The 57,671-nt window shown below is 29.9% G+C and carries 53 protein-coding genes and 1 pseudogene (1 of these 54 running past the window's edge); 27 read left to right on the forward strand and 27 right to left on the reverse strand.

Annotated elements, in window-relative coordinates; translation table 11 throughout:
• From dnaA to Lupro_RS00015, 3 genes are read left to right on the forward strand one after another with little or no spacing between them, the layout of a single operon-like run.
• Positions 1-1,428, forward strand: coding sequence for a chromosomal replication initiator protein DnaA (gene dnaA / locus Lupro_RS00005; RefSeq protein WP_068205452.1), 1,428 nt, complete (start codon positions 1-3; stop codon positions 1,426-1,428).
• 8 nt (positions 1,429-1,436) lie between these two features.
• Complete coding sequence (locus tag Lupro_RS00010; protein WP_068205453.1) at positions 1,437-1,898, forward strand: low molecular weight protein-tyrosine-phosphatase; 462 nt, start codon at positions 1,437-1,439, stop codon at positions 1,896-1,898.
• Positions 1,891-2,607: an SAM-dependent methyltransferase gene (locus tag Lupro_RS00015; protein WP_068205455.1), complete on the forward strand. Its 717-nt coding sequence runs from the start codon at positions 1,891-1,893 to the stop codon at positions 2,605-2,607. Before Lupro_RS00010 ends, Lupro_RS00015 begins: the two co-directional genes overlap by 8 nt.
• A 172-nt stretch (positions 2,608-2,779) precedes the next feature.
• Here the strand turns inward: Lupro_RS00015 and Lupro_RS00020 are convergent, their stop codons facing one another.
• The 4 genes from Lupro_RS00020 to dapF form a co-directional block, all read right to left on the reverse strand.
• A complete protein-coding gene (locus tag Lupro_RS00020; protein WP_068205457.1) occupies positions 2,780-3,397 on the reverse strand; it encodes a peptidoglycan-binding protein LysM in 618 nt (205 codons plus the stop codon).
• Positions 3,398-3,606: 209 nt separating this feature from the next.
• On the reverse strand, positions 3,607-4,641 hold the full coding sequence (gene mltG, locus Lupro_RS00025) for an endolytic transglycosylase MltG (protein WP_068205459.1): 1,035 nt from the start codon (positions 4,639-4,641) through the stop codon (positions 3,607-3,609).
• Entirely contained in the window at positions 4,631-5,164 is a 534-nt protein-coding gene (locus tag Lupro_RS00030) for a GNAT family N-acetyltransferase (RefSeq protein ID WP_068205461.1), read from the reverse strand. Before Lupro_RS00030 ends, mltG begins: the two co-directional genes overlap by 11 nt.
• The gene (gene dapF, locus Lupro_RS00035; protein ID WP_068205463.1) at positions 5,164-5,943 is read right to left on the reverse strand and encodes a diaminopimelate epimerase; all 780 of its coding nucleotides are present in this window, start codon (positions 5,941-5,943) and stop codon (positions 5,164-5,166) included. Before dapF ends, Lupro_RS00030 begins: the two co-directional genes overlap by 1 nt.
• 160 nt (positions 5,944-6,103) lie before the next feature.
• On the opposite strand from dapF, the gene Lupro_RS00040 reads away from it, so the two are divergent.
• The 3 genes from Lupro_RS00040 (at position 6,104) to Lupro_RS00050 (ending at position 10,048) form a co-directional block, all read left to right on the forward strand.
• On the forward strand, positions 6,104-7,510 hold the full coding sequence (locus Lupro_RS00040; protein ID WP_068205465.1) for a Do family serine endopeptidase: 1,407 nt from the start codon (positions 6,104-6,106) through the stop codon (positions 7,508-7,510).
• Between the two features lie 121 nt (positions 7,511-7,631).
• Positions 7,632-9,077: a glyceraldehyde-3-phosphate dehydrogenase gene (locus Lupro_RS00045; RefSeq protein ID WP_068205466.1), complete on the forward strand. Its 1,446-nt coding sequence runs from the start codon at positions 7,632-7,634 to the stop codon at positions 9,075-9,077.
• A 56-nt stretch (positions 9,078-9,133) separates the two neighbouring features.
• Positions 9,134-10,048, forward strand: a complete 915-nt coding sequence (locus Lupro_RS00050) for a DMT family transporter (RefSeq protein WP_068205468.1) — start codon at positions 9,134-9,136, stop codon at positions 10,046-10,048.
• Between the two features lie 61 nt (positions 10,049-10,109).
• Here Lupro_RS00050 and Lupro_RS00055 read toward each other — a convergent pair whose 3' ends face one another.
• The 4 genes from Lupro_RS00055 to sqr are packed head-to-tail and all read right to left on the reverse strand — an operon-like array spanning position 10,110 to position 12,936.
• Entirely contained in the window at positions 10,110-10,613 is a 504-nt protein-coding gene (locus Lupro_RS00055) for a DsrE/DsrF/DrsH-like family protein (RefSeq protein WP_068205470.1), read from the reverse strand.
• 41 nt (positions 10,614-10,654) lie between these two features.
• Positions 10,655-10,966, reverse strand: a complete 312-nt coding sequence (locus tag Lupro_RS00060) for a TusE/DsrC/DsvC family sulfur relay protein (protein WP_068205471.1) — start codon at positions 10,964-10,966, stop codon at positions 10,655-10,657.
• Between the two features lie 30 nt (positions 10,967-10,996).
• Positions 10,997-11,683 carry a helical membrane plugin domain-containing protein gene (locus Lupro_RS00065; RefSeq protein WP_068205473.1) on the reverse strand — a complete coding sequence of 229 codons (687 nt, stop codon included), beginning with the start codon at positions 11,681-11,683 and terminating at the stop codon, positions 10,997-10,999.
• A gap of 20 nt (positions 11,684-11,703) precedes the next feature.
• Positions 11,704-12,936 (reverse strand): type III sulfide quinone reductase, selenoprotein subtype, encoded by a 1,233-nt coding sequence (gene sqr, locus Lupro_RS00070; protein WP_068205474.1) that lies wholly within the window; start codon positions 12,934-12,936, stop codon positions 11,704-11,706.
• A gap of 216 nt (positions 12,937-13,152) precedes the next feature.
• On the opposite strand from sqr, the gene ligA reads away from it, so the two are divergent.
• Positions 13,153-15,156, forward strand: coding sequence for an NAD-dependent DNA ligase LigA (gene ligA / locus Lupro_RS00075; protein ID WP_068205475.1), 2,004 nt, complete (start codon positions 13,153-13,155; stop codon positions 15,154-15,156).
• Here ligA and Lupro_RS00080 read toward each other — a convergent pair.
• From Lupro_RS00080 to Lupro_RS00130, 11 genes are all read right to left on the reverse strand, one after another.
• Positions 15,153-15,806, reverse strand: coding sequence for a Crp/Fnr family transcriptional regulator (locus Lupro_RS00080; RefSeq protein ID WP_099092381.1), 654 nt, complete (start codon positions 15,804-15,806; stop codon positions 15,153-15,155). The two genes, ligA and Lupro_RS00080, sit on opposite strands and share 4 nt — an antisense overlap.
• 98 nt (positions 15,807-15,904) lie before the next feature.
• The gene (locus Lupro_RS00085; RefSeq protein WP_068205476.1) at positions 15,905-16,942 is read right to left on the reverse strand and encodes a porin; all 1,038 of its coding nucleotides are present in this window, start codon (positions 16,940-16,942) and stop codon (positions 15,905-15,907) included.
• A gap of 21 nt (positions 16,943-16,963) precedes the next feature.
• The gene (locus Lupro_RS00090; protein ID WP_068205477.1) at positions 16,964-17,968 is read right to left on the reverse strand and encodes a rhodanese-like domain-containing protein; all 1,005 of its coding nucleotides are present in this window, start codon (positions 17,966-17,968) and stop codon (positions 16,964-16,966) included.
• A gap of 39 nt (positions 17,969-18,007) precedes the next feature.
• Positions 18,008-19,003, reverse strand: coding sequence for a rhodanese-like domain-containing protein (locus tag Lupro_RS00095; protein ID WP_082703828.1), 996 nt, complete (start codon positions 19,001-19,003; stop codon positions 18,008-18,010).
• Positions 19,004-19,303: 300 nt separating this feature from the next.
• A complete protein-coding gene (locus Lupro_RS00100; RefSeq protein WP_068205479.1) occupies positions 19,304-19,903 on the reverse strand; it encodes a rhodanese-like domain-containing protein in 600 nt (199 codons plus the stop codon).
• A 26-nt stretch (positions 19,904-19,929) separates the two neighbouring features.
• Complete coding sequence (locus Lupro_RS00105; RefSeq protein WP_068205480.1) at positions 19,930-20,577, reverse strand: rhodanese-like domain-containing protein; 648 nt, start codon at positions 20,575-20,577, stop codon at positions 19,930-19,932.
• 12 nt (positions 20,578-20,589) lie between these two features.
• Positions 20,590-21,180, reverse strand: a complete 591-nt coding sequence (locus tag Lupro_RS00110) for a YeeE/YedE thiosulfate transporter family protein (RefSeq protein ID WP_068211269.1) — start codon at positions 21,178-21,180, stop codon at positions 20,590-20,592.
• Positions 21,181-21,199: 19 nt separating this feature from the next.
• Positions 21,200-21,730, reverse strand: coding sequence for a YeeE/YedE thiosulfate transporter family protein (locus Lupro_RS00115; RefSeq protein WP_068205481.1), 531 nt, complete (start codon positions 21,728-21,730; stop codon positions 21,200-21,202).
• An 11-nt stretch (positions 21,731-21,741) separates the two neighbouring features.
• Positions 21,742-22,701: an NrfD/PsrC family molybdoenzyme membrane anchor subunit gene (gene nrfD / locus Lupro_RS00120; protein ID WP_068205482.1), complete on the reverse strand. Its 960-nt coding sequence runs from the start codon at positions 22,699-22,701 to the stop codon at positions 21,742-21,744.
• Between the two features lie 9 nt (positions 22,702-22,710).
• Positions 22,711-23,247, reverse strand: coding sequence for a 4Fe-4S dicluster domain-containing protein (locus Lupro_RS00125; RefSeq protein WP_068205483.1), 537 nt, complete (start codon positions 23,245-23,247; stop codon positions 22,711-22,713).
• Positions 23,244-25,487, reverse strand: a complete 2,244-nt coding sequence (locus tag Lupro_RS00130) for a molybdopterin-containing oxidoreductase family protein (RefSeq protein ID WP_068205484.1) — start codon at positions 25,485-25,487, stop codon at positions 23,244-23,246. Before Lupro_RS00130 ends, Lupro_RS00125 begins: the two co-directional genes overlap by 4 nt.
• Positions 25,488-25,747: 260 nt before the next feature.
• Here Lupro_RS00130 and Lupro_RS00135 point away from each other — a divergent pair, with 260 nt between their 5' ends.
• Together Lupro_RS00135 and Lupro_RS00140 are read left to right on the forward strand one after the other, a co-directional pair.
• Entirely contained in the window at positions 25,748-27,643 is a 1,896-nt protein-coding gene (locus Lupro_RS00135; protein WP_068205485.1) for a hypothetical protein, read from the forward strand.
• A gap of 10 nt (positions 27,644-27,653) precedes the next feature.
• A complete protein-coding gene (locus Lupro_RS00140; RefSeq protein WP_068205486.1) occupies positions 27,654-28,307 on the forward strand; it encodes a lysoplasmalogenase in 654 nt (217 codons plus the stop codon).
• A gap of 7 nt (positions 28,308-28,314) precedes the next feature.
• Here the strand turns inward: Lupro_RS00140 and Lupro_RS00145 are convergent, their stop codons facing one another.
• Genes Lupro_RS00145 through Lupro_RS00160 form a run of 4 tightly spaced genes read right to left on the reverse strand, consistent with a single transcriptional unit; the run spans position 28,315 to position 32,629 of the window.
• Positions 28,315-29,856, reverse strand: a complete 1,542-nt coding sequence (locus Lupro_RS00145) for an SLC13 family permease (RefSeq protein WP_068205487.1) — start codon at positions 29,854-29,856, stop codon at positions 28,315-28,317.
• 53 nt (positions 29,857-29,909) lie between these two features.
• Positions 29,910-30,950, reverse strand: a complete 1,041-nt coding sequence (locus tag Lupro_RS00150; RefSeq protein ID WP_068205488.1) for a GMP reductase — start codon at positions 30,948-30,950, stop codon at positions 29,910-29,912.
• Positions 30,951-30,963: 13 nt separating this feature from the next.
• On the reverse strand, positions 30,964-31,872 hold the full coding sequence (locus tag Lupro_RS00155; protein ID WP_068205489.1) for a bifunctional metallophosphatase/5'-nucleotidase: 909 nt from the start codon (positions 31,870-31,872) through the stop codon (positions 30,964-30,966).
• 7 nt (positions 31,873-31,879) lie between these two features.
• Complete coding sequence (locus tag Lupro_RS00160) at positions 31,880-32,629, reverse strand: 5'-nucleotidase C-terminal domain-containing protein (RefSeq protein WP_068205490.1); 750 nt, start codon at positions 32,627-32,629, stop codon at positions 31,880-31,882.
• Between the two features lie 51 nt (positions 32,630-32,680).
• Here Lupro_RS00160 and Lupro_RS00165 point away from each other — a divergent pair, with 51 nt between their 5' ends.
• The 14 genes and pseudogenes from Lupro_RS00165 to Lupro_RS00225 all read left to right on the forward strand — a co-directional run bounded on the left by Lupro_RS00165 (position 32,681) and on the right by Lupro_RS00225 (position 45,582).
• Positions 32,681-33,202: a DUF6913 domain-containing protein gene (locus Lupro_RS00165; RefSeq protein WP_068205491.1), complete on the forward strand. Its 522-nt coding sequence runs from the start codon at positions 32,681-32,683 to the stop codon at positions 33,200-33,202.
• Positions 33,202-34,077, forward strand: coding sequence for a 4-hydroxy-tetrahydrodipicolinate synthase (dapA, locus tag Lupro_RS00170; RefSeq protein ID WP_068205492.1), 876 nt, complete (start codon positions 33,202-33,204; stop codon positions 34,075-34,077). The genes Lupro_RS00165 and dapA overlap by 1 nt, the downstream gene beginning before the upstream one ends.
• Positions 34,078-34,134: 57 nt before the next feature.
• Positions 34,135-34,650, forward strand: a complete 516-nt coding sequence (locus Lupro_RS00175; RefSeq protein ID WP_068205493.1) for a ferritin — start codon at positions 34,135-34,137, stop codon at positions 34,648-34,650.
• Positions 34,651-34,769: 119 nt separating this feature from the next.
• Positions 34,770-35,597, forward strand: a complete 828-nt coding sequence (locus Lupro_RS00180) for an outer membrane protein assembly factor BamD (RefSeq protein WP_068205494.1) — start codon at positions 34,770-34,772, stop codon at positions 35,595-35,597.
• Positions 35,587-35,913, forward strand: a complete 327-nt coding sequence (locus Lupro_RS00185; RefSeq protein WP_068205495.1) for a DNA-directed RNA polymerase subunit omega — start codon at positions 35,587-35,589, stop codon at positions 35,911-35,913. Before Lupro_RS00180 ends, Lupro_RS00185 begins: the two co-directional genes overlap by 11 nt.
• Positions 35,914-37,128 (forward strand): bifunctional phosphopantothenoylcysteine decarboxylase/phosphopantothenate--cysteine ligase CoaBC, encoded by a 1,215-nt coding sequence (coaBC, locus tag Lupro_RS00190; protein ID WP_068205496.1) that lies wholly within the window; start codon positions 35,914-35,916, stop codon positions 37,126-37,128. It abuts the gene before it with no gap.
• Positions 37,121-38,007: pseudogene (porD, locus tag Lupro_RS00195) on the forward strand (type IX secretion system protein PorD). Before coaBC ends, porD begins: the two are co-directional and overlap by 8 nt.
• 22 nt (positions 38,008-38,029) lie before the next feature.
• The gene (locus Lupro_RS13885) at positions 38,030-38,974 is read left to right on the forward strand and encodes an AAA family ATPase (RefSeq protein ID WP_335339118.1); all 945 of its coding nucleotides are present in this window, start codon (positions 38,030-38,032) and stop codon (positions 38,972-38,974) included.
• Between the two features lie 128 nt (positions 38,975-39,102).
• The gene (locus Lupro_RS13890) at positions 39,103-39,681 is read left to right on the forward strand and encodes a DNA repair protein RecN (RefSeq protein ID WP_335339119.1); all 579 of its coding nucleotides are present in this window, start codon (positions 39,103-39,105) and stop codon (positions 39,679-39,681) included.
• Positions 39,682-39,730: 49 nt separating this feature from the next.
• Positions 39,731-40,591: an enoyl-ACP reductase FabI gene (locus Lupro_RS00205; RefSeq protein WP_068205497.1), complete on the forward strand. Its 861-nt coding sequence runs from the start codon at positions 39,731-39,733 to the stop codon at positions 40,589-40,591.
• A gap of 179 nt (positions 40,592-40,770) precedes the next feature.
• Positions 40,771-41,646, forward strand: coding sequence for an electron transfer flavoprotein subunit beta/FixA family protein (locus Lupro_RS00210; protein WP_068205498.1), 876 nt, complete (start codon positions 40,771-40,773; stop codon positions 41,644-41,646).
• A gap of 24 nt (positions 41,647-41,670) precedes the next feature.
• Positions 41,671-42,690, forward strand: coding sequence for an electron transfer flavoprotein subunit alpha/FixB family protein (locus Lupro_RS00215; protein WP_068205499.1), 1,020 nt, complete (start codon positions 41,671-41,673; stop codon positions 42,688-42,690).
• Between the two features lie 54 nt (positions 42,691-42,744).
• Positions 42,745-44,472 (forward strand): acyl-CoA dehydrogenase family protein, encoded by a 1,728-nt coding sequence (locus Lupro_RS00220; protein WP_068205500.1) that lies wholly within the window; start codon positions 42,745-42,747, stop codon positions 44,470-44,472.
• 150 nt (positions 44,473-44,622) lie between these two features.
• On the forward strand, positions 44,623-45,582 hold the full coding sequence (locus Lupro_RS00225) for a glycosyltransferase family 2 protein (protein WP_068205501.1): 960 nt from the start codon (positions 44,623-44,625) through the stop codon (positions 45,580-45,582).
• Here the strand turns inward: Lupro_RS00225 and Lupro_RS00230 are convergent.
• Complete coding sequence (locus Lupro_RS00230) at positions 45,575-46,132, reverse strand: thioredoxin family protein (RefSeq protein ID WP_068205502.1); 558 nt, start codon at positions 46,130-46,132, stop codon at positions 45,575-45,577. The two genes, Lupro_RS00225 and Lupro_RS00230, sit on opposite strands and share 8 nt — an antisense overlap.
• A 47-nt stretch (positions 46,133-46,179) precedes the next feature.
• Entirely contained in the window at positions 46,180-48,714 is a 2,535-nt protein-coding gene (locus Lupro_RS00235) for an ATP-dependent Clp protease ATP-binding subunit (RefSeq protein ID WP_068205503.1), read from the reverse strand.
• 258 nt (positions 48,715-48,972) lie between these two features.
• Here Lupro_RS00235 and gyrA point away from each other — a divergent pair, with 258 nt between their 5' ends.
• Positions 48,973-51,486 (forward strand): DNA gyrase subunit A, encoded by a 2,514-nt coding sequence (gene gyrA, locus Lupro_RS00240; protein ID WP_068205504.1) that lies wholly within the window; start codon positions 48,973-48,975, stop codon positions 51,484-51,486.
• A 25-nt stretch (positions 51,487-51,511) separates the two neighbouring features.
• Entirely contained in the window at positions 51,512-52,789 is a 1,278-nt protein-coding gene (locus Lupro_RS00245; protein WP_082703829.1) for a tetratricopeptide repeat protein, read from the forward strand.
• 48 nt (positions 52,790-52,837) lie between these two features.
• On the opposite strand, the gene Lupro_RS00250 is transcribed toward Lupro_RS00245, so the two are convergent.
• Together Lupro_RS00250 and Lupro_RS00255 are read right to left on the reverse strand one after the other, a co-directional pair.
• Complete coding sequence (locus Lupro_RS00250; protein ID WP_068211271.1) at positions 52,838-53,608, reverse strand: C40 family peptidase; 771 nt, start codon at positions 53,606-53,608, stop codon at positions 52,838-52,840.
• Positions 53,609-53,615: 7 nt separating this feature from the next.
• Positions 53,616-54,791, reverse strand: a complete 1,176-nt coding sequence (locus tag Lupro_RS00255; protein WP_068205506.1) for an acetyl-CoA C-acyltransferase — start codon at positions 54,789-54,791, stop codon at positions 53,616-53,618.
• 148 nt (positions 54,792-54,939) lie between these two features.
• Here Lupro_RS00255 and Lupro_RS00260 point away from each other — a divergent pair, with 148 nt between their 5' ends.
• Positions 54,940-56,337: an FAD-dependent oxidoreductase gene (locus Lupro_RS00260; protein WP_068205507.1), complete on the forward strand. Its 1,398-nt coding sequence runs from the start codon at positions 54,940-54,942 to the stop codon at positions 56,335-56,337.
• Between the two features lie 39 nt (positions 56,338-56,376).
• On the forward strand, positions 56,377-57,671 hold the 5' portion of the coding sequence (locus tag Lupro_RS00265; protein WP_068205508.1) for an HD family phosphohydrolase. 760 nt of this gene lie beyond the right edge of the window; only the first 1,295 of its 2,055 coding nucleotides appear in the window; it begins with the start codon at positions 56,377-56,379; its stop codon lies beyond the right edge, outside the window.

Genomic DNA, 57,671 nt, shown 5'->3' on the forward strand with positions numbered 1-57,671 from the left:
ATGACTAAAACTGCATCATCAGTTTGGGGGGAATGTTTATCTTTTATAGAGGATAATATTAAACAACAAGCATATAAGACTTGGTTTGAACCTATTAAACCAATGAAATTATCTGGTGAGGCACTTACAATTCAAGTGCCAAGTAAGTTTTTTTATGAATGGCTTGAAGAACATTATATTAAATTATTAAGAGTTGCGTTGGTAAAGCAATTAGGGGAAGATGCGAAGTTAATTTATGATGTTAGAATGGAAAATAATTACAGTAGCTCTAAGCAGCATACTTTAAAAATTCCAAGTTCAAATAGAAATCCAATAAATGCACAAGGAATTACAGTTCCTTTAGATTTTAATAAGCGTGAATTAAAAAACCCATTTGTAATACCGGGTATACAAAAAGTTAAAATAGAATCTCAATTAAATCCTAACTACAATTTTGAAAGTTTTATTGAAGGTGACTCAAACAGGTTAGCTCGGTCAGCTAGTATGGCAGTTGCAAATAAACCGGGTGGTACGTCATTTAATCCGTTGTTAATTTATGGAGGTGTAGGTTTGGGTAAAACACACCTAGCACATGCTATTGGAGTTCAAATTAAAGACAAATATCCTGATAAAACTGTTTTGTATATTTCATCAGAAAAGTTTACACAACAATACATAGATTCTGTAAAAGGGAACACGAGAAATGATTTTATTCACTTTTATCAAATGATAGATGTATTAATTATTGATGATGTTCAATTCCTATCTGGGAAAACAGGTACGCAGGATGTGTTTTTCCATATTTTCAATCATTTACATCAAAATGGGAAGCAGGTTATCTTAACATCGGATAAAGCTCCTGTTGATATGCAAGATATTGAACAACGTTTACTTTCTAGATTTAAGTGGGGGTTGTCAGCTGAACTTCAAGTCCCAGATTATGAAACAAGAGTCTTAATTTTACAAAATAAATTATATAGAGATGGTGTTGAAATGCCAGAAGAAATAGTTGAATATATTGCAAAATATATAAAATCTAATGTTAGAGAGTTGGAAGGTGTTTTAATCTCTATGATTGCTCAGGCTTCATTCAACAGAAAAGAATTTACATTAGCTTTAACAAAACAAATTGTAGATAAATTTGTAAAAAATACGAAACGAGAAGTTTCAATAGATTATATCCAAAAAATAGTTTCTAATTATTTTGAATTGGATGTAGCCACTTTACAATCTAAAACACGTAAGCGCCATATAGTGCAAGCTCGTCAATTGGCTATGTATTTTGCTAAAAGAATGACCAAAGCTTCCTTGGCAAGTATAGGTTCTCAAATAGGGAAAAGAGACCATGCAACGGTACTTCATGCTTGTAAAACTGTTGATAATTTAACAGAAACAGATAAGCAATTTCGAAGATATGTTGATGATTTAACAAAGAAACTTACTTTTTAAAAATAGAAATGACTAAAATATTAATGGTTTGCCTAGGGAACATTTGTCGTTCGCCATTGGCAGAAGGTATTTTAAAATCAAAAATTTATAATTTTAAAATATTAGTTGATTCAGCAGGAACAGGTTCGTATCATATTGGTAAATTGCCAGATAAAAGATCCATCGATGTAGCCAAATTAAATGGAATTGATATAACAGACCAAAAAGCCAGAGCATTTTCGGTAAAAGACTTTGATAATTTTGATGTTATTTATGTGATGGATAATTTAAATTATGAGAATGTAATTGCGTTGGCTAGGAATGAAAATGATAAGGAAAAAGTAAAGTTTATTTTAAATGAAGTATTCCCTGATGAAAACTTAGATGTTCCTGATCCATACAATGGAGGTAGTTATGGCTTTAGAAATGTATATAGAATGTTGAATGAAGCTTGTGAGGTAATAGCTGAAAAAATAAATTCAAATGGATAGTAAAAATGGAAATTTATATTTGATTCCAACAACTTTAGGAGATAATGAACCTCTTGAAGTTTTACCTCTATCTGTTAAAAAAAGAATTGAAGAATTGGATTTTTTTATAGTTGAAAATGAAAAATCAGCTCGTAGATTTATAAAACAAATTGCACCTAGAAAATCACAACCATCATTAACTCTTTTTAAATTAGATAAATATGCCGATCAATTAGAAGTTAGAACTTATTTAGATGTTTGTTTACAAGGTATTTCAATTGGTTTGTTATCTGAAGCGGGTGTTCCTGCTATTGCAGATCCTGGTGCTGAGATAGTTAAACTGGCACACGAAAAAGGAATAAAGGTAATTCCGTTAGTAGGACCATCTTCAATTGTTTTAGCAATGATGGCTTCAGGTTTTAACGGTCAAAATTTCGCATTTAATGGCTATCTTCCTATAAGCACTTCTGAAAGAAAAGTAGCAATTAAATATTTAGAAAGATTATCTAAAGAAAAAAATCAATCTCAGATATTTATTGAAACCCCTTACAGAAATGAAAAAATGCTTGCAGATTTAAAAAGTACTTTAACTCCTACGGCTAAACTTTGTATAGCGTGTGATATTACACTTCAAACAGAATATATTAGAACTTTAGAGATTAAAGATTGGAAAAAAGAACATCCAAATTTGCATAAAAGACCAACAATATTTATAATTCATAAAGAATAAAGAAGGAGGCTGTCTAAAAAGTGTCATTCTGAATGTAAATGAAGAATCTCCTTGAAATTAAACACTTACATATCAAGATGTTGAGATTTTTCACTTTGTTCAAAATGACAAGTATAATTACTTTTCAGACAGCCTCCTTCTTTATTCTTTTATCTAGTTAAAATGAATTAAACTATAATACAGGTTTTTTGTTAGCTTCTATAAATGAAGTATCATAACCTGAGAATTGTTGTAAGTAATTTTGAACGGAAGATCCGTATGCATCTTTAAATCTAGATTTCCCATTACTCCTAAGGTATTTTTTTACATTTCCAGCACCTGCAAGGTGGGCTGCGGCAAGAATACCAGATTCTGTAACTTTAATACCGTTTATTTCTTTTCCAATACTCCTTTTAATATCTTTTCTTAAAATCCACTTATTTACAGAGCAAAGAGCAATAAAGGCTTCTTCCTGTAGTTTGGGAGTTTTTAAAAAATATTGCGTGTTGTATATTTTAAATCTTTTTAAAGTAGATTTTCCAAATTGATATTTTCCTAAATAACCAAGAGTATTTACCTCATTATAATTTCCTTGAGATTCTTTAAAGGCAACAGCTTCTTTAAAACCGTTGAATGAATTCCCTACAAAAGGAATATTAAAATTTTTAGAGAAACTTTCTTTTTCAGTTGGAACTGAGCTTGTTTCTTTAGAGAAAGAGTAGGTGGTGTTGCTAACCTTTTTATCCTTGGAAAAACTTGAAATAACGATTCCTAATAATAGTAAACTAAAAAATACTGTTACTTTTTTCATAATTTACAGGTTTAAATTACCTTCTAAATTTCCGGGTGCAAATGTAAAGTATATTTTTTTATTAACACTAAAAATACAAATTTAATTTTAAAATTAACAAATTGTTAACAAATAGTTATTTTTGTTAATAAAAATTAAAAATAACAACTATTAGTGTTGAGGTATTTATGGATTATTAAATAGTCTTAGGTAGGAATGAGGTAGGGAGCTTATCTGTTTACACCTTGTTTATTAAGCCAAGATTGATATTTAGTAGCATTTCTATTGTGTTGGCTTAAAGTTTTTGCAAATTCGTGTTTACCTATAGTGTTAATACTTGCGCACATATAATAATATTGATGGTTTGCAGGATTTAAAACAGCGTCAATGGATGATATATCTGGCATTGCAATTGGGCCTGGAGGTAAGCCTATATTTTTATAAGTATTATATGGAGAATTTATTTCTAAATCTTTTGTAAGTACCCTTTTTATAATTATAGCACTTCCCAATTTTTCTTTTAAAGCAAAAATAATGGTAGGGTCAGCTTGTAAGGGCCATTTATCTCGTAATCTGTTTAAATAGAGTTTTGCTACCATGGGTCTTTCACTAACTATTGCAGTTTCTTTTTGAACAATTGAAGCAAGTGTTATAACTTCATTTTTTGTCAACCCCAATTCTTTCGCCTTTTTAATTCGTGAAATATTCCAAAATTTATGATATTCTTTAAGCATCCTATTTCTAAATTCTTTGGCAGAAGTATCCCAGTAAAACTCATATGTATTTGGAATATACATACTAATTGCATTGTTTTTGTTAAATCCATTCTCTTTTAGAAAAACATCATCATTGAATGCATTTAAAAGAGAAATTGAATCAGCTTCAATTTGTTGTGCAACTCTTCCGGCAAGTTGTTTAAAGCTGTCTTGATTGTTAAATGTGAGTTTAACAAATGTTTGTTTACCACTACGTAACAAATTAACCAATTGATTGTTATTCATTCCTTTTGAAATGAGATATTTACCCGGTTTAACAGCGTTTGGATACTTCTTCTTCTTTGCAACCCAAATAAATGGTTTTACTCTTTTTAAAAATGGGCGAACTAAGCTTTTAACTTCGTTAAAGTTACTATTTGTTGGAATGTATAGATAACCTTCTTTTGTAGTGTTAGCTGTATATATTCTACTGTAAATGTTAAAGCCTAATACACCGCCAATTATTATTAGTAAACTAAAAATTAGAAAAAAGAGTTTCTTAAGGTTCATTGGTGTTTTTGATTAACTGATATAAAATTTCATCTTTAAAAGTATTATCCGAATAAACCCAATCTTTTCTAATTCCTGATTTTTGAAATTTAAATTTTTCAAAAAGAGAAATACTATTTAAATTGTTGGTAGTGACATTTGCAAATATTTGATGTACATCTAAATAGGTAAAAGCGTAGTCTATGATTGCTTTTAAGGCTTCAGACCCGAGGCCTTTGCGCTGGTATTTTGGAAGCAACAAAATGCCAACTCCAACTCGTTTGTGTTGTGGATTAAAGTCAAACAAATCAATAATACCAATTGGGGTATCTATTTTAGTGCAAATTACAAATCGGTATTGTTTTGCTTCATAAATATCTTGATGTGAGTTTTTAATGTATTTTTTTAATATGTATTTTGAATATGGTAACTGCGTACCGCTAACCTTCCAAAAATCTTGATTATTTTCAGTAGAAAATAAAAAATCTAAATCTTCAGGTTCTAAAGCACGTAGGTTAATATTTTCACCAATTAAAGTAGCCATTAAATTGAAATATTTCCTTTGAAAACTAATTGAGCAGGGCCTTTTAAAAATACATTTTTGTATTGATCTCCTGCTTTTTTAAATGAAACTTCTAAACTTCCTCCTAAAACCTCAATTTTTACGGTGTTTAACGTTGTTTTATTTAATTTATTTGCTGCAATTGCAACGGCGGTTGCACCTGTTCCGCAGGCTAAAGTTTCATTTTCAACACCACGTTCATAGGTTCTAATTTTAAAAGAATTATCTGAGATTTGTTCAACAAAATTTACATTTGTTCCTTCTTCAAAATAAGGAGCACCATATCTAATTTTTTTACCTAATTTTTTTATGTCTAGTTTGTCAATATTACTATCAAAACTAATGTGATGTGGAGAGCCTGTATTTAAAAATGTATGATTTTCAAATAAATCAATTTTATCAATATCTATCATTTGTAAACGTACCATATCTTCTTTAATGGTGGCAACATGTTTTCCATCTATTGCATCAAAAATAGTTTTATCACCGATAATGTCTAAGTGTTTAGCAAAAGCAACTATGCATCTGCCTCCATTTCCGCACATTGTACTTTCGTTACCATCAGCATTATAATATACCATGGTAAAATCATTTTTTGTTGAATTCTCTAATAAAATTAACCCGTCAGCACCAACACCAAAACGCCTATCACATAATTTGCGAATAATTTCAATGTTGTTTTTGGGAAAACTATTGCTTCTATTATCAATAATAATAAAATCGTTTCCTGCACCTTGATATTTAGAAAAAAGAAGTTCCATTGCTGCAAATGTAATAAATTCGGCGAAGTTATTGGTAGAATAAATTATAAGAAATTAGAAATGTTAAAATGAGTTAAAACACCGTTAACAAATAGTTAAACCATTTTTTTAAATGTAATTAAGTAGTAATTTTGAGTAATAATTTAAAAGAGATTTAATTATGAAAAGAATTTTAACAATCATTTTATTTTCGGCCATTGGAGGTGTTTTTACTTTAGGGACGTATAAATTATTTGTTGAAAAACCACAAATTGTTATAGAAAAACCAGAAAAACCTTTATTAACAACTGTGCCAACTAATTTTACAAGTGCTATTTCAGCTTCAATTGAAAATACAGATTTTACTATAGCTGCTGAAAAATCTTTAAATTCAGTAGTACATGTTAAAAACACGTCTTTTAAAACTATTCTTGATCCGTATGCAGAGTTTTTCTATGGTCAAGGAAATGGTATAAAAAAATATTCTCAAATAGGTATGGGAAGTGGTGTTATTATTTCATCTGACGGGTATATTGTTACCAATAATCATGTGATTAAAAATGCAACAGATATTGAAGTTACTTTGAATAACAAAAAAGTATACAAAGCAAAATTAATTGGGACAGACCCAATGAATGATATTGCATTGCTTAAAGTAGAGGCTAAAAATTTACCATATATTACTTTTGGAGATTCAAATAATTTAAAAGTAGGTGAATGGGTATTGGCAGTTGGTAATCCTTATAATTTAACATCAACAGTAACAGCAGGTATTGTGAGTGCTAAAGGGCGTGATTTAGATGGGAATAAAAATATTGATTCCTTTATACAAACCGATGCCGCTGTAAATCCAGGAAATAGCGGAGGAGCTTTAGTTAATATTAGAGGAGAACTTATTGGTATTAATACTGCTATTTCATCAAGAACAGGTTCATTTATTGGGTATTCTTTTGCAGTACCTTCTAACATTGCTAAAAAAGTAGTTGAAGACATTATGGAATATGGAAATGTACAAAAGGCAATGTTAGGTGTATTTGGAGGGGAATTGAATAATGAGGCTGCCAAAGATTTAGATATTAATTATACTGAAGGGTATTATATTTCTGGAGTAGCTGATAATTCGGGAGCAAAAAAAGCAGGCTTAAAGGCAAGAGATATAATTATTAGATTGGATAATGTTAAAATTTCTACATTTGCTGATTTAAAAGGTTTTCTGAGAGCAAAAAGACCAAATGATGTTGTGGCAGTAACGTTTTTAAGAGATGGAGTTGAAAAAACAGTAAATGTAAGTTTAACTAAAAATGTAAAAGCAGCTATTTCAACGTTAGGATTGACATTAAAGAATTTAGATAAAAGTGAATTGAAGAAACTCAATATTTTGAATGGAGTTAAAATTGAAGCTATTTCTAATAGAGAATTAGCTCACTATGGAGTTAAAAAAGGATATATAATTATTTCTATTAATGATGAAAACGTAACCTCGGTTGATGAAGTAAGCGATTTAATTGAAAACAGACAAAATGGAGAAGTATTAAGAATAGAAATGCTAAACTTAAATGGAGAATTAGAACGTTATATTTTTAGATAAAATTAGTAATTAAGTTTTTAAAAATCCTTTCACTTTTGGAAGGATTTTTTTGTTTTAAAAACCATTGCGAAAACGTTTGAAATTGGTACTTTTGCAAAATACTAAACAACACAACTCTAAAATGTCATTTAACGAACTTTACGAAAAAGAACTTGCTTTTCAAACAAATAGACGAAGGGCAACAGTTGAATTAATTAGGATAATTAGTGATTTATGGTACGATGATACCGTTGAATTAGTTTTATTTAGAAATCAATTAATAGACCAAAATGTTAGTGAAATACTTAACCTTTTTGAGTATGCAAGTGATTTTGTTGAAAAACCAATTTCAATTTTTGATGCTGTAGAAATTGCACGTGAAATTAAAAAGCAACAATTACCTCCCTCAATAATAGATATTGGTAAGCTAGTATATGAATTTCATTCAGACGGAAATGAGCAATCATATAAAATTTTTGTTAAAGAGCGTTTAAAAGACGCAAATAATACTATTGAGATAATACCTAAAGATATAGTACTTTATGGGTTTGGAAGGATTGGACGTTTATTGGCTCGTGAATTGATGACCCGTACAGGAAAAGGCAATTTAATGCGATTAAGAGCTATTGTTACCCGTGGAGAAATTACAGAAGCTATTTTAGAAAAAAGAGCAGCACTGTTAAGAAATGATTCTGTACATGGAGATTTTCATGGTACCGTTAGTGTAAATTTTGATAAAAAAGTATTGATTATTAACGGAACTACTGTTCACGTAATCTCTGCAAATACTCCTGAGGAAATAGATTATACTTCTTATGGAATTTTTGATGCATTGGTTATAGATAATACAGGTGCTTTTAGAGATAAAGAATCTTTAAGTAAACATATACAAGCAAAAGGGGCTTCAAAAGTATTATTAACGGCTCCAGGAAAAGGAATTCCAAATATTGTTCATGGTGTTAATCATAAAGAATATAACCCTGAAGAAATTGATATTTTTTCAGCAGCTTCTTGTACAACTAATGCAATTACTCCAGTTTTAAAGATAATTGAAGATAATTTTGGGGTAATAAATGGTCATTTAGAAACAATACACGCATATACAAATGATCAAAATTTGGTAGATAATATGCATAAAAAGTACAGAAGGGGTAGAGCAGCAGCATTAAATATGGTGATTACAGAAACGGGTGCAGGAAAAGCGGTTTCAAAAGCATTACCATCATTTGAAGGTAAATTAACTTCAAGTGCAATTAGAGTACCTGTACCAAATGGTTCATTGGCAATTTTGAATTTACATTTGAAAAATTCAGCAAGTGAAGAAACTATTAATCAAGTAATGAAGAAGTATGCCTTAGAAGGTAATTTGGTTGAACAAATTAAATACTCACTAAGTAATGAATTGGTTTCTTCTGATATTGTGGGAACAGCAGCTCCAGCAATTTTTGATAGCCATGCAACTATTTCAAATAAAGATGGATCTAATGCCGTATTATATGTTTGGTATGATAATGAGTATGGGTACAGTCATCAAGTTATTAGATTAGCACGCTATATTTCTCAGGTTAGAAGATTTACATATTATTAGAGTAAATAGCAACAATAGTTGCATTTTTTGAGATTTAATAAAACTACCTTTGATAGATGAAAATATCAAATTCTATCAAAGGTTTTTTATTAGCATTAGTTTCGGTAATCGCTGTTTCTAATGTTTATATTTTTAGTAAAGCTGCATTGACAGAAGTTAGTATTCAGCAATTTGGAGTTTATTGGTTTGGCTTTGGATTGTTATGGATTTTAATGTATGCTTGGTATCGTAAATCGTACAAAATTATAAAAGAACTTTCTATTAAAAGCTATTTAATATTAGTGTTTTTAGGACTTGTTGAGGTTGTTGGGACTTATTTTTTCTTTAAGGCAATTCATACAATTCCCAATCCAACAATTGTTTCGTTTATTGGAAATATATCACCAGCTTTAGTTATTACGTTTAGTTTTTTCATATTAAAAGAACGTTTTAATACTATAGAATTTATAGGAATGTTACTAGCATTGTTTGGCGCTTTTGTAATAAGCTACAAGGGAAATGCAGGCATGAATGATATGTTTATAAATGGTGCTCAATATATACTATATTCAAGTATTTTGGGAGGTGTAAATGCCGTTGTAATAAAAAAGAACATTAAAATAATTCACCCAATAATATTAACCGTAAGTAGAAGTTTATTTTTATTAATTTTTTCTATAATTGCATTAAATGTTTTAGGAGAATCTACGGTTATATCTACAAGAGCTGTACGTAATATTTTTATTGGCTCTCTTTTAGGACCTTTTTTAACAGTTATAGCAGGTTACTTGGCGTTACAATATATACCACTGTCTAGAAAAGCTGTAATAACTAGCACTAAGGGTCTTTTTGTGTTGTTAGGTTCCTATCTTTATTTTGGACAGTTTCCTAAAACTATTGCTTTAATTGGAGGTTTTGTTACCATTATTGGTGTTTTATTAATTTCATTTGGTAAATATAAAGAAACAAGGAAAAAGAGATTAAATAGTTGAATAAAAAAAAGACTGCCTTTTCAGACAGCCTCTCTTTTAGTAATTAAATAATTAAAAAATTTTATGTAAAAATAATTTGTGTTCTGTCTCCGTCACACATTTCATAAAATTCACCAATAGTTAAAATTGCAGAAACCTCATCAGACAAGTCTTCTTTTTTCAATTTAAACATATCAATAGCTAATTTACAGGCAAAAAGTTCTCCACCACCAGCAGTAATCATTTCTAAAAACTCATCAACGGGAGGCATATCTAAATCTTCCATTTGCTTTCTCATCATACTAGAAACAGCCGCTTCAACACCTGGGATTCCACCAAGAATTGTTGGGAAAGGAAGTCCGCCAGGCATTCTCATAGCAGGATTCCCTGTTGTTGCAGTATGTAAATGATTCATCGTTTTTTTTGTAATCCCATCAAGACCAAAGAAAGTAAAAAATACTTTGGTTTCAATACCTTCCATAACGGCGCCATTAGCCATTACTAAAGTAGCGTACACATCTTCTAAAGATCCTTTAGCACAGATGAAACAGACTTTCTCTAAGGGTTTTTTTTCTTGTGAATCCATATTTAAAATATTAAATTATAATAAAATTGTTAGTTTAAAATCTAAACACAACTTGTTGGTTTAGGAATACCAGCTATCTTAGATGAAAATTTTAAAGGCCCTTTTGGAAATAACTTATACAACCCTTTGATGTCAACAACTCCAGATTTACCAACGCTTCTAATTGATAAAGCTTCACCTGCAGCAGATTTTTCGCGTAAATAATTTAAAACTTCAAAATGTTTATCGGTTAATTCAATACCAATTTCATTTGCAATTTCTTTTGCAACGTCTTCATTCCACTGTGACATATCTTCAAGATATCCATCATCTGTAACATTAATTTGTTTACCAGCTATTGTTTTTTCAGCCATGATTTTTTTATTTTAATGATTATTAATTTGTTATTGTTTTTCGTTTTTTATAGTAACATCTTTAGATACATTTTTCATAAAGGTAATACCATAACCTAAAGCTTTTTTCATTTCAGGACTATTCATTTCTTTAAGAACTCTCCAAATTGAGTAAGAAGGTACACTTTCTGTTTCCATACTATTAAATGCTTTAATTGCATTTTCCATAGTTCCAAGTACTTCAGGTTGTGTCATTTCTTTAATAATAGACAAAATTGAAACTATACTATCAGCTAATTCTCTTAAGTCTTCAGGTTTAAATCCAGTTACAATATTATCCATTATAGGACCTAATTCTTTAAAGAAAGCAAAGTATCCTTTTTGTTCAAATGTATTGAGTTGTTTTGTAAAATCTATTATTACTTCATTGGCAATTGGGCCAACTTCTTTACTTAAATCAACTGCCATTTCAAGAGTGTTCATTACCAACTTAATATTGCCAATGTTTCTTAAAAATGTAACTGCTAAATCAGTTAATTCTGAAGGGTCAATTTCTATTTGTCTTTTGTCTAATTCTACAACAGTAGAATCATACATATCTTTCCCTATAATTCCTAAATCACTCACTAAATCTTCAACAACAGTAGCATTTAATCTTTGTTGGTTAACATAACCAAGTATTAAATCCAATTTCTTGTCGAGTGCATTTATTTGTGATTGTATATTTTTATCTTCCATTATACTTTTAATAATTTAGATTAAATACGTTTTTTTCCTGCCATTGACATATCTGCTTCAATAGGTAGTTCTTTTCCTTTAAGTAATATATGCCAGTATATCCATCTAAATAAAATTTTACCATAGTGGTTCATTTTGGTGTTTTTTAATAAACCAAATGGCCCAATTCCTGGTAGAGGGAATGTTCCCGGAAGAGGTTCTGTTTCATAATTAAAATCTATTAAAGCTCCTTTTCCATGACCTGTTTCTATGTAGCAATTTGCATGTCCATCAAATTTGGCAGGTAATGCTCTTCCTTCCATTGCAGCTAAAATATTTTCCATCAAAATTTCTCCAGCAAAATGTGCTACAGAACCCGCTTTAGATGTAGGGATGTTTGCAGCATCTCCAATTACAAATATATTTTCAAATTGATCAGATTGTAGCGTGAATTTGTTTGTTTTAATGTAATTCATATCATCACCTAGTCCACTGCGTTTAACCATGTCTGAACCCATATTTACAGGTACAATAGTTAAGATATCAAAAGGAATTTCTTGTTCGTCATAAGAAATAATTTTTTTATTCTCATTGTCAACATGACTTAAATAAAAATCTGGGATTACTTTAATATTTTTTTCTTCTAATAAATCACCTAGCATTTTTGAGGCAACAGGTTTTGTGAAAGCACCAGACATAAGTGTTACGTATGAAATATTTACTTTGTCTTTCATACCTCTTTCAGCAAAATAAGCCTCTGCTAAACACACAAATTCAATTGGGGCTACCGGACATTTGTAAGGTAGTTCAGGAATACACATTACTAAGTTTCCACCTTCCCAATCTTTAAATCTTTTATGTAAAGCTAAGGCACCTTCAATAGTGTAAAAATCAAATATATCTTTGTACCATAATTTATCTTTCAAACCTTCTGTTTCCGATGGTCTAGTTTGTGTACCGGTAGCAGCAATTAAAAAATCATAATTTAAAACTTTACCACCTTCTAGGTAAACTTTATTTTCTTCACCAGCAATTCTATCAATTGGGCTAAATATAACATCAACACCAGGAGGAAAGAAATCATATTTTGGTTTTGTAACATCTTGTTTGTTGTAAATTCCAAAAGGGATGAATAAAAAGCCAGGTTGATAATAATGAGTTTTGTATTGATCAACTATTGTTATTTTCCACTCTTCTTTATCAAGTTCTTTATGTAATTTGTTTAACATCATTGTGCCAGCAGTTCCTGCACCTAGAATAAGTAAGTTTTTCATTATTAATTATTTAGTTTACTATTAGTGTTTTTACGTAGTTCTTAAATTCTTTGTAAAGTTACTTAAGTTACATATTTTCACTTATGATATTTATCAGTTAGCAATGTAACCTAAGTTACGTAAATAACACGTAAATGTTTGAATTTGCTACAGCTAAAATATTAATAAAAATTAAAAAAATATGATTATTTTAGCAAAGAAGAGAAATAACTTTAGATGTCTGAAAATATTGAATTAAAAATAAAATTGCTTAGGGATGAATTGAGGAAGCATAATTATAATTATTATGTACTAGATAATGCCACAATTTCTGACTATGAGTTTGATTTAAAATTAAAAGAACTAGAAAAATTAGAAGCAGAAAACCCTCAATTTTTTGACCCAAATTCTCCAACTCAACGAGTAGGAGGTGAAATTACTAAGAATTTCACTACCGTAATTCATAAAAACAGAATGTATTCTTTGGCAAATTCATATTCTTTAGAAGATTTGAATGATTGGGAGAATAGGATAAAAAAAATGGTTGATAATGAAAATATTTCATATTCATGTGAATTAAAGTATGACGGTGCTTCTATAAATTTAGTGTATGAAAATGGAAAACTTCTACGAGCAGAAACTCGTGGTGATGGTTTTCAAGGAGATGATGTTACGGCTAATGTTAAAACAATTAAATCTATACCGTTAGTTTTACATGATAAATTTATTGATAGTTTTGAAATTAGAGGAGAAATTATAATGCCTTTAAAAGGGTTTTATAAAATGAATGAAGAAAGGATAGAAGAAGGTGAAGATCCTTTCAGTAATCCTAGAAATACAGCTAGCGGAAGTTTAAAAATGCAGGATAGTGCAGAAGTTGCAAAACGACCGTTAGATTGTTTATTATATCAATTAATTGCTGAAGAACTACCCTTTGAAACACATTTTGAGGCGCTAATGGGAGCCAAAAAGGTAGGTTTTAAAATACCAGAAACAATTGCCGTTTGTAATACAATTAATGAAGTTTTTGAATTTATTAAATATTGGGATACTAGACGTAATAAATTACCTTATGAAACAGATGGTGTTGTTGTAAAAGTAAATTCATTAGAGCAACAAGAAGAATTAGGTTATACAGCAAAATCGCCTCGTTGGGCCATTGCTTACAAATTTAAAGCCGAACAAGTAAGTACTATTTTAAATGAAATAACATATCAGGTTGGTAGAACAGGAGCTATAACACCAGTTGCTAATTTAGAGCCAGTACAATTGGCAGGAACAATTGTTAAAAGAGCTTCTTTGCACAATGCAGATCAAATTGAAAAATTAGACATTAGGGTTGGTGATACTGTTTTTGTAGAAAAAGGAGGCGAGATTATACCTAAAATTGTAGGAGTAGATTTAACTAAAAGATCTTTAGAATCTAAACCAACAAAATACATTACAAATTGTCCGGATTGTGGCACGAAACTAGTTAGAACTGAAGGAGATGCTAAACATTATTGCCCAAATGAATATGGTTGTCCAACTCAAATTACTGGAAGAATTCAGCATTTTATAAGTAGAAAGGCTATGAATATTGATGGGCTGGGGTCAGAGACTGTTGAGTTGCTATTTAAGGAAGGCTTAATTCATAATTATGCCGATTTGTATGAATTAAATGAATCTCAAATTATTCCTTTGGAAAGAATGGCAGAAAAATCTGCACAAAATATAATTGCAGGAATAGAAAATTCAAAGAAAATACCTTTTGAAAAAGTGCTTTTTGCCTTGGGTATTAGGTTTGTTGGAGAAACTGTGGCAAAAAAATTAGCAAAACACTTCAAATCTATAGATAATTTGATGAACGCGTCATTTGAAGAACTCGTTGCTGTTGATGAAATTGGGGATAAAATAGCAGAAAGTGTTTTGAGGTTTTTTGATAATTTGACAAATATTCAAATAATAGATCGATTAAAAAACTATGGTGTTCAATTAATAATTTCTGAAGATACTTTGAAGAATCAAACCACTAAACTTTTTGGTAAAACAATTGTTATATCTGGGGTGTTTTCACATTTTAGTAGGAATGATTTAAAAAAATCAATTGAAGATAATGGGGGTAAAGTAGCAAGTTCAATATCTAAAAAAACAAACTTTGTGATAGCAGGTGAAAATATGGGACCTAGTAAACGTTTGAAAGCAGAGAGTTTAAAAATTCCAATTATTTCAGAAAAAGATTATATAAATATGATAAGTTAAATTTTATCGATTATAATTCTATTTCTACGAATTTTAATTTTTCCTTCATTTTCAAGTTGTTTTAGTAAGCGAGAAACTACAACACGAGAGGTGTTTAAATCGTCTGCTATTTCTTGGTGTGTTATTATTAGAACATTATCTTTCATTATTTTAACCTTATCAGTTAAAAATTTGTGTAGCCTATCATCTAACTTCATAAATGCCAAACTATCAATAGCTTCAACCATTTCAATTAAACGCACGTGGTAGCTGTCAATAATAAAACGACGCCAAGTTTCATATTTTTTTAGCCAATCATCAACTTTTTCTACAGGTACAAACACAGCTTCAGTTTCTTTTTCAGTAATACCTCTAAACATACTTTTACTACTGTAAATGCAGTTTACAAAAGAAATGGCACAGGTATCTCCTTTTTCTAAAAAATAGACTACAATATCATCTCCTTTACTGTCTTCTCTAATTATTTTTACAGCTCCATTTAAAATCAACGGTACGTGAGACATTTCGTCTCCAATATCAATTAAAGTTTCTCCACTTTTCATTCCTCTAAACATACCAAAATTAACAATTTCATCAAGAAGTTCTTTTTCAAAAATTTCGGAATAATAATCGTTTAATTTTTCTCTTATTAATGTTTTGTCTGTTGTCATTACTTTTATTTAGTTAATACAAAAGTACAAAAACTAAAAAACAAACTCCTGACAATTATCAGGAGTTTGTTTAACTGATTGTTTATAAATAAATTAAGCTAGAATTTCACTTGAATTTGAGCTAGAAGTATATCATTATCTATGTTTATATAGGTTTCAATATGAGCTTGATAATTTAATTGAAATCTAATTTTATCATTAACAAAGTAATTAGCACCAATAGTCATCATTTCCTGATATCCAATTTTTTTCACATCAATGTTTGGATCAAAATACTCATATTTAAAAACGGGTTGTACTTTCCATTTAGTATCATAAGAAATCATAATGTACCCTCCATCTCTTTTATTGCCTAATTCAACTGGTTCTGAGCCGCAGCCACCACCTGCCGCACGGTTATAATCTCCTTCATCATAAATGTATTCACCTTGAATTTTTAAATTATTTAAGGTTAGTACCATTTCTCCACCATAACTTGTTCTCGTATTATCATTATTATTTGGGTAGCCGTACCTAAAACTTCCTCCAATACTCATAAAATCAAAAAGTTTATACGATGCTCTACCAATGATATCTTTTTTTGAATTATTATCTACAACGTTTAAACCTCTACCGTTCATTAATGCAACAGCATATCTAAATTTAGTGTATTTATTTCCACCTAGTACAATTAACCCAAAGTCACGTTGAGGAGCTACTAGTTGATCGGCAACAATAGATCTGTTAATGGTTGTTAATCCGTTACAAGGAGTATTTACTTCTAAACTAAAAGGTTGTTTAAAGGTTCCTACAGATATTTTAGCCCAATTATATTTTTCATAAGAAACAAAAGCATCCATTAAATATGTGCTACCAACTCCACCAATAAAAGGGCTTGCTTCTAACATAAAATAATATGAAAAATCGTCTTTAACTTTACCTCTAATACCAAATCGGGCTCTTTTAAAAGTTAGTGTATTTTCATGAATATCGTTAAAGGTATAATCATATTGGGTTTGTAGGTAACCAAAAATTTTAATTGTAGGAACAGTTCCATCTGTTGCGGCTGCAGGATCATCTCCATCACAGCCTTGTGCATAAGTATTTACTTGAAAAAAGAGTGCAAATACAAACAATATATATATATTATTTTTCATCTTAATTGAATTTATTATTCATTAATTAACTAGAGGTAAATTTTTTGAAACTGAAGCACTCCATTTGTTAGATACCCAAGCATTATTTGAGTTGTATAATCCGTTCATACCAAATGTTATACTATAAGCATCATACCCTAAAACTCTTAAATAAGCGGTAAGTACTGCAGAAGTTTGACCTGTATAGCAATAGGTAGCAATTTTAGCATTTGAGCTAGGGTCTAAACTTTGATAACCGTTTGTTGAAAGTAAAAGTGTTTCTTTAATACGGTATGCGTTAGTAATATGCCCAAAAGCATTATAATCTGCTTCACCAAAATAATTATTAACAAAATAATTATTAGGAGATGCGAGTACATCTCCGCCAGAAACAGTTTTAAATCCGTCTGCAACTACTTGTTCAACTCTTTCTTTTAAAATTTGTGACCCATCTGTTGAAAAACTAGTTATAATAGGATCTGAAAAAACGAGGTTAGGAGGAGCTGTTGAATAGGACCAATTTGAGTTTCCTGCTGCAGGGCTACCAATATTACTATTCCAAGGTCCTGCTGTTGCAGAGTTCCATCCAGACATTCCCCATTTTAGAGCCTGCGTATTGCTATAACCATATAAACGTAATAAGGCAGTAGCATAACAAGCAGTTTGACCCGTATAGCAAACTACTAAAATTGGTTTGCTTTCAGCTTTAGGTGCTTCAGTTAAAATATCTGTAAATGCAACATTTTTAGCTCCTTGAATATGTCCGTCACCGTAGGATGCACTACTTCTAATGTCAATGATATAATATTTTGACAAGAAAGCATTTAAATCTGTTTCTGCAGGTTCACCCACAACAAATTTAATAGCGTCACCAGGGCCCGCTAATATATTATTAATGTCTAAATTATTACTAACTAAATAGTCTTTCATCAGCGTAAATGCTGGAGTAGCTTCACTATCAATTAAGTCATCACCTCTATCACAAGAAGTAAGAAATAATGATGGTATTAATAATAGACCGATAAAAAATAAAGATAATTTTTTCATAATTTTATATTTAATATTATTTGTGATAATTAGATTGAGTTATTCGATTACTGGGTACATGTGAATTTCTTTTTTTGAAAAGGCATTCCAATTTTTTTCTTTAAGAATCTTATTCATAAAGCTGTTAGCTCCATAAGCTATATTGCTTGTTTTATAGCCTATCAAATTTAGATATGCCACTGCATAAGCTGCATTTTGACCAGTTGAGCAATACATTGCTATTTCTTTATTTGTAGGAAGTGTATATAAAAATGTATTAGATGCTAAAGATGAGTTAGGTTGGTATTGTATGGCTCCAGGAATATGACCATTGTTATACTTTTCTTGATCCCAATAATTTATAATATAGTAATTAGTTGGATTTTTAAAAACTTCGGCAGATTTTATGATATGTTCTCTATATGGTATTTCAAATGCTTTTTTTAATCTGATTTTTAGAATTTCTTTAGCATCAGTTTTTCCCGTATTAAGAGTTGGGTAAATGCCTTTTTTAGCTTTAGTGTTTTTTGTAGTTTCTAATTTGTTTACAAAAGTATTTGCAATATTTTTTTCCCAAGAATTTTCGGCAAAATCTTCTCTCCAAGAACTCATTCCCCATTTCATACTATAAGTATTATTATAGCCAGCCAATCTTAAAAGGCTTGTGTAATATGCTGCAGATTGACCAGAATAACAGATTAAAATAATTTTGCTGTAATCACTAGCATTTATTTTATTTTCAAAATAAGTAAGTAATTCTGAAGCCTTAACATTATGAGCATTTTTTAAATGTCCATATTCAAACCAACTCTCACTTCTAATATCAATTATATGATATTTTACATTTTTTAGGTTCTTTTTAACTTCATTTGCAGTAACTAAGGATGGAGCTAATTCACTATTAATAAAGTTACCGTTTTCTTCTAAATATTGAACAAGAAGTTCAAATTCAGTTGGGCTATAGTTAGCTTGTTTTTTTTCTGAATTTTTAAACCCACTAAATAAAGTTGCAGTTATAAAAAGTAGTACTAAATATGTTGTTAATTTTTTCATCATGTAAGTAATTTAAATTAAATGAATGTCTTAATTATTACATCTAAATTAAATACAGATGAATTTTATTTATATGATATTTATCATGCTACATGTAATAAATATTTATTCTTTATAGTAACAATTGTTACAATATAATGTGTTGTGTAACAATTGTTTAACTATTGTATTTTGCAATTTTATTTTCGCTATTAATTTGAGGTGTTTAAAAACGAAAAAGGAATAAATTATTTTAAAAAATAAGGTAAAAAAAAGCTGTTTTTAATTTTAAAAACAGCTTTTTTTTTACTTTAATTATAAAAACTAACAACCACCTTCAGCTACCTTCTTTTTCTTTTTTTTGAGTTTTATAATTTTTTTTGGTGCTTTTTTAACAACTGTAATTTTACCCGAGTTGGCTTTTTTCATAAATTCGGCATAATTTAAGATAGGTTTTTCTAACGGGTAACTTTCTACAATAAGTTTATCATTTTTATACTTTAATTTAGCACAAAGTACTTTTGTATTTTTTATACCAAGTTGGGTTAAAAGCATCCAAGCACCACTAGCATCTTCAGGAGTTTTAGCATATAAAACAATTGTTTTATTTTCTTTATTTAATTGTTTAATATATGATTGTTGTTTAGGTTCTAGTAAATCTGGAGTATAAATATTTACTGCATTTTTAATATACCCTTTGTTGTACTCATAAGGGCTTCTTACATCAATTAAAGCGCCATCAATACTATCTAAATCTTTTATTTGCAGTATGTAATCTTGTTTTACTATATGATTTAAGATTAAATTTTTATCATTTTTGAAAATATTTTTAGGGCGTTTAAAGCTTAAAACTCCTATAAAAATTATTAAAATGAATAGTACAGCAGATATTGAAATCCTTTTTGTTTTTTCTAATTCTTTCATAATGTTATTTTAAATATAAATTAAAATTAGCAACCACCTTCAGCAACTTTCTTTTTCTTTTTAGTAAGTTTAATAACCCTTTTAGGTGCTTTTTTTACTGTTTTATGAGATGTATTACCAACACCAAAATACATTCCAGCTGCTATTCTTGTGTTATATTTATCAAATTCTTTTTTAGGAGCTGTCTCTTTAGGTATTTTAGGATTAATAATTGTGCTAAACCATTTATTTAAGCCACCTTCAAGTACATATAAGTTTTTATATCCTAATCTATTGCAAAGGAAATAGGCTTGATCTGAATAATAATTATCATTGGAGTACAATACAACATCAAATGCATCTTGATTTAAATAAGCTTCTGAATCTGATGATAACACTTCTGCTAAAGGAATATTAACGGCATTAGGTAAAGAGTATTCTTCAAATTCCTTTGGAGTTCTCACATCTACTAATAAAATTGTAGGATCTTGATTTATTAACCTATTTGCCAGTTGATCTGTATTTATATACCGTTCAGCGCTTAAAACATTAAGTAAAAAAGCTTGTGGGGTAATACCTTCATTTTTTTCATATTTAGGAAGAAGAACTAATCCTGCAGATAAAATAATTAATATGGCTGCTAAAATTTGATACCTTCTAACTAAAAACTTTTTATATTTATATGATTTTGACATAATTTTTAAGGTTTAATAAAATACTTTTTTAACTTTTTTTCGAATTAAATCTGCTATATAAAATAGTGCTATTGCTAAAATTGAAAATAGAAATATAAACCAATAAGGTGATATTCCTAATGAGTCTACAACGGTAATATGACCAAGATATGAACCATCAAACATTGGTTCTAAAAATGTAAAGAATTCAGAAAAAACAAAAACACCTATCAATATTCCAACGCCATAGGCCATAGCATCAATTTTACCAATTGCTATTGCACAAAGGTCTGTTCCAGGGCAAAAACCACCCATTACAAAACCAAACCCCATAACAATGCCACCAACAATAGATGCCCATAAGTAAGTTGGATGAATATAAAGTTGAGATATATTTAGAAACCCTAAATAATCCATATAATAAACACCAATTACAGAGACTAAGACTGCTGTAAAAAAGACTTTAAGTACCACAAAATCGTAGCCATAAAATACGCCTGCTAATTTTCTTGAAGAAGAAAACCCCGAAGCTTCTAGTATGTATCCAAAAGCGATACCAATAAACATTGCAATAACAAAATTCCACTCTGTAGGAATTACACCATTAGGAATTAAAGGTCCCATAATTATATTTTTTTTAAATTTAAATCCAGTTTTTTCTAAAAAAGTAAGCAAATAAATAACCACTACCAAAAATGGTAAGTACTGTTATAAAGCCTCCTGTTGATAATACGGCCATACCACTTAAGCCTGCTCCGCTTGTACACCCTCTTGCTAATTGAGCTCCAAATCCAAAAAACGCACCTCCAAGTAAGGCAAAAATCAGTCGTCTTTTAGATGTTATTTTAGGAGAATGTTGTACAAATAATTTAAGCCTACCGCTTAAAGCACCTGATAAAAACCCACCAATTAAAATACCTAAAGATTCAAATACTAGCCAAGTATTCATTGGAGTATCATCTTCTTTTATGAATTTTTCATAATAGGCATTATTTTCGGCATGTGTTGGGGCAATGTCATCTACAACGGTAACCACTGTGCTTTTAAAAGCACCACTAGCTCCCAAACCTCTACCTGTTATGTAAAAAGTAGCAAGAATTAAGATTCCTAATAAGAACCCTCCAAAATAAGGATTCCAATATACATGTCTATTTTTTTCAATATTAACTTTCATATCTTTATTTTTTAGTATAAGAATCTTGTTAATTGACCTGCATTTATCATAACAATTCTAAATATTAGGCCTCCCATTAATACAAGAAGGGCAGGAACTATGACGGGTACTTTAAACCCAATTACTTCTGTAAGTTCTAAAATTGCAGGTACTATTAAACCTAGGATAATTACAAAAACAAAAAACATAACAGTGTATTGTCCGCTAATTAATATTTGCATTGCTTCCAATTGAACTTGAGAACCAGCAGCCATTCCCATAAACATATGTATAATTAAAGCTAATTCTAAAATAATTAATCCTAAATCAATTTTACTTATTAATTTACGTTCAAAGTGATTTTTAGAGAATAATAATATAGCAGCTGCCCCTGTTGATAGACCCGATGTTAAGAATAAAGGGCCTAAAATAGCATTATTCCAAAGAGGTCTGGCATTAAAAGCAGATAATAATATACCTGTATAAACCCCTAAAATAATTGATAATGGAATTAAGGCAATTGCAATATATTTTCTATTTTTAATAATATATTTTTCAAAGGAATTTAAAAATTTTAATTTTTTAAATACTTGTAATTTACTTTCTAATTTTGGATATGTTTCTCTATAATAACTAAATACCCATAACATAGATAGTGGGGTAATAATTAATAATACCCAAGCTCCCCATGACATAGGAGAAGTTATTCTTATCGTAGTATATAATCTCCACACATATAATTTATGAGTTAAATCAAAAAAAAGTGCAGCCAAACCAATAACTAAAGCTATTGGAGCAATTATGGAAGCGTATTTAACTGTTGCTGGCATTTCATTTTCTTTTTTAAGAAGATAGAATAATGCTGTAAAAAACAAGATACCTGCAGCTAAACCACCTAAAAATAAATATAAGGATATTTCCCAGTGCCAAATTTCTAAATATGGATCTATTTTAGGAATGTGTCGTCCACTTACGAAAATTTCTTCTTGCATAATAATATTTTATTTAATTAAATAATATACGTTTGGACTTGTTCCTGCTTCAGGTGCCAAAACTTTGTGTTTTCTAGTTTTTAGTAATTCAGATATTTCACTTGTAGGATCATCTAAATCACCAAAATACATGCATTTTGTAGGGCAAACTTCTACACACGCAGGTTGTTTACCTTTCTCTAGCCTATGATGACAAAAAGTACATTTGTCTACATATCCATCAGGATGTTGATATCTGGCATCATAAGGGCAAGACTCTATACAAGCACCGCATCCAATACATTCATCTTCCGTAACCATTACAATACCGCCTTCTACAATATGACTAGCACCTGTAGGACAACAACGCACGCAAGGTGCATTGTCACAGTGATTACAGCGTTCAGATTTTAGTTCTAAATCTATTGTAGGATATGCACCATTTACAGTTTCAGTTACCCAATCTCTACAATATCCCATTGGAACATTATTTTCGGTTTGGCAAGCCACTACACAATCACTACATCCAACACATTTTAATGTGTCAATTACCATTGCATATCTCATATTTCAATATTTTTATGTGGATCTTCAGTTAAAATTTTCACAAAATTACCTCTAAGTCCTGTTCCACCCATTAATGGGTCAATATGAACTTTAGAAATCATTTCTGTATCGCTAATACCTTTGCCAAAGGCTCTGGTTAATTTTTTATCATTGTGACCAAAGCCATGATATAAATACACAGAATCCCATCGTATTCTCTCTGTTACTCGTACTTTGATTGAAAAAGTAGATATAATTCCGTCTTGGTTTTCAAGCCAAACAACTTGCTCGTTTCTCAAATCTAATATTCTTGCAACTTTTGGATTTATCCATAATTTATTAGTGTCTTTAAGTGCACTTAAATTAGGGTTGTTAATAGTTCTACTAAAAGTATGCATAGGAGATCTACCATAATTTAATCTGTAATAACCTTGAGGAGGCTCAGGATGTGGAGTATAAATAGGCATTGGGTCAAACCCTTTAGAGGCTAACTCATCAGAATAGAATTCAATTTTACCACTATTTGTTGCAAATTCATAATCTTGACCTTTTTCTAAGAAGAGAGGTCCAGATTTTCTTTCAAATTTTTTAACTCCAATTTTTTTCATTTCATCTAGTGAAGTACCTAATTTGTTCAGCTGCCATTTTATAACATCTTCAAAATCGTTATAATCAAAATAATCATGTAAACCTAAGCGCTCTCCTATTTGTTTACTAATCCACCAAGCTGGTTTAGATTTGTATTTAGGTTTTGCAACAGGCTGTCTTAATGCAATTGAAGGCTCTCTATTTGTTGCAGATCTAATACCGTCGTAGCGTTCTAAGTATGTACATTCTGGCAAAACAACATCTGCATAACCAGTAATTTCCATAGGCATGGTGTCAATTACTACAAAAAACTCTAAGGCATCCATTGCTTTTAAAATCATTTCTCTGTCGGGTACTGTATTAATTAAATTTGTACCAGCAACAATCCATCCTTTTATTGGATGTTCAGTATTCTCATTAGGTATTGTTGCTTTTATAAGCTCTGATGTAATACCCATTTCTGCATATGGATATTTTTCTCCAATTTCTTCCCAACCCCATTTTGGAGTAGGGTAGGCAGGCTGTGGGTATTTAGGTATTTTAATTTTTTCTTTAAAGTAAAAACCACCTCTATTACCCCAAGAGCCTAATAATCCATTTAGCATTGCTATTGCCCTTTCTCTTTGAGAATCGTCGCCATACCAAACAACATGACGTCCTGGGTGAATAATTGTAGAAGGTGCAGCAGCAGCCATTATACGAGCAGTTTTTCTAATTTCTTCAGGTTTTATAGTTGTTATACCATAAGCCCATTCAGGAGTAAAATCTTTTACGTGTTCTTTAAGTTCTTTAAGGCCATACCCATATTTATCAACATATTCTTTATTGTAAAGGTTTTCATAAATAAGTACATGCATCCAAGCGAGTAGTAAAGCAATATCGGTTGAAGGTTTAATAGCTAACCAATGTTCAGATTTACTTGCTGCGGTAGATAACCTTGGATCAACTGTTATTATAGTAGCGCCATTATCTATAGCGTCAGACATTTCTTGTACTTGTGTATTGTGCATATTTTCTCCAATATGAGAACCAATGAGTACTAAACATTTAGTATCCCTAATGTCTGTTGGTTCAGGAGAACCAATCCAAGAACCTACTGTTAAACCAAATCCAGTTTCTCTTGGTCCTCTACATTGTGCATAGGCAGGTTCAGCAATGGTATCAGATCCGTAAGATTTGAACAAATGCTCTAAGTGACTTCCAGGTGAACCATGTTTTAATAAAGCAAAACTTTCAGCTCCATATTTAGATTTTACATCTTTCATTTTTGATGCAATTAAATCTAAGGCTTCATCCCAAGAGGCTTCTCTATACGTTTGTTCGCCATTAATAGTTGTTCTAATTAAAGGGGTTTTAAGTCTGTCACCATCATTATACATACCAACGCCGCCAGTTCCTCTAGGGCATAGGCGTCCATTACAATGCGGATCAATTTCATTACCTTTTAATTTGATAATTTCACCCTCTTCATTGGTATATGCCCAAGCGGCACATTTCCAAAAGCAAACTTCACAATAAGTAGCAGTTCGTTTAAACTTTGTAGCAACATTTTGTTTTACTAAATCATCTAAATATGTATTAGCTCCAAACATATTTAATGCTGATGTTGACGCTGCTACACCTCCTAAGCCTAAGGCTGAAATTTTAATAAACTTTCTTCTTGATGTAGTCATAAGTATATCTATTTTTACAGGTGTAAAGATATTTACTTATTGTATTTATGAATATGACATATATCATAAAAAAACATTTAACATGGATTAATACAGTAACATTAGTTGCATTAAACACTTGAAAATCAATAAATTATATGTAACTTTAGTTGCTTAATGATGATAATAAGCTGTTTTGAAATGAATTAGATTTTAGTTACTGTTCTATTATTTTTAATATAAAAACATTTATTATTGTAAATTTGAGCATAATTAAATTTATGAAAGTAAAATATTTTAAATTTTCTTTTTTTGTACTGTTAATTTTAATATTAATTACAGTATTTTATTTTAAGAATAAAGATAGCTTAGGCCTAGTAGAGATTGTAGAAACAGAGTATTCAGTGCTAGAAAATAGAAATGAAGAATCTTGTTTAACATGTCATCAAAATACGAAAGGATATTCACAATATCATAACCCTGAATTAATAGGATGTGCTAGTTGCCATTTGGGAGATGCTAAAACTACAAACAAAAAGGAGGCTCACAAAGGAATGATTTTAATACCGGGTAATTTAATCGATGCAGCTGCAACCTGTGGAAAATGTCACCCAAATGAACTTCATAAAATAAAAAACTCTTTAATGACCACTAATAGTGGTATAGTAGCAGTTGATAAATATATTTTTGGGGAGGCTAATTCTCCAGATTATCACTATCATATAAAGGATATAAAAAACTCTGCAGCTGATAAGCATATACGTGATTTATGCGCTAACTGTCACTTAGGAGCAGCAAAAGAGGAATATGGAGAAATAACAAATATGAGTAGAGGTGGAGGCTGTAATGCTTGCCATTTAAATTATTCAAAAGAAGCTAAAGCTGCTTTAGCTTCCTATATATCTTCTGATAAAAAAGAATTACCAAAATTTCATCCTTCAACAGATATTTTTGTTACTAATACCCATTGTTTTGGTTGTCATAGTCGATCAAGTAGAATTTCAACTAATTATGAAGGTTGGCAAGAAACATTGCTAGATGTAGATTCATTAGCAAATAAGAAAGAGTTTAGAATTTTAGAAGGAAGCAGGGTATATAAGTATGTTGAAGAAGATATACACCATACAAAAGGGTTGTTATGTATAGATTGTCATTCTTCGCATGAAGTAATGGGAGATGGGAAAAAATATGCTCACGAAGAACAAGCTGTAAAATTACAATGTGCAGATTGTCATTTTAAAGAAAAACCAATTACAATACCATATGATTCTCTAGATCAAGAGAGTTTGTTAGTTTTTTTACATAGAAATTATTCACATACAAACAAGCAAATTATTGTAGCTAAAAAAGATAAGCATCCTTTAGTGAATACATTTGTAGATTCGTTAGGGAATGCATTTCTAATTGGCAAAAAAGATGGAAAATTACATTCTTTAAAACCTCAATCTGAAGTTTGCGCTAGAGATAAAGCACATCAAGAGCTTAGTTGTTCTACTTGTCACTCAACTTGGACTTCTCGTTGTATTGGTTGTCATACTGGATTTGATAAAAATGAACCAAGGGCTTTTGATTTATTAGATAAGAAATATGGAAAAGGACAATGGAAAGAATATGTTGCTGAATTTTCATCATCATTACCAGCAATGGGAGTTAGAGAATCTAAAACAGAAAAAAAGATTGAACCGGCAATACCGGGAATGATTTTAACTATTGATAAAGGAAGTTATAAAGGCAAAGAGAAGGGAACAGACCTTTCTTTTCATAGATTATATGCTCCAAATTCACCACATACTACATCAAAAAAAGTAAGAGATTGCAAAAGTTGTCACGTAAACTCAGCTGCAATTGGGTATGGTAATGGAGAATTAAAGTATAATATTAAAAATAATATTGGAAAATGGGTATTTAACCCTGAATATGCTTTGAATGAAAATGATGGTTTACCAGAAGATGCTTGGATTCCATTTTTAAAAGAAGTAGACCAAAATACAATTAATTCAACTCGGTTAGATTTTAGACCTTTTACAGTTGTAGAGCAAAAAAAAATACTATTAATAGGAGCTTGTTTGCAATGTCATAAAAGTGATTCTAAAGTGATGCAGCAGAGCTTGGTTAAAGGAATTAAACCTTTGTTTCAAAAGTTAACAAAAAAATGTATCTTGCCTACTTGGAATTAATGTTTTAGGTATGAGTAGAATTAAAGTTGCGTTATTTGTATTTGTATCAGTTTCTATACTCGATATTATTGGAGTTGTTTTTAGTATTCCATATCTCATTTTTATTTTTAAACCGTTTATTTTATTATCATTATTATTGTTATATCACGTTTCAGTTTCCGAAAAAAACAGTTTGTATGTTAGTGCATTATTTTTCTCTTTTTTGGGAGATGTTTTTTTAATTTATAAAGGTTCTTTTTCCTTTAACATAGGATTGCTATCGTTTTTAATAGCTCATTTATTTTTTATTAAAATTGTAATTTCACAAATTAAAAAGAAAACGATTTTAAAAGTAATATATTCAATAATTCCATTTTTTATATTATTTCTAATGTTATTTTTATTTTTGAAAAACGCTCTAAATGATTTATTAATTCCAGTACTAATTTATGGAATTACTATCTCAATATTTGGTGCCGTTTCTTTAATTAATTATTTGGGTATAAAATCAAGAAAATCATTGTTAATGTTAGGAGGAGCTATTCTTTTTATTTTTTCAGATTCAGTATTGGCAATTAATAAATTTTATAATTCGTCACATTTATTTGAAATAATAATTATAATTACATACATAATAGCTCAATATTTAATATTTCGCTCTATGGTGCATGAAGATGAAATTTAGGGATGCGTTAATGTTGAATATTTATGGTTGTTTGATTGGCCCAATCTGGGAATACAGCAGGGTCAATATTAAAAATAACAGTACCCCAGGTTAGCGTAATTATTGTAATAATTACGATAGCAAAAAGGTTGATAAAAAAACCTGTTTTAATCATAGAAATCATAGAAAGCCTACCCGTACCAAAAACGATAGCATTTGGTGGAGTTGCTATTGGAAACATAAAAGCCATTGAAGCAGCTAATGTTACCGGTATCATAATTAATAGTGGATTTATTTTTAGTTGAATTGCCAATCCTGAAATTATAGGCAACATCATTTCTGTTGTTGCTGTATTTGAAGTAAATTCAGTTAGCAAAGACATCATTCCTGTTAAAGAAGCGACTAAAAATGTAGGTGAAAAGTGACCAGCACTAGCCAAAATATTTCCAATATAAGTAGATAGCCCAGAGTCTAAAAAACCTTTTGCTAAAGCAAAACCGCCTCCAAATAAAAAAACAATATGCCAAGGTATTTTTTGTGTTATTTCCCAATTAACGAGAGCTTCATTTTTTTTAGAAGAAGGAATTACAAATAGCAAAACGGCCATAAAAATAGCTACGGTACCATCGTTAATAAAATTGGGGTTTTTAAAAAGAGAGCTCCAACCGGGCGTTGTTATAAATCCAAGATTAATACTTTTTCTAAAAACCCATAGAAATGCTAATATTACAAATAAAATAAGTACTCTTTTTTGCTCTAGGCTAAATTTTCCAAGGGCTATATATTGGTCTTTAAAGAAAGATTTATGTAAAGTTTTAAGTTTTTCCTTTGGTTTGAAAAGAAGATATAAAAAGAATAAAGTAAAAATAAACATTAAAAAAGCAATAGGAAGCGCAAATGTTATCCATTGTCCAAAAGAAATTTCAGGGGCATTAGGAAAAATAATTTCAAAAATTCTTAAAAAAGAGAGGTTAGGTGGAGTTCCAACCAAGGTTGCTATTCCTCCAATAGAGCATGCGTATGCAATAGACAATAATAAGCCTGAAGAAAACTTCTCTGTTTTTCCTTCTCCATGGACTTCTTCAAGAGCTGAATTTACTGAAAAAGCAATAGGTAACATCATCATTGCAGTGGCTGTATTTGACATCCACATAGATAAAAATGCTGAAGAAAACATAAATCCAAATAAAATCATAAAAGGGCTTCCTCCAACAATTGATAATATTTTCAAAGCAATTCTTTTGTGTAAATTCCATTTCTCCATTGCTAATGCCATAATAAAACCACCAATAAACAAAAAGATAACATAGTTTATGTAAGCATTTGAAATGGATTTACCATCCAAAACTCCTAACATAGGAAAAAGTAAAATAGGTAGAAGAGATGTAGCACCAATGGGTAGAGCTTCGCTTATCCACCAAAATGCCATTAAAAATGCAATAGCTGCAGTATAAGTAATTTCTGGTTTGTTTGGATCAAGATCTACAAAGAAAATAATACCAAAGAAAATTAAAAGGCCAATAACAATTAACTTTTTATTTATTTTGTGCTTCTGAGTTAATGTGTTCATACGTAATTACTTTATAGAATATAGGTTTTGAAACAAAACAAAATGCAATATATTTATTTTGAAAATACTTCATTTTGTTGTTCTTGAACTCTAATAAAAGTAGTTCTTTTTGTTAGTTCTTTTAATCTGCTTGCACCAACATAAGTACACGTTGATCTTAAACTACCCAAAATATCTTGTACAGTATTTTCAACACTACCTCTATAAGGAATTTTAACTGTTTTACCTTCTGAAGCTCTATAATTGGCTACACCACCAACATGTTTATTCATAGCTGTTTCAGAGCTCATTCCATAAAATTGTTTGTATTTTTTATTTTTTATTTCAATAGTTTCTCCACCACTCTCCGCATGTCCGGCTAACATACCGCCTAACATTACAAAATCGGCTCCACCACCAAATGCTTTTGCAATATCTCCAGGTATTTTACAACCGCCATCTGACACTATTTGCCCGCCCAAGCCGTGAGCTGCATCGGCGCATTCAATTATTGCAGAAAGTTGAGGGTACCCCACACCAGTTTTAACACGTGTTGTACATACAGAGCCTGGTCCAATACCAACTTTTATAATATCTGCTCCAGCTAATAATAATTCTTCAACCATTTCACCAGTTACCACATTGCCAGCCATAATTACTTTGTTTGGATATTTTTCTCTGGTTTTTTTTACAAAATTCACAAAGTGTTCAGAGTAACCATTTGCAACATCAATACAAATAAATTTTAAATCTGGGTTTAGCTTAAATATTGCTGCAAGTTTTTCTGAATCAGCAGAACCAGTTCCTGTACTAACAGCAATGTAATTTAATATATTTTTATTTGAATTTTGTGTAAATTTTTCCCATTCTTGCAAAGAATAATGTTTGTGAATTGCAGTAAATATTTTATATTTTGCCAATGCTATTGCCATTTCAAATGTTCCAACAGTATCCATATTTGCTGCCATAATAGGAATTCCGTTCCATTTATAATTACTGTGTAAAAAAGTAAATGTTCTCTCCAAGTTAACTTGAGAACGCGAACTTAAAGTTGAACGTTTTGGACGAATCATAACATCTTTGAATCCTAATTTTAAATCGGTTTCTATACGCATTTAATAAAATATTTTATACTATTATACTTTTTCCTTTACTCGCTTTGTTTTTATCACTGTCAAAATAGAAATCTATTCTTCCTAAATTAATACCATAACACCCAACTTGATTTACCAATACATTTTCTCCAATGCTGTTTTTTGTAACTGTTGGTTTGGGTAAAAAAGTGTGTGTATGCCCACCAATAATTAAATCAATATTTTTTGTTTTTGAAGCTAATTCTAAATCGTTCACTTTATCAAATTTATAATGATAACCTAAATGAGACAGGCAAATTATTAAGTCGCAATGCTCATCTTCTTTTAAAACACGACTTATATCTTGTGAAATCTCAATAGGATTTAAGTATTTTGTTTCTTTATAATTAGCAGAATCAACTAAACCTTGAAGTTCAATTCCTAAACCAAAAACTCCTATTTTAATTCCTTCTTTTTTAAAAATTTTATAAGGTTTAATTTGTGATTCTAAAACAGTATTTTTAAAGTTGTAATTAGCCGATAAAAAATCAAATTTAGCATTGGGTAATTGAGTGTATAACCCATTAATTCCATTGTCAAAATCGTGATTTCCAATGGTGGCAGCATCGTATTTTAACATACTCATCAATTTAAATTCCAATTCGCCACCATAAATATTGAAATAAGGTGTGCCTTGAAAAATATCACCAGCATCTAATAACAAAGTATTAGGGTTTTCTGTTCTAATACTTTCAACTAAAGTGGCTCTTCTTGCAATACCGCCTTTATTAGGGTATTTAAAATGATTTTTAGGAAAAGGGTCTATATGACTATGTACATCGTTGGTATGTAAAATGGTAATATGTTTAGTAGTTTTATTGGTAAAAGATTGTAAAGAAAAACCACCTAAAGTTAAAAATGCTGTTGCAGCAGTTGATTTTTGTATAAAATTTCTTCTTTTCATAACCTTCTTATTTTGTGTGAAATCTTCCGTCTAATTTAGCTCTAATAGTGTCAGTTTCTTTAAAGTAATCAATAATAGCATTTCTCAATTTATAATTTATTTTGTATAAATTTATGGGGTTTTTAAAGAAATCCATATGGTCACCTCCATGTTGTAAATAATCAGATGTTAACACAAAATAAGTTTTGGAATCATTCAAGGGTTTGTCATTTATTTTAAAGTTGTACCCATTATTTGTAAAAACTAAACTTACTTGTTTAGAAATTGGGTGCGCTTTCTTTTTAGTAATTAAATAGGTAACTAATTCTTTTATTTTTTTTGAAGATAATTCAACAACAACCAATTGGTTTTCAAAAGGCATTAGATTAAAAGCGTGTTGCATTGTTATATTCCCTTTAGGAATACTTGCTCTAACACCACCAAAATTAAATAATGCAAAATCAATATTTTTCCCAGTCTTTTTATTAAAAATAGGATTTGCTTCTTGATAACACATATCAGCCATTAAATTTCCTAAGGTACTTTCTAATTTCCCGTCTTCTCTCGTTAAATTTATAGGCGTATAACTTAAAATGTTACTCATTTCTTTTTCAATTTTTTCCCGGTAAGGCTTCACAAAATTTTCAATATTTTTATTAGAGGTTATTTCTGAAGTAATTGGGAGTAGCTTTCCTTCAATTTTAAGAAGGTGTTGAGGTTCATTTTTACAACTAAAAAAGAGAACGATTGTAAAAATTGAAATAATAAATTTTTTCATTGCTGAAATACTTTGAATTTAAGTAATTTTGTAAACCAATGGTAAATATAAATGATTTTTACAGGATTTAAACGAAAAAGCAATCAATTTTTTTTTGACAGACAATTGTCAAAGTTGTTAAAGAATTCAGATGTGAATTCTTCAGGAAAAATAAAAAAAGTACTCATTTTTTTAAATGATGATACTGAAAAGACTTCTGTTTTAAAGAATTTAGAGAAAACTTTAAACATTTCAAAAAACAAAATAAAAATTATTATTTTCCAACAAAAAGTACCCAAAGAAAATACGGATGAGAATCTTATCTCTCCTAAAGATTTTGGATGGTACGGTAAAATTACTTCAGAAAAACTAAAAGATATTTTAACAAAAAAATACGATTTGTTAATTAATTATAGCAAAGTTGATAATTTATATAACAACTTATTATTATTGCAGTGTAAAGCTGCTTTTAAAGTAGGGTTTTCACATTTAGACAATCGTTTTTATAATTTGTTAATTAAATGTGAATCATCCAATTTAGAATTGTTTAACAAAGAATTAAAAAAATATTTAACCATTTTAAAGAAACTATAATGAAAGAGTTGGTAGGAACAGGCGTTGCATTAGTAACACCATTTAATCAAGATAAATCGGTTGATTTTGAAGGGCTAAAACGTTTGGTGAACTATCAAATAGACAATGGAATAAATTATTTAGTTTTATTGGGAACAACAGGAGAGCCAGCAACATTAACTTTAAAAGAAATTGAGCAAATTAAAAATACTGTTGTAAAAACAACTAACGGTAGAGTTCCTTTAGTGTTGGGTATTGGAGGTAACAATACAAATGCTGTAGTTGAAGAAATAAAAGCCACAGATTTGTCTGATTATTGTGCAATACTATCTGTTTCGCCATATTATAATAAACCAACTCAAGAAGGTATTTACCAACATTTTAAGGCAATAGCAGCAGTGAGCTCTAAACCTATAATTTTATACAATGTGCCAAGTAGAACAGGTGTAAATGTTGAGCCTAAAACCGTAATTAGAATAGCAAATGATTTTAAAAATATTGTTGCGATAAAAGAAGCAGCAGGAGATATAATACAAGTTTTACGTTTGGTGCAAACAAAACCAACTAATTTTATGGTGATTTCAGGAGATGATATGATTGCTTTACCAATGGTTTTAGTAGGTGGTTCAGGAGTTATATCTGTTATTGGACAAGGTTTGCCTAAAGATTTTTCTGAAATGATTCAACACGGATTAAAAGGCAATGTGGCAAAAGCAAATGCCTTACATTATAAAGTAATGGAAAGTATAGATTCTATTTTTGAAGAAGGGAATCCGGCAGGAATTAAAGCTCTTTTAAAAAAATTAAACATTTGCTCAGAAGATGTCCGTTTACCTTTAGTGAATGCTTCTTATGATTTACAACAAAAAATAAATACCTTTGTAGATAATTACTAGAGAGTTTCTCTGTGTAGTTGTTCTAGTTGTAATTAATAATATTAAAAATTAAAGAGTATGCTATCAGAAAAAATGCAATCAGTTTTAAATAAACAAATAAGAATAGAGGCAGAATCGTCTCAAATCTATTTAGCAATGGCTTCTTGGGCTGAACTGCAAGGTTTAGAAGGTGTTTCTCAATTTATGTATGCACAATCTGATGAAGAAAGAATGCATATGCTTAAATTATTTAAATATATAAATGAACGAGGAGGACACGCACAAGTTTCTGAGTTAAATGCTCCACCTCTTGAGTTTGGCTCAATAAAAGAAATGTTTGAAACGTTATTTAAACATGAAGTGTTTGTTTCAGGAACTATTAATGAATTGGTTCATATTGCTTTGGAAGAAAAAGATTACGCTACACATAACTTTTTACAATGGTATGTAGCAGAACAAATTGAAGAAGAGGCACAAGCAAGAACTATTTTAGATAAAATTAACTTAATTGGTAATGACAAAGGTGGTTTATACTTATTTGATAGTGATATTAAACAACTTACGGTGGTAAGTTCTGTAGCACCACCAGCATAACAATTAACAAACAATTAAGATTATTGAGCAATATTTATAGTAAAAGCAAGTTATTTTTGTTGTTTATTGAAGTAAAAAAATCATTTTAATAATCCATTTTAAATAACTAATTTTGCCAAATGCAAAAAAATAAAATTTATATTTTCATTTTGTTAATTGCTTTAGGTTTTTCATCTTGTAGTGAATACCAAAAAGTATTGAATAAAGGTACTGTTGAAAAACAATATCAAATGGCTACCAAAATGTATGAAGAACAAAAATTTGGAAAAGCCATACAATTATTTGAGAAAATTACACCGAATTACAGGGGTAAACCTCAAATGGAACGTATTCAATATATGGTTGCACAAGCACATTACAATACAAAACAATACAGTTTAGCAGCCTATTATTTTGATAAATTTGAAAAAAACTATCCTAAAAGTTCAAAAATTGAGGAGGCCGCATATTTGTCAGCACATAGCCATTATTTAGCTTCACCAATATTTAGTTTAGACCAAAAAGATACTTATGAAGCAATTACAGCGCTTCAAAATTTTATATTTAAGTTTCCAAATTCAGCGAACATAGCAAATGCTAATAAATATATTAAAGAATTAACACACAAATTAGAAAAGAAATCATTTGAAATAGCAAAACAATATTATCATACTGAAGATTATATAGCAGCAATAGTTGCATTTGATAATTTACTTTCTGATTATTTAGGAACTTCCTATAAAGAAGAAGCACTATATTTTAAATTTAAATCGGCCTATGAATTGGCTATAAATAGTTATATTACAAAAAAAGAAGAGAGAACAACGAATGCTATCAAAATACATGAAAGATTTAAACGAAGTTTTCCAAACTCTGAATATTTAAAAGAAACCGAAGGATTACTTACAAACCTAACCAAAGAATTAAATTCTTTAACAGCATTAAAAACACAAACTAATGGATTATAAAAACTCAAAAGCAGCCACAACTACTGTAACTTACGACAAAAATAAAATTGAAGCTCCAACAGGGAATATTTATGAAGCTATTACAATTTTAGCAAAAAGAGCTGAACAAATTAACGGTGATTTAAGAAGTGAATTAATTGAAAAATTAGAAGAATTTGCTACTTATACTGATAGTTTAGATGAAGTTTTTGAAAACAAAGAACAAATTGAAGTTTCAAAATTTTATGAAAAATTACCAAAAGCAACTGCAATTGCAATTGAAGAATGGTTAGAAGATAAAATTTATTATAGAAAACCAGAGGAAACACAAGAATAGATGTCAATTTTAAGCGGTAAAAACATACTCTTAGGCGTTACCGCCGGTATTGCTGCTTATAAAACAGCCAATTTAGTACGACTTTTTATCAAGGAAGGAGCAAGCGTTAAAGTTGTGATGACACCTGCTTCTAAAGATTTTGTAACACCGTTAACACTTTCAACACTCTCAAAAAATCCAGTATACACTACCTTTTTTGAAAAAGGAGAAGAAGAAACTGAAGAATGGAATAGCCATGTAGATTTAGGTCTTTGGGCTAATTATATGCTTGTTGCACCAGCAACAGCAAATACACTTTCTAAAATGTCAAATGGTGTTTGTGATAATTTACTTTTAGCAGTTTATTTATCAGCTAAATGTAAAGTGTATTTTGCCCCAGCGATGGATTTAGATATGTATCAGCACCCTACTACAAAAAAAAGTATTGAAAAATTACAAAGTTTTGGCAATATTTTTATACCACCTTCAAGTGGAGAATTAGCGAGTGGCTTAATTGGAGAGGGACGTATGGAAGAACCTGAAAAAATAGTATCTTTTATTGAAAATGATATTATTAAAGGATTACCACTGTATTCTAAAAAAGTTTTAATTACTGCCGGACCAACCTATGAAGCAATAGACCCAGTTCGTTTTATTGGAAATCATTCATCAGGTAAAATGGGGTTTGCACTGGCTAAAAAAGCGGCTAGTTTAGGAGCGCAAGTTTATTTAATTTCAGGCCCATCAAATGAAAAGGTGTCACATTCATTAATTCAAAGAATTGATGTTGTAAGTGCACAAGAAATGTACACTGAAGTACATACATATTTTAAGGATATTGATATAGCAATACTTTCTGCTGCAGTTGCCGATTACAGACCGAAGAATGTATCATTGACTAAAATTAAAAAATCTACCAATACAATGAATATTGAATTGGTAAAAACTAAAGATATTCTAGCTTCATTAGGTGAAATTAAAAAAAATCAGTTTTTAGTTGGTTTTGCTTTGGAGACAGATAATGAAATTGAAAATGCTATTGCCAAATTAAATAAAAAGAATTTAGATTTAATAGTGTTAAATTCATTACAAGATAAAGGAGCAGGATTTAAAAACGAAACAAATAAAATAACTATTATTGATAAATCCGAAAAAATTTCAGAATTTAGTCTAAAATCTAAAGCTATGGTGGCCGAAGATATATTTAATGAAATTATGAATAAAATTTATGCGTAATATATTTCAAATAATACTTATTCTTTTAACAGTAACACAACTAAAAGCTCAAGAATTAAACTGTTCTATAACAGTTAATTCTGATAAAATTCCAGGTTCAAATAAACAGGTTTTTACAACAATGCAAAGAGCATTAAGCGAATTAGTAAATCAAAAACGTTGGACCAATTTTAACTATAAGCCACAAGAACGTATAGATTGTAACTTAACGCTAACACTTTTAGAACAAACAGGAAGTAATTTTAAAGGGAATATTCAAATACAATCATCTCGCCCTGTATATAATTCTTCCTATTTAACACCTGTATTTAATTTTAAAGATAATAATTTTTCATTTCAATACACAGAATTTGAACCTTTGGTATTTAACGAAAATATTTATGAATCTAACCTAATATCAATTGTAACCTTTTACGTTTACACAATTTTAGGTTTTGATGCTGATACATTTTCTTTAAGTGGAGGAACACCATACTTTACAAAAGCTCAAGATGTGCTTGTACAGGCACAGCAAAGTGGATATACAGGTTGGAATCAGAATGATGGAACAGGAACGCGATTTACACTTATAGATAATATTTTGTCTCCAACATATAGCTTATTTCGAAATTCTATGTACCAATATCATTTAAAAGGCTTAGATATAATGAGCAGTGATAAAAAAAGGCCAAACAAATAATTGCGAATTCAATAGAAAATTTAAAAACAATTTTTGATAGTCGTCCAAATGCATTTTTATTACGTATTTTTATGGATTCTAAAGCTACTGAAATTGCCAGTATCTTTTCAGATGGCCCAAGGTTTGATACTTTTAAATTGAAAGAAGACTTACTTAAAATTTCACCATTGAACGCCACTAAATGGAATGAAATAAAGTAATTTCTTAAAATAAAATACAGAAATGCTTACAAATCTTTCTATAAAAAATTATGCTTTAATTGATAATTTATCTGTCAATTTTAAAGATAGATTGTCAATTATAACCGGAGAAACAGGAGCAGGAAAGTCTATTTTATTAGGTGCTCTTGGATTGGCGTTAGGAAAAAGAGCAGATTTGTCTACCCTAAAAAATACGCAAAAAAAATGTATAATTGAAGCTGAGTTTTCTATTTTGAATTATCAATTAAATTCTTTTTTCGAAGAAAATAAATTAGACTTTGAAGAAGAAACAATTGTTAGGAGAGAAATTTTACCCAATGGTAAATCAAGAGCATTTATAAATGACACGCCAGTTACGTTACAGGTTCTACAAACGTTAAGTGAAAAGTTAATTGATGTACACTCACAACATCAAACACAGCAATTGTCGAATGTTAGTTTTCAGTTTGAAATTATTGATGCACTTGCGAATAACTCAGCAAAAATTGAATCTTATAAAAGAGGATTGAGATTGTATAATGAACTTGTAAAGGAGTTAGATGAACTTAAAAAAAATCAAAACTTAGCAAAAGAACAGTACGAGTATAATTTGTATTTATTTGAAGAATTAAAAAATGCTAATTTATTTGAAAATGAACAAAGTATAATTGAAAAAACGCTTGATAAACTAAATAATATAGAAGATGTTAAATTAAATTTGTTAGAGGCACAATCTATTGCTTTTAATGATGAAATTGGTTTGAAAGTTTTGTTAAACTCTATAACCACTAATTTAAATAAGATTTCTCTATATTCAGATGAATATAAAGAGCTTTACAATAGAATTTTAAGCCTTAAAATTGAATTTGATGATATTGCTAGTGAAGTAGAAAAAGCAACAGAGACATTAAATTTTGACGCATCTGAATTAGTAAAATTAAATGAAAGATTACAGTTAATATATGATTTACAAAAAAACACGCTGTAACAACTATTTCTGAACTATTAGCAATTCAAGAAGAACTCTCTTTAAAAATAACTGATGTAAAGAATTCTACTTCAATAATTTCAAACAAAGAAAAAAAAGTAAATAATATTGCAGCTAAAATTAACACATTGGCACAGTCAATATATAAGCAAAGAGCAAAGTCAATACCCATTTTTATCTCAAAATTAGAAAATATACTTGTTAATTTAGGAATGGAAAATACACGAGTTCAATTTAATTTATTGCACACAAATCACTATTTTGAAAATGGAAAAGATGAATTGCAATTTTTAATTTCTGCAAACAAAGGAAATAGTTTTGGAGAACTAAAAAAGATTGCTTCTGGAGGTGAATTATCGCGAATAATGCTTGCCGTAAAATCCATTCTTTCAGAATATTCAAAACTGCCAACCATTATTTTTGATGAAATAGATACAGGAGTTTCTGGAGATATTTCTCAAAAAATGGCTGAAATTATGCTACAAATGAGTAATAATATGCAAGTGATTGCAATAACACACTTACCTCAAATTGCAGCAAAAGGTCAGCAGCATTACAAAGTATATAAAAAAGATATTGAAAATAACATTACAACAAAACTTAGTGAATTATCAGAGAACGAACGTATTAATGAAATTGCTGAAATGTTAGGAGGTAAAAATATTTCGAAAACAGCTATTGAACATGCCAAGCAGCTGTTAAATTAAGAATTTACTATATTTGCAGCCAATTAAAATAAATCAATAACAAAATACAATTATGTATAACTTACTTAAAGGGAAAAAGGGAATTATTTTTGGGGCTTTAGATTCAAAGTCAATTGCTTGGAAAGTTGCGGAAAGAGCACATGAGGAAGGAGCTAAATTTGTGTTAACAAATGCACCAGTAGCGTTACGACTTGGAACCATTTCTGAATTAGCAGAAAAAACAGGTTCAATAGTAATACCAGCAGATGCAACATCAATGATGGATTTAGAAGAATTGGTTGATAAAGCAGTTGAAGAATTAGGAGGGAAAATAGATTTTGTTTTACATTCAATAGGTATGTCTGTTAATGTGCGAAGAGGAAATCACTACACCCATCAAGATTATAATTTCACAAAAACAGGTTGGGACGTTTCTGCACTTTCTTTTCATAGATTAATGAGTGTATTGTACAAAAAAGATGCAATGAATGAATGGGGAAGTATTGTAGCATTAACTTATATGGCTGCACAACGTGTATTTCCAGACTATAATGATATGGCAGATAATAAGGCGTACTTAGAATCTGTAGCACGTAGTTTTGGATACTTCTTTGGCCGTGATAAAAAAGTTAGAGTAAATACAATTTCTCAATCACCTACACCAACTACAGCAGGAAATGGAGTAAAAGGGTTTGATGGCTTTATAGCTTACGCTGAAAAAATGTCACCATTAGGAAATGCTACTGCGTTAGAATGTGCAGATTATACAATTAGTTTATTCTCAGATCTTACCAAAAAAGTAACTTTACAAAACTTATTTCATGATGGAGGATTTTCAAATATGGGTGTAAGTACTGCTATTATGGATAGTTTTATGGAAAATTATAAAGAAGAAACTATTGATGAACCTAAAAAGAAAGATAAAAAATAATAATAAAATAGTTAGAATTTTAAAAAGCGATGATTTCAAAATCATCGCTTTTTTTTATGCTCTTATATGAAAGTTAATAAATAACATGGATAATAAAAGAAGTATGAGTATTGTCATTTTATACTTGAATTAATTACTTTATTTTTGGGAAGCTTAAAAAAATAATTTAATATTCTACTATGAAACCACTTAAAATTGTAGTACTAGCTAAGCAGGTTCCAGATACTAGGCACGTTGGTCCAGATGCAATGAAGCCTGATGGTACTGTTAACAGAGGTAAACTTTCAACCATATTTAACCCAGATGATTTACATGCTTTGGAATTGGCTTTAAGCATAAAAGACAGGATCCCTGGTACAAAAGTGACAATTCTAACAATGGGGCCACAAAGAGCCGCAGATATTATTAGAGAAGGTTATTATAGGGGTGTTGATGATGGTATTATGATTTCTGATAGAAGATTTGGAGGTGCTGATACTTTAGCAACAAGTTATACACTTGTAAAAGGCTTACAAAAATTAGCTCCTTTTGATTTGATACTTGGAGGTAGGCAAGCTATTGATGGAGATACAGCACAGGTAGGACCACAATGTGCAGATAAATTAAAAATTCCACAAATAACTTATGTTGAGGAGATTGTGGAAATTAAAGAGACTGAAATTATTGCCAAAAGAAGATTAGAAAAAGGTGTTGAAATTGTATCCTCTCCATTTCCTTGTTTAATGACAGTGCACGGTTCTTCTCCAGATTGTAGATCTAAACAAGCAAAAAATGTAATGAAATATAAATATGCCAGAACCAAAACAGAATTGAGATCAGCCGATGAATTAATGTTATCATTACATAAAAAAAGACCTTATTTAACCATTCCTGAATGGAGTGTTGAAGATATTGACGCCGATTTAAATAAAATAGGATTAACAGGTTCTCCTACCAAAGTTAAAAGTATTGAAAATATTGTATTAACATCTAACGAAGCTAAAATATTAAGTAATTCTGATATTGATATTGAGCTGATGATTAAAGAATTAATTGAACATCACACTATAGGGTAGTGTTAAAACTTTAAAATTAAATATATGAAAAGTGTATTAGTCTATTGTGAAGTTGAAAATCAAAAAGTAGCAGACATAAGTCAAGAATTATTATCAGCAGGAAAACGTTTAGCCCAAAAATTAGATTGTTCATTAGAGGCAATGATTTTTGGAAAAGAGTTGAAAAATATTGAAAATCAAATCGCTCCTTATGGTGTAGACAAACTATTTGTAGGTGATGATACAAGATTAGAACCCTATAGAACTTTACCTCACGCTGCATTGGCAACGGAAGTATTAAAAAAAGAAGACCCTCAAATTGTGTTGTTTGGAGCTACCTCAGTAGGAAGAGATTTGGCACCAAGAATTGCATCAGCCGTTAATTGTGGATTAACAGCTGATTGTACAGTTTTAGATATTGGAGACCATTTTGTAAAAAAAGAGAAAAAAGAATATAAAAATTTATTATATGCAATTCGCCCAGCCTTTGGAGGAAGTATTATGGCAAATATTATCAATTGGGATATGCACCCGCAAATGGCAACAGTAAGAGAAGGTGTAATGAAAAAAGAAATTTTCGATAAAAATTATGTTACAGAAGTTGTAAATATTGATGTAAATAAAATTATCAAAGAAGAAGATTTTGTGGTTAAAATTATTGAACGTCATATTGAAGAATCTGATGTAAATATAAAAGATGCACCTATTATTGTAGCAGGAGGTTATGGTGTAGGATCGAAAGAAAATTTTCAGCTTTTACAAGATTTAGCTGATTTATTAGGGGGTGAAGTTGGAGGTTCAAGAGCAGCAGTTGATGCAGGTTTTATAGATCACGATCGTCAAATTGGACAAACAGGTACTACTGTACGCCCAAAATTATATATTGCTGCAGGAATTTCAGGAGCTATTCAACATACAGCAGGAATGCAAGATTCATCATTAATTATTTCAATTAATAATGATGCTGAAGCTCCTATAAATAAATTAGCAGATTATGTAATTAATGGAGATTTAGCCGAAGTAATTCCCAAAATGATTAAATTCTATAAGAAAAATGCTAAATAATAGCAATTATAATAAATGAGTTTTAGTAAAACTTAAAACATAAAAAAGTATATAATGGATAATTTTTTTAAAGATACTCCGGATTTTAAATTCCATTTAGAACATCCTTTAGTTCAAAAAATTGTAAAGTTAAAAGAAAAGAATTTTAGTGAATCTGAAGAGTATGATTTTGCTCCGTTAAATCATAACGATGCTGTTGATTCTTATAATAAAATATTAGATATTGTAGGTGAAATTTGTGCAAGTACAATTGCAAAAAATGCAGAATCTGTTGATATTGAGGGGCCTCATATAGAAAATGGAGAAGTAATTTATGCCAAAGGAACTACTGAAAATTATCAAGCATTGTATAAAGCGGGACTTATAGGGATGGCTTTGCCTAGAAAATATGGAGGTTTAAATTTCCCTCTACTTCCTTATGTTATGGCTGCTGAGATGGTTGCAAGAGCTGATGCAGGGTTTGCAAATATTTGGGGATTACAAGATTGTGCTGAAACAATTTATGAATTTGGTTCTGAAGAACAAAAAGAAAAATATTTACCAAGATTTAATAGAGATGGAGCTACAGCAGCAATGGTATTAACAGAACCTGACGCTGGATCAGATTTGCAATCAGTAAAACTTAGAGCAACCTTTAATAAAGAAAAAAACACATGGATTCTTAACGGTGTTAAAAGATTTATTACTAACGGTGATGCCGATATTTCATTGGTATTGGCAAGATCAGAAGAAAACACGACAGATGCTAGAGGCTTATCCATGTTTATTTACGATCGTAATAACCATGCGGTTGAAGTAAGGCACCTTGAAAAAAAACTTGGAATTAAAGGTTCTCCAACTTGTGAGTTGGTTTTTAAAGATGCACCTGCTGAATTGGTGGGTAAAGAAAGATTTGGATTGATTAAATACGTAATGGCACTTATGAATTCAGCTCGTTTGGGTGTAGGAGCACAATCTGTTGGTATTGCTGATGCTGCTTATAGAGAAGCACTAAAATATGCTGAAGAAAGAACGCAATTTGGAAAGGTAATTGTGAGGTTTCCAGCTGTTTATGAAATGATAACCAATATGAAGGTTAGAATTGATGCTTTGCGATCTTTATTATATGAAACAACAAGCTTTGTTGATATTTTTAAAGTGTACGAGGAAGTTATGAAGGGGAGAAAACTAGAAAAGGAAGAAAGAATGGAAATGAAAGCATATTCAAAACTAGCAAGTGTATTTACGCCACTTATAAAACTGATGGCAAGTGAAACATGTAACAGAATTGCCTACGATTCATTACAAATACATGGAGGTACTGGTTTTATGAAAGACTTTCCAATTGAGCGTATTTATCGCGATGCAAGAATTACATCTATTTATGAAGGAACTTCACAATTACAAGCGGTTGCAGCTATAAAAGGTGTAACAACACATGTTTTTTTGGAGCAAATTAGAGTGTATGAAAATAGTGTTTCCGAAGAAAATATTTTAGTAAAGAAAAAACTTCAAAAAATGACTGAAGATTATGAAGCGATTTCTAAAAATATTATTGAAATAAATAATACAGAATTACTAGATTTTCACTCAAGGCGCTTGGTAGAAATGGCAGGTAATATTTTAATGGGATATTTGTTGGTTATAAATAGCCAACGAGATGAAAAATTCAACAAATCGGCTGTGTTATATATTAATTTGATTCAATCTGAAAACAGTGAAAAATTCAATTATATAACTAATTTTAATGTTAAAGATTTAGAATTGTATAAACTTGAAGGGTTTAATGATGTAGAAAAATAAGTTTAAGAATACTTATATTTATAAAAGAGCAAAATCCTATTTTAGTAGATTAAATAGGATTTTGTTTGTAGAGGGTTAAAAATAATTAAAAATACCCAAGTTTGAATACCTTAAAATACCTTAACTTTGACATTGTAAAATAAGTTACATTTGGAGTTGCAATTTTCTATAATTATTCCTGTATATAACAGACCGCAAGAAATTGACGAGCTATTGGCTAGTTTAACAAGGCAAACATACGCAAAGAATTTTGAAGTTATTATTGTTGAAGATGGATCAACAGAAAAGTCTGATAAAATTATATTGAAATATAAGAAGATATTAAACATTAATTATTTTTTTAAAAACAATAGCGGAGCTGGAGCAAGTAGAAATTTTGGAATGCAAAAAGCAATAGGGAACTATTTTATAATCTTTGATTCAGACTGTATTATTCCACCTCATTATTTAAAAGAAGTAGCTGATACTTTAGATAAAAATTATACTGATGCTTATGGTGGGGCTGATGCAGCTCACCACTCTTTTACAATTATTCAAAAGGCAATTAATTACAGTATGACATCCTTTATAACTACTGGAGGGATTAGAGGAAGTAAAAAATCTGTAGATAAATTTCAGCCTCGTAGTTTTAATTTTGGAATTTCAAAAAAGGCATTTGATAAAACAAAAGGTTTTAGTGATATGAAAATAGGTGAGGATATTGATTTAACCTTTAGGCTGTGGCAAAATAATTTTAAAACACAATTTATAGAAAAAGCATTTGTATATCATAAAAGAAGAACTACGTTTCAGCAGTTTTTTAAGCAAACATTTGCCTTTGGAAAGGCAAGACCTTTTTTAAATAAAAAATATCCAAAAACAGCCAAAATTACTTATTGGTTTCCAACGGTATTTATAGTGCTTTTTTTATTTTCAATCATTAGTTTTTTGTTAGGCATTAAACTATTTTTAGGGTTATTTAGTGCTTATTTTTTTTTAATACTAGTAGATTCATTTATTAAAAATAAAAAAATATCCGTAGCTGTATTAAGTATTTTCACAACACTTATTCAATTTACAGGCTACGGATTGGGTTTTGTAAAAGGTTTATGTTCTTTTAAAACTAATTAGGGTTATTTAGTTTAAATTGTTTAGCAATGATAGCCAGTTCTATATCACTTAAATTGGAGGTTTCTTTAAGTTTGTAAATAAATGCTTCAACTTCATTATCAGCGGCAGGACAACCAATATTTCTTCCTTTTTCTTTTAAAACAAATTCATTTTCAACCATTTTAGAATCAGCTAGTAAATTTCCATTACTATCAAAAATTAACCAAAAAGGCACTCCTTGTTTGTCACCTCCATATTTTTTTAAAAAATCTTCAGAACCAGCGTTTTCTAAATGTTTTTTATTTTTAGATTCAAGAACAACCAAGTGTTTTATTACGTAATTTTCGTTAAATAGTTTTTTTGTTGAAGCAGCATTCATTGAAGCATCCATTTTTTTACAGTTACTACACCAAGAAGCGCGAAATATAATAAATACATTTTTGTTTTCATGTGTTGCTTGCTCTAATGATTTTGTAAAAATTTGTTGAGTTGTTGCTGTTTTTTCTTGAGCATAACTAAAATTAGATATAATAATTGCTAGTGTAATTGTTAAAATTGATTTAATTTTCATGTAGTTAGTATTAAATTTAATTGTTATTTTCAAAAAAAAGTTGAGTATTACTCAACTTTTTTTTTGCCTTTACTAATTTTAATAGTCAGTTCATTCTTCTCTTTATCTAAATCCATAAAAATAGAATCTCCTTCATTTAATTTTGAATTTACAATTTCTTCAGCCAAAGTATCTTCAATATATTTTTGAATTGCACGTTTTAAAGGTCTAGCACCGTATTGTTTGTCAAAACCTTTATCAGCAATGTAATCTTTTGCCTCTTCTGTTAATTGTAGGTTATACCCTATATCTTCAATCCGCTCAATTAGTTTACTTAATTCAATATCAATAATAGAGTGGATATCTTCACGTTCTAAAGCATTAAAAACAACTACATCATCAATTCTATTTAAAAATTCTGGAGCAAATGATTTTTTTAGTGCATTTTCAATAACACTTTTTGCATGAGCATTGGCTTGTGAAGCTTTTGCTGCTGTTCCAAATCCAACACCAGCACCAAAATCTTTTAACTGCCTAGAACCAATGTTAGAAGTCATAATTATAATGGTATTTCTAAAATCAATTCTTCTTCCAAGGCTATCAGTAATAAAACCATCATCTAATATTTGCAGTAACATATTAAAAACATCTGGATGTGCTTTTTCAATTTCATCTAATAAAACAACTGCATAAGGTTTACGTCTAATTTTTTCAGTTAATTGTCCACCCTCTTCATAGCCTACATAACCTGGAGGTGCTCCAATTAAACGAGAGATAGCAAATTTTTCCATATATTCACTCATATCAATTCTTACCAAAGCATCTTCACTATCAAATAATTCAGTAGCAAGTACCTTTGCAAGTTGTGTTTTACCAACTCCTGTTTGTCCTAAAAATATAAATGACCCAATTGGTTTGTTTGGATCCTTAAGTCCAACTCTGTTTCTCTGAATTGCTTTTACAACCTTAGATACAGCTTCGTTTTGACCAATAACTTTGCCTTTAATAAGTTTTGGTAAATCATGTAATCTTTTACTTTCCGCTTCAGCAACTCTATTTACAGGAATTCCCGTCATCATTGAAACTACTTCGGCTACATTGTCTTGGGTAACAACTTCTCGATTTAATTTTGAAGCTTCTTCCCATTTTATTTGTTCAGTAAGTAATAAATTTTCAATACGTTTTTCATCATCACGTAAGCGAGCTGCTTCTTCATATTTTTGTCCGTTTACAGCAGCAGATTTATCTTCTTTAACTTTTTCTAATTGAGCTTCTAAGTTCAATACTTCTTTTGGAACCACAATGTTGGTAATATGAATACGAGAGCCTGCTTCATCCATAGCATCAATAGCTTTATCTGGCAAAAATCGATCTGTCATATACCTATTGGTTAATTTTACACAGGCTACAATAGCCTCATCTGTATAATCAACATTGTGATGTTCTTCATATTTATTTTTAATATTTTGTAAAATTTGAATGGTTTCATCAACTGAAGTAGGTTCCACAATTATTTTTTGAAATCTACGCTCTAAAGCACCATCTTTTTCAATATTAGTTCTAAACTCATCTAAAGTAGTAGCACCAATACATTGAATTTCCCCACGAGCTAAAGCAGGTTTTAACATATTTGAAGCGTCTAAAGAGCCTGTTGCACCTCCAGCACCAACTATGGTGTGAATTTCATCAATAAACAATATAATGTCATCATTTTTCTCTAATTCATTCATTAACGCTTTCATACGTTCTTCAAACTGACCTCTGTATTTTGTGCCAGCAACCAAGCTAGCTAAATCTAGTGATACAATTCGTTTGTTGAATAAAATACGGGATACTTTACGTTCAATTATTCGGAGTGCTAAACCTTCTGCAATGGCTGATTTACCTACGCCCGGTTCACCAATTAACATTGGGTTATTCTTTTTTCTACGACTCAAAATTTGAGAAACACGTTCAATTTCTTTTTTTCTACCTACAACTGGATCTAACTTTCCTTCTTCGGCTAAACGTGTTAAATCACGTCCAAAGTTATCTAAAACAGGTGTTTTAGATTTTTTATCAGAAGGTTTATTACTCTTAGATTGTTCAAAAGGGTTTTGTTTTGGTGTGTCAAAATCATCATCAGAAGTATTTTCAGCTTTCGGTAAATCTAATTCTTGATCAGAAAATAATTGTTTAAAAACGGTTTTTGCATCATTATAACTAACTCCAAAATTATGCAATAACTTTGTGGTTGGATCATTTTCATTGCGTAAGATGCACAATAATAAATGTGCTGTATTTACAGCATCATTTTGATATAGTTTGGCTTCTAAAAAAGTAGTTTTTAGCGCTTTTTCAGCTTGACGTGTTAGGTGTATACTTTTCTTTTCTTTAGATAAATCTATTGAAAAGTTGGCAGGGCTTAGCACTTCAATTTTTTTTCGCAAGTGCTCAAGATTAATTTCTAGTGAATTTAAAATTTCAATTGCCTTACCATCACCCTTTCTTAATAAGCCTAACATTAAATGTTCAGTGCCAATAAAATCATGGCCTAATCGTATAGCTTCTTCTTTGCTGTAGGTTATTACATCTTTAACTTTTGGTGAGAAATTATCGTCCATAGTTTTCTGTTTATACGGTAAAATTAACTGATTTTTTTCTTTTTTTTAAACAAAAAGGCTACCAGTTTTATTTATTTTATTTAAATAGTTGTTTTTTATGATTAAAAATTGCTGAAAATCAACCTTTTAAAGCGTATTTTTTCAACCTTTTATTGTTGATAAATATTACAAAAACAAGAGTAGAAATAAGTTGTAAAAATGTTAAAAATTGTATATTGCTTTGTTAAAATTTAAACACTAAAATAAAATCAAAAATTTATGGCAGACGGTGAAAAATTAATACCAATTAACATTGAAGATGAAATGAAATCTGCTTACATTGATTATTCAATGTCAGTAATTGTTTCAAGAGCACTACCCGATGTACGAGATGGTTTAAAACCAGTACATAGAAGGGTTTTGTTTGGGATGCATGAATTAGGAATAAAAGCAACTGGATCATATAAAAAATCAGCAAGAATTGTTGGGGAAGTATTGGGAAAGTATCACCCACATGGTGATACATCCGTTTATGATTCTATGGTGCGTATGGCTCAAGAGTGGAGTGTGCGTTATATGATGGTTGATGGACAAGGAAATTTTGGTTCAGTTGATGGCGACAGCCCGGCAGCAATGCGTTATACAGAGGTTCGTATGCGAAAAATATCAGAAGATATGCTTTCTGATATAGACAAAGATACTGTTGATCATAAATTAAACTTTGATGATACCTTAAATGAGCCAACCGTTTTACCAACTAGAATTCCTAACTTACTAGTTAATGGAGCATCTGGAATAGCTGTAGGTATGGCTACCAATATGGCACCTCATAATTTAACTGAAGTTATAAATGGTACATTGGCTTATATTGAAAATAGAGATATAGAAATCTCTGAGTTAATGCAACATATTAAAGCTCCTGATTTTCCAACAGGCGGTATTATTTATGGATATGAAGGCGTAAAAGATGCATTTGAAACAGGAAGAGGTAGAATTGTTATAAGAGCAAAAGCTATTATAGAAGAAGTACAAGGGCGAGAATGCATTATTGTAACTGAAATTCCGTATCAAGTTAATAAAGCAGATATGATTAAAAAAACTGCTGAATTAGTAAATGATAAAAAATTAGAAGGTATAGCGAATATTCGGGATGAATCAGATAGGAATGGTATGCGAATTGTTTATATTTTAAAACGTGACGCAATACCAAATATAGTTTTAAATAAATTATATAAATATACAAGTTTACAAACTTCTTTCAGTGTAAATAATATTGCATTGGTTAATGGACGTCCTGAGCAATTAAACTTAAAACAATTAATTCATTATTTTGTTGAACACAGGCATGAAGTAGTTGTTAGAAGAACACAGTTTGAACTTAAAAAAGCGGAGGCTAGAGCACATATTTTAGAAGGATTAATTATTGCTAGTGACAATATTGATGAGGTAATAAAAATAATTAGAGCTTGTTCAAATGCAGACGAGGCAAGAGAAAAATTAATAGCGCGTTTTGAATTGTCTGAAATTCAAGCAAAAGCAATTGTTGAAATGCGATTGCGTCAACTAACAGGCTTAGAACAAGATAAGCTGCGTGCTGAATATGAAGGTATAATGAAGCTCATTATAGATTTAAAAGAGATATTGAGTAATGAAGTTAGACGTTATGAAATTATTAAAGATGAGTTAATTGCAGTTAGAGATAAATATGGTGATGACAGAAGATCTGTGATTGAATATGCAGGTGGAGATTTGTCTATTGAAGATATGATACCTAACTCTAAAGTTGTAGTTACAATTTCACATGCAGGTTATGTAAAACGTACAAATTTAGATGAATATAAGGTTCAAAATAGAGGAGGAAGAGGCCAAAAAGGTGTTTCAACAAGAACGGAGGATTTCTTAGAACATTTGTTTGTAGGTACAAATCATCAATATATGCTGTTCTTTACTCAAAAAGGAAAGGTATTTTGGATGCGTGTTTATGAAATTCCAGAAGGAGGTAAAACATCCAAAGGAAGAGCTATTCAAAACTTAATTAATATTGAGCAGGATGATGTAGTTAAGGCATTTTTGGTGACAGAAGATTTAAAAAACGAAGAGTATGTTAACAGTCATTATATTATAATGGCTACTAAAAAAGGTCAAGTTAAAAAAACGTCATTAGAGCAATATTCTCGTCCTAGAACAAATGGTATTAATGCAATTACCATTAAAGAAGGAGATGAACTTTTAGAAGCGAAATTAACTACGGGTGATAGCCAAATTATGATTGGTTTAAAATCTGGTAAAGCCATCCGATTTGAAGAAAGTAAAACACGACCAATGGGAAGGAATGCCTCAGGTGTTAGGGGAATTACTATAGCAAACAAAAATGATGAAGTTGTAGGTATGATTGCTGTAAATGATCAAGAAAGTGATATTTTGGTGGTTTCTGAAAATGGCTATGGAAAAAGATCTAGTTTAGAAGATTATAGAATTACAAACCGTGGAGGTAAAGGTGTAAAAACAATAAATGTTACAGAAAAAACGGGTAATTTAGTGGCTATTAAGAGTGTAACGAATGAAGATGATTTAATGATTATTAATAAATCTGGAATCACTATTAGAATGGCTGTAGCTGATTTGCGGGTTATGGGACGTGCAACACAAGGTGTTAAATTAATAAATATTAAAAATAATGATTCTATAGCTGCAGTTGCAAAAGTATTACATGAAGATGAAGAAGAAATAGTAGATACAGAAAATGGCACGGAAATTGAAAATAGTAATGAAGAAAATAATAATGAAGAATAAATAAATCAAGAGTAAATCAATTAAAATGAAGAAACAATTATTAATTCTATCAGCTTTATTCATTAGCATGATAGCATTCGGACAAAAAAGTGAACTTAAAACTGCTGAAAAGGCAATTAAATCTGGTGATTTTACTGCGGCAATGGCTGCTATAAAACAAGCGGAAGGTTTAATAGAAGCTGCAGATCAAAAAACAAAAGCTAAATTTTATTATTTGAAAGGTAAAGCATTGTATCAAAATGGATCAGATAAAGCTGATATTCAAAAAGTTGGTGATGCATTTAATCAATTAATTAATTTTGAAAACAAAACCAAGCCTAAATATTCTAAAGAGGTTGGAGAGTTGTTAAATAAACTGATAAGTGATATTGCTAATAAAGCATCAACTAGTTACAAAAAAGCTGTACAAACAAAAGAAGCAAAAGATTTTGTGAATGCAGCTAATAAATTTCATCAAGTTTTTGCATTAAGTCCAAGAGATACAACCTTTTTAGATAATGCAGCCTTAGTTTATTATTTAGGAAAAGACTATGATAATTCAATCAAAGCTTATGAAAAATTATTAGATTTAAACTACACAGGAATTGCAACAATTTATAAAGCTACAAATAAAGAAGACGGTAAAGATATTATTTTTAATGATAAAAAAGCAATGGATTTACAAGTGAAACTTGGACTTGTTGAAAATCCAAGAATTGAAGCAAAACCATCTAGACGTGAATTTTTATTTAAAAATTTAGCTCAAAATTATGCGGCTTTAGGTAAAAATGATAAAGCTTTAGAAATATTAGCTGAAGGAAGAAAAGAATTTCCTAAAAGTTATTCTTTGTTAATTGATGAAGCTAATGTTTATTATAAATTAGGTAATAATGATGAATTTAAAAAACATTTAGAAAAAGCAATTACTTTAAACCCAACAGACCCAACGTTATATTACAATGTGGGTGTTATGAATATGGAGCAAAAAAAGATTGATGAAGCTATAAAATATTTTGAGAAGGCAATTGAATTAAAACCTGATTATGCAGATGCTTATAATAATATTGGAGCTGCAATTATTGATAAAGTAAACCCTATTATTGAAGAAATGAATAAAAGTTTATCAGATTTTAATAAATATGATAAATTACAAGCTGAACAACTTGAAATTTACAAAAGAGCATTACCTTATTATGAAAAAGCCTATGAATTAAATAGTTCTAGTATTAGTACTGTTCAAACACTAATGGGATTATATGAAAACCTAGAAATGATGGATAAACTTGAAGAACTTAGAGCAGTTTACGAAGAATTAAAAGGATAATTTAGATAATAATTAGACATAAAAAAAGCTCACATTTGTGAGCTTTTTTTATATAATTTTTTTGATAACTCGTAGTTTATGCGTGTGCTTGTGTGAATTAATATTAAAAATACCACTGTGGTCTAATCTGTCAACTCTAACTTTGCCATATGCATGAATAATATAATTATCAGGCATAATTATGCCTACATGCGTAATAATACCTTCATTATTATCAAAAAAAGCCAAATCACCAGGCTCACTCTCTTCAATAAAACTTAAAACTTCACCTTGGCTAGCCTGTTGTGATGCGTCACGTAATAATTTATATCCACAAAGTTTATATACCATTTGTGTAAATCCTGAACAATCAATCCCAAAGGGTGTTTTCCCTCCCCATAAATAAGGAGCGTTTAAATATTTAAAGGCGGTTTCAATAATTAATTCTTTAGGTAATTTTTGAGAAATTATAGATCCTTCGTATTGAAAAATTCTTGTATTTATAGTAAGGTTTTGATTGTTATAAAAGGGTAAGCTAGATCCTATTGGAACTGTTATAAAATTTTGTTCTTTATCAGTTGCAAAATCTATCAATTCAGCTGCTAAAATAGGTGTTGAGTTTTCTAATTTATCAAATATTTCTCTTGTTATTTCTTCATATTGTTTGTTATCAACCCAACCTTCATAATTGTCGTGTGCAATTCTTATTTTACTCCATTGTTTGCGTATTTCTAATATTTTAAAATATTCACCAAATAGTAGTTGAGAAATCATTTCACTACTGTTATTAGGCTCTATTCTAAGAGGAACAATACTTAAATTACAAATACCGTGATGCATATAAAAGTTATAATCTTTCAATAATTAATGCACTTGCGCCGCCACCTCCATTACAAATTGCTGCAGCACCTATTTTTGCATTATTTTGTGCTAATATGGAAGTTAATGCAATTACAATTCTTGCTCCAGACATGCCGAGAGGATGACCTAATGAAACAGCACCACCATTTACGTTTACTTTATTGGAGTCTAATCCTAAAATTTTCATATTTGCCAAACCAACAACAGAAAAAGCTTCATTAAACTCAAAATAATCAACATCACTTTGGGAAATACCTGCTTTGTTCAGGGCTTTTGGTAATGCCTTAGCTGGAGCTGTTGTAAACCACTCTGGTTCATGAGCTGCATCGGCATAGCCTAAAATTTTGGCAATAGGTTTTAATTTTAACTCTTTGGCTTTATCAGCACTCATAATAACCAATGCCGCAGCTCCGTCATTAAGTGTTGAAGCGTTGGCTGCAGTTACGGTACCTTCTTTACTGAAAACAGGTCGCAATGTTGGAATTTTATCCATTTTTACGTTTTTGTATTCTTCATCTTCAGAAAAAATAATTGGTTCGCCTCTTCTTTGCGGAATTTCTACTGGCACAATTTCATTAGAAAAATTATCATTTTCCCACGCTTTGGCAGATCTGTTATATGATTCAATAGCAAAATTATCTTGATCTTCTCTTGTAAAGTTATATTCATTTGCACATAAATCACCGCAGGTTCCCATATGTTTTTGATCGTAAACATTTGTTAAGCCATCAACAAGCAAGCCATCTGTAGCCGTTATGTTTCCAAGTTTAGTAGCTTTTCTTCCAGCAATATAATGAGGTATATTACTCATACTTTCCATTCCTCCTGCAACAATTATTTCAGCATCACCAGATTTTATAGCTTGAGCAGCAAACATAATAGCTTTCATTCCAGAAGCACAAACTTTGTTAACAGTTGTACAAGGAACAGTATTTGGTATTCCTGCAAAAATTGCTGCTTGCCTAGCCGGCGCCTGCCCTAAACCTGCAGAAACAACATTTCCCATAAAAACTTCATCAATTAATTCAGGATTTAAATTTATTTTATTTAAAGCTCCTTTTATAGCAATGGCTCCAAGTTTTGTAGCAGAAATAGTAGACAAGCTACCTAAAAAACTTCCAATTGGAGTTCTTGCAACAGATACAATTACAACTTCTTTCATTTTTTTATTTGGATTTATTCAATTGCGAATTTAGTTAATTTTAAACTAATTTTTAAGCAATAAATGAGAGTTTATTATGTGTGACAAATATTACATTGTAAAAGTAATTGTTTTATAATTTGCATGAGTTATTCAAAATCAGAGAAAAATGAATGTAAAAGAAGCTTTTAATAAACATTATATTGCAGTTATAGGAGGTTCAATTTCAGGCTCAGAAGCTGCATATTTATTAGCAGAGAAGGGCTTTAAAGTAGTTGTTTTTGATATGAATAAGCTTCCCTATGGTAAAATTGAAGATGGGTTACCTAATTGGCATATTAACCTTAGAAATAGGCAAATAAGTGAGATTGATGCAAAACTAGATCATCCAAACATTCGTTTTGTACCCAAAACAAAAATAGGAAGAGATATAAATTTTTTAGATTTAATTAACAATTGGGGATTTTCAGCTATTATTTTAGCCAACGGAGCTTGGAAAGATAGAAAATTCCCAATTCCAGCAATTGAAAAATTTAAAGATAAAGAACTAATTTATCAAAATTCTTTTATCAATTGGTTCAACCATAAGCATGAACATGATTATATGGGAAAGAATTATTTTATTAAAGAAAATACGGTGATAGTAGGAGGTGGTTTGGCGTCACTAGATGTTGTTAAAATAGTTATGATTGAACTTGTTAAAAAACAATTATTTTTAAAAAAAGGTATTGATATTGATTTGTTTACCCTGGAAAAACAGGGGATTAAAAAGTTTTTAGAAGAACATGCTATAAGTTTTGAGGAGCTAGATTTAAAAAAAGCAACATTGGTTTACAGAAGAACGGCAAAAGATATGCCTTTGAAATTACCAAAAGATGATTCTGAAGAAAGTATAAAAGCAGCCAAATTAGTTTCTGAAAAATTATTAAATAAATATGCAGAGAAATACGTATTTAATTTTATTCCCCTAAGTATTCCAGTTGATTTTAGGGAAAAAGAGGATAAGTTAACGAGTGTTATTTTTCAAAAAGTTATTGTTGAAAACGGTAAAATTAAACCTAAAGAAAATAGTTATTTTGAGTTAAAAACAGCTATATTAATTTCTTCTATTGGTAGCATTCCTGAACAATTGGAAGGCTTAGAATATGAACATTCTTCATTGAAAATGCGTAAAAATGCAAATTATCAAGTGGTAGGTTTTGAAAATGTTTTTGCCGTTGGTAATGCAGTAACAGGGCGTGGTAATATTCAAGAATCTAAACAACATGGAAAACAAATAACAACATTGATTATTGATGAACATTTAACAGAAGATGCATTAGAAAAATGGTTAACAAATATGAATAATGAAATTAAAAGTGAGGTTAATAACAATTTAAACGCTATAGTTGGTGAAATTTCAAAGCGCCATGTTCAGCCAAAATCAGTAATTGAAGGAATTTTAGATAAGATAAATCAAATTCATAAAAAAATAGGGTACACCAACTATAGAGACTGGATTAAAAAGAATACACCCGATAGATTGGAAGATATCTTAAAAAATAAATCAAATTGCAAATGCATATAACATAATAATTGTTATTTTTGAAAGGCAAATGCAAACTTCGTGAAAAAAATTATAAATAAATTATTAGTAAATCATTCGTTAATATATAAGCTATTCTTATACATAGTTACCGTAGTTTTGGTTGTGTATTTATTTCCAAAAGGTGGCCAATTTAAATATGAATTCCAAAAAGGAAAACCTTGGCAGTACGAAAATTATTATGCACCATTTGATTTTGCAATAAAAAAATCTAAAGAAGAAATTGATAAAGAAAAAGCACAAATAAAGAAAACTTCTAAACAATTTTACGCATATAATGAAGAAATTGTTTCAAATGTAAAAAAAACTATTTTTACCAGTGTTAATAGTGTTTTGGCTAATTCAAAATTATCAGAAGTAGATAAAAACAATCTTATTCAAAAGGTGCAATCAATTGTAAATAAAATTTATGAATATGGTTATTTAGAAGATACAAATAATATAATTGATGAAAATTTAGATATTGCCTTAAGAAAAGGTAATACAATACAGAATATCAAATTTAATAAACTTTTTAAATCATCTCAAATTTCAGGGTTTTTAAACTCTAAAATTGGAATTCAGCCATACACAGAGGAAGAAAATGAAATTTTAAATATTCTTTATCAAGAGTTAAAACCAAATGTAATTTTTGATGAAAGTTTTACGAATAAAATGCTTCAAGATAATTTAAGTAAAATTTCATATACAAAAGGATTAGTTTCAGAGAAAGAACGAATTATTTTTAAAGGCGATATTGTTGAAGGTGAAAAATTAGCCATATTAAATTCAATTAAAAGTGAGTTTGAATCGCAAGTTTGGAGCAAATCAAATTACAATTGGATTGTTTTTGGATACACCATATTGGTTGCTCTGGCATTTTTAATGCTACTACTTTTCTTAAAAAAATATAGAGTTGAAATTTTTGATAATAACAATAAAGTAACATTTATATTTTTTAATATTATTTTAATTGTGTTGCTTATAACACTTATTGTAAAGTACGATGCTAAATATATTTATGTAGCACCAATTGTAATATTACCCTTGGTTTTAAAAGCCTTTTTTGATGCGAGATTAGGCTTGTTTTCTCATGTGCTAACAGTATTGCTTTTAGGTTTTATTGTGCCCAATAGTTTTGAATTTATTTTTCTCCAAATAATTGCCGGAATTGTTACCATTTTAACTATTTCTGAGCTTCATAAAAGAGCAAATCTATTTATCTCAGTGCTACAAATTACGTTTGTATATTTTGTTGCCTATTTTGCATTTTCTATTATCCAAGAGGGAAATGCACAAAATTTAAATTGGGAAAAATTCATATATTTTGCTTTAAA

The organism is Lutibacter profundi, assembly GCF_001543325.1.
Lineage (GTDB): Bacteria > Bacteroidota > Bacteroidia > Flavobacteriales > Flavobacteriaceae > Lutibacter > Lutibacter profundi.

Coding starts and splice junctions, on each gene's coding strand:
- dapF (WP_068205463.1), bottom strand. CDS start 5,943: ATGGAACTTCTTTTTTCTAAATATCAAGGTGCAGGAAACGATTTTATT.
- Lupro_RS00110 (WP_068211269.1), bottom strand. CDS start 21,180: ATGGGACCTTTAATTCCTAATGGTGTAATTCCTACAGAGTGGAATTTT.
- Lupro_RS00060 (WP_068205471.1), bottom strand. CDS start 10,966: ATGGCTGAAAAAACAATAGCTGGTAAACAAATTAATGTTACAGATGAT.
- Lupro_RS00065 (WP_068205473.1), bottom strand. CDS start 11,683: ATGGAAGATAAAAATATACAATCACAAATAAATGCACTCGACAAGAAA.
- Lupro_RS00045 (WP_068205466.1), top strand. CDS start 7,632: ATGTCATTTAACGAACTTTACGAAAAAGAACTTGCTTTTCAAACAAAT.
- Lupro_RS00235 (WP_068205503.1), bottom strand. CDS start 48,714: ATGGACGATAATTTCTCACCAAAAGTTAAAGATGTAATAACCTACAGC.
- Lupro_RS00125 (WP_068205483.1), bottom strand. CDS start 23,247: ATGAGATATGCAATGGTAATTGACACATTAAAATGTGTTGGATGTAGT.
- Lupro_RS00245 (WP_082703829.1), top strand. CDS start 51,512: ATGAAGAAACAATTATTAATTCTATCAGCTTTATTCATTAGCATGATA.
- Lupro_RS00090 (WP_068205477.1), bottom strand. CDS start 17,968: ATGAAAAAATTATCTTTATTTTTTATCGGTCTATTATTAATACCATCA.
- Lupro_RS00010 (WP_068205453.1), top strand. CDS start 1,437: ATGACTAAAATATTAATGGTTTGCCTAGGGAACATTTGTCGTTCGCCA.
- Lupro_RS00180 (WP_068205494.1), top strand. CDS start 34,770: ATGCAAAAAAATAAAATTTATATTTTCATTTTGTTAATTGCTTTAGGT.
- Lupro_RS00130 (WP_068205484.1), bottom strand. CDS start 25,487: ATGACTACATCAAGAAGAAAGTTTATTAAAATTTCAGCCTTAGGCTTA.
- Lupro_RS00230 (WP_068205502.1), bottom strand. CDS start 46,132: ATGAAAATTAAATCAATTTTAACAATTACACTAGCAATTATTATATCT.
- Lupro_RS00020 (WP_068205457.1), bottom strand. CDS start 3,397: ATGAAAAAAGTAACAGTATTTTTTAGTTTACTATTATTAGGAATCGTT.
- Lupro_RS00080 (WP_099092381.1), bottom strand. CDS start 15,806: ATGACAACAGACAAAACATTAATAAGAGAAAAATTAAACGATTATTAT.
- Lupro_RS00145 (WP_068205487.1), bottom strand. CDS start 29,856: ATGAACACATTAACTCAGAAGCACAAAATAAATAAAAAGTTAATTGTT.
- Lupro_RS13885 (WP_335339118.1), top strand. CDS start 38,030: ATGCTTACAAATCTTTCTATAAAAAATTATGCTTTAATTGATAATTTA.
- Lupro_RS00140 (WP_068205486.1), top strand. CDS start 27,654: ATGAGTAGAATTAAAGTTGCGTTATTTGTATTTGTATCAGTTTCTATA.
- Lupro_RS00040 (WP_068205465.1), top strand. CDS start 6,104: ATGAAAAGAATTTTAACAATCATTTTATTTTCGGCCATTGGAGGTGTT.
- dnaA (WP_068205452.1), top strand. CDS start 1: ATGACTAAAACTGCATCATCAGTTTGGGGGGAATGTTTATCTTTTATA.
- Lupro_RS00165 (WP_068205491.1), top strand. CDS start 32,681: ATGATTTTTACAGGATTTAAACGAAAAAGCAATCAATTTTTTTTTGAC.
- Lupro_RS00220 (WP_068205500.1), top strand. CDS start 42,745: ATGGATAATTTTTTTAAAGATACTCCGGATTTTAAATTCCATTTAGAA.
- sqr (WP_068205474.1), bottom strand. CDS start 12,936: ATGAAAAACTTACTTATTCTAGGTGCAGGAACTGCTGGCACAATGATG.
- gyrA (WP_068205504.1), top strand. CDS start 48,973: ATGGCAGACGGTGAAAAATTAATACCAATTAACATTGAAGATGAAATG.
- Lupro_RS00055 (WP_068205470.1), bottom strand. CDS start 10,613: ATGGATTCACAAGAAAAAAAACCCTTAGAGAAAGTCTGTTTCATCTGT.
- Lupro_RS00095 (WP_082703828.1), bottom strand. CDS start 19,003: ATGATGAAAAAATTAACAACATATTTAGTACTACTTTTTATAACTGCA.
- Lupro_RS00030 (WP_068205461.1), bottom strand. CDS start 5,164: ATGGCTACTTTAATTGGTGAAAATATTAACCTACGTGCTTTAGAACCT.
- Lupro_RS00175 (WP_068205493.1), top strand. CDS start 34,135: ATGCTATCAGAAAAAATGCAATCAGTTTTAAATAAACAAATAAGAATA.
- Lupro_RS00100 (WP_068205479.1), bottom strand. CDS start 19,903: ATGAAAGAATTAGAAAAAACAAAAAGGATTTCAATATCTGCTGTACTA.
- coaBC (WP_068205496.1), top strand. CDS start 35,914: ATGTCAATTTTAAGCGGTAAAAACATACTCTTAGGCGTTACCGCCGGT.
- Lupro_RS00160 (WP_068205490.1), bottom strand. CDS start 32,629: ATGAAAAAATTTATTATTTCAATTTTTACAATCGTTCTCTTTTTTAGT.
- Lupro_RS00255 (WP_068205506.1), bottom strand. CDS start 54,791: ATGAAAGAAGTTGTAATTGTATCTGTTGCAAGAACTCCAATTGGAAGT.
- Lupro_RS00050 (WP_068205468.1), top strand. CDS start 9,134: ATGAAAATATCAAATTCTATCAAAGGTTTTTTATTAGCATTAGTTTCG.
- Lupro_RS00250 (WP_068211271.1), bottom strand. CDS start 53,608: ATGCATCACGGTATTTGTAATTTAAGTATTGTTCCTCTTAGAATAGAG.
- Lupro_RS00085 (WP_068205476.1), bottom strand. CDS start 16,942: ATGAAAAATAATATATATATATTGTTTGTATTTGCACTCTTTTTTCAA.
- Lupro_RS00135 (WP_068205485.1), top strand. CDS start 25,748: ATGAAAGTAAAATATTTTAAATTTTCTTTTTTTGTACTGTTAATTTTA.
- Lupro_RS00210 (WP_068205498.1), top strand. CDS start 40,771: ATGAAACCACTTAAAATTGTAGTACTAGCTAAGCAGGTTCCAGATACT.
- Lupro_RS00105 (WP_068205480.1), bottom strand. CDS start 20,577: ATGTCAAAATCATATAAATATAAAAAGTTTTTAGTTAGAAGGTATCAA.
- Lupro_RS00155 (WP_068205489.1), bottom strand. CDS start 31,872: ATGAAAAGAAGAAATTTTATACAAAAATCAACTGCTGCAACAGCATTT.
- ligA (WP_068205475.1), top strand. CDS start 13,153: ATGTCTGAAAATATTGAATTAAAAATAAAATTGCTTAGGGATGAATTG.
- mltG (WP_068205459.1), bottom strand. CDS start 4,641: ATGAACCTTAAGAAACTCTTTTTTCTAATTTTTAGTTTACTAATAATA.
- Lupro_RS00185 (WP_068205495.1), top strand. CDS start 35,587: ATGGATTATAAAAACTCAAAAGCAGCCACAACTACTGTAACTTACGAC.
- Lupro_RS00215 (WP_068205499.1), top strand. CDS start 41,671: ATGAAAAGTGTATTAGTCTATTGTGAAGTTGAAAATCAAAAAGTAGCA.
- dapA (WP_068205492.1), top strand. CDS start 33,202: ATGAAAGAGTTGGTAGGAACAGGCGTTGCATTAGTAACACCATTTAAT.
- Lupro_RS00260 (WP_068205507.1), top strand. CDS start 54,940: ATGAATGTAAAAGAAGCTTTTAATAAACATTATATTGCAGTTATAGGA.
- Lupro_RS00115 (WP_068205481.1), bottom strand. CDS start 21,730: ATGAAAGTTAATATTGAAAAAAATAGACATGTATATTGGAATCCTTAT.
- Lupro_RS00015 (WP_068205455.1), top strand. CDS start 1,891: ATGGATAGTAAAAATGGAAATTTATATTTGATTCCAACAACTTTAGGA.
- Lupro_RS00150 (WP_068205488.1), bottom strand. CDS start 30,950: ATGCGTATAGAAACCGATTTAAAATTAGGATTCAAAGATGTTATGATT.
- nrfD (WP_068205482.1), bottom strand. CDS start 22,701: ATGCAAGAAGAAATTTTCGTAAGTGGACGACACATTCCTAAAATAGAT.